This window comes from Serratia sp. 4542 (genome assembly GCF_016805595.1).
GTDB lineage: Bacteria > Pseudomonadota > Gammaproteobacteria > Enterobacterales > Enterobacteriaceae > Serratia > Serratia nevei.
Map to the genome: position 1 here is coordinate 278,303 of NZ_RXKV01000004.1, position 55,568 is coordinate 333,870.

Annotated in this window: 57 protein-coding genes, 3 tRNA genes and 1 other RNA gene (2 of these 61 running past the window's edge); 28 read left to right on the top strand and 33 right to left on the bottom strand. The window is 59.4% G+C overall.

The genetic code is table 11. The annotated features are described in order from the left end of the window. Nucleotides 1-317: the beginning of a pyruvate, water dikinase regulatory protein gene (locus EKL15_RS05310; RefSeq protein ID WP_162215433.1), read on the bottom strand. The gene continues 544 nt to the left of window position 1, outside the view; 317 of the gene's 861 nt are visible here — the first part of the coding sequence; it begins with the start codon at nt 315-317; its stop codon lies beyond the left edge, outside the window. A 459-nt stretch (nt 318-776) separates the two neighbouring features. On the opposite strand from EKL15_RS05310, the gene ppsA reads away from it, so the two are divergent. Beyond that, nucleotides 777-3,155 carry a phosphoenolpyruvate synthase gene (gene ppsA / locus EKL15_RS05315; RefSeq protein ID WP_060419199.1) on the top strand — a complete coding sequence of 793 codons (2,379 nt, stop codon included), beginning with the start codon at nt 777-779 and terminating at the stop codon, nt 3,153-3,155. Between the two features lie 109 nt (nt 3,156-3,264). Here the strand turns inward: ppsA and rprA are convergent. Beyond that, nucleotides 3,265-3,374, bottom strand: an RNA gene (gene rprA, locus EKL15_RS05320) — antisense sRNA RprA. A gap of 256 nt (nt 3,375-3,630) precedes the next feature. Continuing rightward, a complete protein-coding gene (ydiK, locus tag EKL15_RS05325; protein WP_055317060.1) occupies nt 3,631-4,731 on the bottom strand; it encodes an AI-2E family transporter YdiK in 1,101 nt (366 codons plus the stop codon). A 245-nt stretch (nt 4,732-4,976) separates the two neighbouring features. On the opposite strand from ydiK, the gene EKL15_RS05330 reads away from it, so the two are divergent. Beyond that, nucleotides 4,977-8,033 carry an FAD-binding and (Fe-S)-binding domain-containing protein gene (locus EKL15_RS05330; protein WP_147840228.1) on the top strand — a complete coding sequence of 1,019 codons (3,057 nt, stop codon included), beginning with the start codon at nt 4,977-4,979 and terminating at the stop codon, nt 8,031-8,033. Next, the gene (menI, locus tag EKL15_RS05335) at nt 8,030-8,446 is read left to right on the top strand and encodes a 1,4-dihydroxy-2-naphthoyl-CoA hydrolase (RefSeq protein WP_016927938.1); all 417 of its coding nucleotides are present in this window, start codon (nt 8,030-8,032) and stop codon (nt 8,444-8,446) included. The genes EKL15_RS05330 and menI overlap by 4 nt, the downstream gene beginning before the upstream one ends. A 45-nt stretch (nt 8,447-8,491) precedes the next feature. Here menI and EKL15_RS05340 read toward each other — a convergent pair whose 3' ends face one another. Next, nucleotides 8,492-8,896, bottom strand: coding sequence for a hypothetical protein (locus EKL15_RS05340; RefSeq protein WP_203089024.1), 405 nt, complete (start codon nt 8,894-8,896; stop codon nt 8,492-8,494). 527 nt (nt 8,897-9,423) lie between these two features. On the opposite strand from EKL15_RS05340, the gene sufA reads away from it, so the two are divergent. The 7 genes from sufA to EKL15_RS05375 all read left to right on the top strand — a co-directional run bounded on the left by sufA (nt 9,424) and on the right by EKL15_RS05375 (nt 16,344). Continuing rightward, complete coding sequence (sufA, locus tag EKL15_RS05345; RefSeq protein WP_004931368.1) at nt 9,424-9,795, top strand: Fe-S cluster assembly scaffold SufA; 372 nt, start codon at nt 9,424-9,426, stop codon at nt 9,793-9,795. Nucleotides 9,796-9,809: 14 nt separating this feature from the next. Then, a complete protein-coding gene (gene sufB / locus EKL15_RS05350; RefSeq protein ID WP_033638360.1) occupies nt 9,810-11,306 on the top strand; it encodes a Fe-S cluster assembly protein SufB in 1,497 nt (498 codons plus the stop codon). 43 nt (nt 11,307-11,349) lie between these two features. Further along, nucleotides 11,350-12,096 (top strand): Fe-S cluster assembly ATPase SufC, encoded by a 747-nt coding sequence (gene sufC, locus EKL15_RS05355; RefSeq protein WP_004931365.1) that lies wholly within the window; start codon nt 11,350-11,352, stop codon nt 12,094-12,096. Beyond that, nucleotides 12,071-13,357 carry a Fe-S cluster assembly protein SufD gene (gene sufD, locus EKL15_RS05360; RefSeq protein WP_055317084.1) on the top strand — a complete coding sequence of 429 codons (1,287 nt, stop codon included), beginning with the start codon at nt 12,071-12,073 and terminating at the stop codon, nt 13,355-13,357. Before sufC ends, sufD begins: the two co-directional genes overlap by 26 nt. Next, on the top strand, nt 13,354-14,580 hold the full coding sequence (sufS, locus tag EKL15_RS05365) for a cysteine desulfurase SufS (protein ID WP_087763495.1): 1,227 nt from the start codon (nt 13,354-13,356) through the stop codon (nt 14,578-14,580). Before sufD ends, sufS begins: the two co-directional genes overlap by 4 nt. A gap of 36 nt (nt 14,581-14,616) precedes the next feature. After that, the gene (sufE, locus tag EKL15_RS05370) at nt 14,617-15,033 is read left to right on the top strand and encodes a cysteine desulfuration protein SufE (protein WP_060440061.1); all 417 of its coding nucleotides are present in this window, start codon (nt 14,617-14,619) and stop codon (nt 15,031-15,033) included. 297 nt (nt 15,034-15,330) lie between these two features. Next, complete coding sequence (locus EKL15_RS05375) at nt 15,331-16,344, top strand: L,D-transpeptidase family protein (protein ID WP_100396331.1); 1,014 nt, start codon at nt 15,331-15,333, stop codon at nt 16,342-16,344. 140 nt (nt 16,345-16,484) lie between these two features. Here EKL15_RS05375 and EKL15_RS05380 read toward each other — a convergent pair whose 3' ends face one another. From EKL15_RS05380 to EKL15_RS05410, 7 genes are all read right to left on the bottom strand, one after another. Beyond that, nucleotides 16,485-16,721 (bottom strand): major outer membrane lipoprotein, encoded by a 237-nt coding sequence (locus EKL15_RS05380; protein ID WP_004931354.1) that lies wholly within the window; start codon nt 16,719-16,721, stop codon nt 16,485-16,487. A 308-nt stretch (nt 16,722-17,029) separates the two neighbouring features. After that, the gene (gene pykF, locus EKL15_RS05385) at nt 17,030-18,442 is read right to left on the bottom strand and encodes a pyruvate kinase PykF (protein ID WP_060419184.1); all 1,413 of its coding nucleotides are present in this window, start codon (nt 18,440-18,442) and stop codon (nt 17,030-17,032) included. 394 nt (nt 18,443-18,836) lie between these two features. Further along, a complete protein-coding gene (locus EKL15_RS05390; RefSeq protein WP_100396332.1) occupies nt 18,837-19,142 on the bottom strand; it encodes a cupin domain-containing protein in 306 nt (101 codons plus the stop codon). 120 nt (nt 19,143-19,262) lie between these two features. After that, nucleotides 19,263-19,339: transfer RNA gene (locus tag EKL15_RS05395), tRNA-Val, on the bottom strand. Nucleotides 19,340-19,359: 20 nt separating this feature from the next. Next, nucleotides 19,360-19,436 (bottom strand) — tRNA-Val (locus EKL15_RS05400). 20 nt (nt 19,437-19,456) lie between these two features. Then, nucleotides 19,457-19,533, bottom strand: a tRNA-Val gene (locus EKL15_RS05405). A 181-nt stretch (nt 19,534-19,714) separates the two neighbouring features. Then, nucleotides 19,715-21,091, bottom strand: coding sequence for an MATE family efflux transporter (locus EKL15_RS05410; RefSeq protein WP_060419181.1), 1,377 nt, complete (start codon nt 21,089-21,091; stop codon nt 19,715-19,717). Nucleotides 21,092-21,328: 237 nt separating this feature from the next. Here EKL15_RS05410 and EKL15_RS05415 point away from each other — a divergent pair, with 237 nt between their 5' ends. Next, nucleotides 21,329-21,979 carry a riboflavin synthase gene (locus EKL15_RS05415; protein WP_016927930.1) on the top strand — a complete coding sequence of 217 codons (651 nt, stop codon included), beginning with the start codon at nt 21,329-21,331 and terminating at the stop codon, nt 21,977-21,979. A 54-nt stretch (nt 21,980-22,033) separates the two neighbouring features. Further along, complete coding sequence (locus tag EKL15_RS05420) at nt 22,034-22,327, top strand: I78 family peptidase inhibitor (RefSeq protein ID WP_038874785.1); 294 nt, start codon at nt 22,034-22,036, stop codon at nt 22,325-22,327. A 72-nt stretch (nt 22,328-22,399) separates the two neighbouring features. On the opposite strand, the gene cfa is transcribed toward EKL15_RS05420, so the two are convergent. Then, on the bottom strand, nt 22,400-23,551 hold the full coding sequence (cfa, locus tag EKL15_RS05425; protein ID WP_038874787.1) for a cyclopropane fatty acyl phospholipid synthase: 1,152 nt from the start codon (nt 23,549-23,551) through the stop codon (nt 22,400-22,402). A 343-nt stretch (nt 23,552-23,894) separates the two neighbouring features. Beyond that, nucleotides 23,895-25,106 carry a purine nucleoside transporter PunC gene (gene punC, locus EKL15_RS05430; RefSeq protein WP_070914913.1) on the bottom strand — a complete coding sequence of 404 codons (1,212 nt, stop codon included), beginning with the start codon at nt 25,104-25,106 and terminating at the stop codon, nt 23,895-23,897. A 123-nt stretch (nt 25,107-25,229) separates the two neighbouring features. Between punC and punR the strand changes: the two genes are divergently transcribed. Next, a complete protein-coding gene (gene punR, locus EKL15_RS05435) occupies nt 25,230-26,174 on the top strand; it encodes a DNA-binding transcriptional activator PunR (RefSeq protein ID WP_070914914.1) in 945 nt (314 codons plus the stop codon). Here the strand turns inward: punR and purR are convergent. Beyond that, a complete protein-coding gene (gene purR, locus EKL15_RS05440) occupies nt 26,171-27,196 on the bottom strand; it encodes an HTH-type transcriptional repressor PurR (protein WP_033638375.1) in 1,026 nt (341 codons plus the stop codon). The two genes, punR and purR, sit on opposite strands and share 4 nt — an antisense overlap. 324 nt (nt 27,197-27,520) lie before the next feature. On the opposite strand from purR, the gene EKL15_RS05445 reads away from it, so the two are divergent. Beyond that, nucleotides 27,521-27,610 carry a YnhF family membrane protein gene (locus EKL15_RS05445; protein ID WP_019455989.1) on the top strand — a complete coding sequence of 30 codons (90 nt, stop codon included), beginning with the start codon at nt 27,521-27,523 and terminating at the stop codon, nt 27,608-27,610. A gap of 61 nt (nt 27,611-27,671) precedes the next feature. Here EKL15_RS05445 and sodB read toward each other — a convergent pair whose 3' ends face one another. Next, nucleotides 27,672-28,250 (bottom strand): superoxide dismutase [Fe], encoded by a 579-nt coding sequence (gene sodB, locus EKL15_RS05450; RefSeq protein WP_004931333.1) that lies wholly within the window; start codon nt 28,248-28,250, stop codon nt 27,672-27,674. Between the two features lie 199 nt (nt 28,251-28,449). Continuing rightward, nucleotides 28,450-29,268: a C40 family peptidase gene (locus tag EKL15_RS05455; protein WP_048233575.1), complete on the bottom strand. Its 819-nt coding sequence runs from the start codon at nt 29,266-29,268 to the stop codon at nt 28,450-28,452. A 415-nt stretch (nt 29,269-29,683) separates the two neighbouring features. On the opposite strand from EKL15_RS05455, the gene EKL15_RS05460 reads away from it, so the two are divergent. After that, a complete protein-coding gene (locus EKL15_RS05460; protein ID WP_004931329.1) occupies nt 29,684-30,031 on the top strand; it encodes a Grx4 family monothiol glutaredoxin in 348 nt (115 codons plus the stop codon). Nucleotides 30,032-30,099: 68 nt separating this feature from the next. Here EKL15_RS05460 and rnt read toward each other — a convergent pair whose 3' ends face one another. The 6 genes from rnt to EKL15_RS05490 all read right to left on the bottom strand — a co-directional run bounded on the left by rnt (nt 30,100) and on the right by EKL15_RS05490 (nt 35,943). After that, nucleotides 30,100-30,783, bottom strand: a complete 684-nt coding sequence (gene rnt, locus EKL15_RS05465; RefSeq protein ID WP_038874795.1) for a ribonuclease T — start codon at nt 30,781-30,783, stop codon at nt 30,100-30,102. Between the two features lie 78 nt (nt 30,784-30,861). Beyond that, on the bottom strand, nt 30,862-31,269 hold the full coding sequence (gene gloA, locus EKL15_RS05470; RefSeq protein ID WP_004931325.1) for a lactoylglutathione lyase: 408 nt from the start codon (nt 31,267-31,269) through the stop codon (nt 30,862-30,864). Nucleotides 31,270-31,607: 338 nt separating this feature from the next. Continuing rightward, entirely contained in the window at nt 31,608-32,711 is a 1,104-nt protein-coding gene (locus EKL15_RS05475; protein WP_060432117.1) for an alkene reductase, read from the bottom strand. A gap of 90 nt (nt 32,712-32,801) precedes the next feature. Then, a complete protein-coding gene (locus tag EKL15_RS05480) occupies nt 32,802-33,422 on the bottom strand; it encodes a TetR/AcrR family transcriptional regulator (protein ID WP_047727651.1) in 621 nt (206 codons plus the stop codon). Between the two features lie 103 nt (nt 33,423-33,525). Beyond that, nucleotides 33,526-35,163 (bottom strand): phosphoethanolamine transferase EptA, encoded by a 1,638-nt coding sequence (gene eptA / locus EKL15_RS05485; RefSeq protein ID WP_203089026.1) that lies wholly within the window; start codon nt 35,161-35,163, stop codon nt 33,526-33,528. 138 nt (nt 35,164-35,301) lie between these two features. Further along, a complete protein-coding gene (locus EKL15_RS05490) occupies nt 35,302-35,943 on the bottom strand; it encodes an NAD(P)-dependent oxidoreductase (protein ID WP_060440054.1) in 642 nt (213 codons plus the stop codon). Between the two features lie 139 nt (nt 35,944-36,082). On the opposite strand from EKL15_RS05490, the gene EKL15_RS05495 reads away from it, so the two are divergent. The 3 genes from EKL15_RS05495 (at nt 36,083) to EKL15_RS05505 (ending at nt 38,269) form a co-directional block, all read left to right on the top strand. Next, nucleotides 36,083-37,012: a LysR substrate-binding domain-containing protein gene (locus tag EKL15_RS05495; protein ID WP_187135399.1), complete on the top strand. Its 930-nt coding sequence runs from the start codon at nt 36,083-36,085 to the stop codon at nt 37,010-37,012. A gap of 21 nt (nt 37,013-37,033) precedes the next feature. Further along, nucleotides 37,034-37,273: a DUF1289 domain-containing protein gene (locus EKL15_RS05500; RefSeq protein ID WP_019455980.1), complete on the top strand. Its 240-nt coding sequence runs from the start codon at nt 37,034-37,036 to the stop codon at nt 37,271-37,273. Nucleotides 37,274-37,372: 99 nt separating this feature from the next. Beyond that, nucleotides 37,373-38,269 carry an aldo/keto reductase family oxidoreductase gene (locus tag EKL15_RS05505; RefSeq protein WP_203089028.1) on the top strand — a complete coding sequence of 299 codons (897 nt, stop codon included), beginning with the start codon at nt 37,373-37,375 and terminating at the stop codon, nt 38,267-38,269. A 61-nt stretch (nt 38,270-38,330) separates the two neighbouring features. On the opposite strand, the gene EKL15_RS05510 is transcribed toward EKL15_RS05505, so the two are convergent. Next, entirely contained in the window at nt 38,331-40,175 is a 1,845-nt protein-coding gene (locus tag EKL15_RS05510; protein WP_203089030.1) for a polyurethanase, read from the bottom strand. A gap of 241 nt (nt 40,176-40,416) precedes the next feature. On the opposite strand from EKL15_RS05510, the gene sodC reads away from it, so the two are divergent. After that, entirely contained in the window at nt 40,417-40,938 is a 522-nt protein-coding gene (gene sodC / locus EKL15_RS05515) for a superoxide dismutase family protein (RefSeq protein ID WP_100396337.1), read from the top strand. Here the strand turns inward: sodC and EKL15_RS05520 are convergent, their stop codons facing one another. From EKL15_RS05520 to EKL15_RS05530, 3 genes are read right to left on the bottom strand one after another with little or no spacing between them, the layout of a single operon-like run. Then, a complete protein-coding gene (locus EKL15_RS05520) occupies nt 40,939-42,969 on the bottom strand; it encodes an FUSC family protein (RefSeq protein ID WP_060419161.1) in 2,031 nt (676 codons plus the stop codon). A 3-nt stretch (nt 42,970-42,972) separates the two neighbouring features. After that, complete coding sequence (locus EKL15_RS05525) at nt 42,973-43,836, bottom strand: HlyD family secretion protein (protein ID WP_060440051.1); 864 nt, start codon at nt 43,834-43,836, stop codon at nt 42,973-42,975. A 3-nt stretch (nt 43,837-43,839) separates the two neighbouring features. Beyond that, nucleotides 43,840-44,076, bottom strand: a complete 237-nt coding sequence (locus EKL15_RS05530; RefSeq protein WP_004931303.1) for a DUF1656 domain-containing protein — start codon at nt 44,074-44,076, stop codon at nt 43,840-43,842. Nucleotides 44,077-44,256: 180 nt separating this feature from the next. Here EKL15_RS05530 and slyA point away from each other — a divergent pair, with 180 nt between their 5' ends. Further along, nucleotides 44,257-44,688: a transcriptional regulator SlyA gene (slyA, locus tag EKL15_RS05535; RefSeq protein ID WP_038874827.1), complete on the top strand. Its 432-nt coding sequence runs from the start codon at nt 44,257-44,259 to the stop codon at nt 44,686-44,688. A 92-nt stretch (nt 44,689-44,780) separates the two neighbouring features. On the opposite strand, the gene EKL15_RS05540 is transcribed toward slyA, so the two are convergent. Then, nucleotides 44,781-45,245: a glycine zipper 2TM domain-containing protein gene (locus EKL15_RS05540; protein ID WP_025159710.1), complete on the bottom strand. Its 465-nt coding sequence runs from the start codon at nt 45,243-45,245 to the stop codon at nt 44,781-44,783. Between the two features lie 362 nt (nt 45,246-45,607). Here EKL15_RS05540 and anmK point away from each other — a divergent pair, with 362 nt between their 5' ends. The 5 genes from anmK to pdxY all read left to right on the top strand — a co-directional run bounded on the left by anmK (nt 45,608) and on the right by pdxY (nt 50,177). Further along, on the top strand, nt 45,608-46,729 hold the full coding sequence (gene anmK, locus EKL15_RS05545; protein WP_060440050.1) for an anhydro-N-acetylmuramic acid kinase: 1,122 nt from the start codon (nt 45,608-45,610) through the stop codon (nt 46,727-46,729). Between the two features lie 45 nt (nt 46,730-46,774). Next, nucleotides 46,775-47,077 (top strand): MliC family protein, encoded by a 303-nt coding sequence (locus EKL15_RS05550; protein WP_004931294.1) that lies wholly within the window; start codon nt 46,775-46,777, stop codon nt 47,075-47,077. An 88-nt stretch (nt 47,078-47,165) separates the two neighbouring features. Next, a complete protein-coding gene (pdxH, locus tag EKL15_RS05555; protein WP_025302668.1) occupies nt 47,166-47,819 on the top strand; it encodes a pyridoxamine 5'-phosphate oxidase in 654 nt (217 codons plus the stop codon). A 139-nt stretch (nt 47,820-47,958) separates the two neighbouring features. Then, the gene (gene tyrS, locus EKL15_RS05560; protein ID WP_025302669.1) at nt 47,959-49,233 is read left to right on the top strand and encodes a tyrosine--tRNA ligase; all 1,275 of its coding nucleotides are present in this window, start codon (nt 47,959-47,961) and stop codon (nt 49,231-49,233) included. 83 nt (nt 49,234-49,316) lie between these two features. Continuing rightward, nucleotides 49,317-50,177, top strand: coding sequence for a pyridoxal kinase PdxY (gene pdxY, locus EKL15_RS05565; RefSeq protein WP_060419156.1), 861 nt, complete (start codon nt 49,317-49,319; stop codon nt 50,175-50,177). Between the two features lie 40 nt (nt 50,178-50,217). Here pdxY and gstA read toward each other — a convergent pair whose 3' ends face one another. From gstA to EKL15_RS05585, 4 genes are all read right to left on the bottom strand, one after another. Next, complete coding sequence (gene gstA / locus EKL15_RS05570) at nt 50,218-50,823, bottom strand: glutathione transferase GstA (protein WP_038874842.1); 606 nt, start codon at nt 50,821-50,823, stop codon at nt 50,218-50,220. Nucleotides 50,824-50,915: 92 nt separating this feature from the next. Next, complete coding sequence (gene dapA / locus EKL15_RS05575; RefSeq protein WP_087763489.1) at nt 50,916-51,800, bottom strand: 4-hydroxy-tetrahydrodipicolinate synthase; 885 nt, start codon at nt 51,798-51,800, stop codon at nt 50,916-50,918. A gap of 361 nt (nt 51,801-52,161) precedes the next feature. Then, a complete protein-coding gene (locus tag EKL15_RS05580) occupies nt 52,162-52,425 on the bottom strand; it encodes a DUF3811 domain-containing protein (protein ID WP_004938373.1) in 264 nt (87 codons plus the stop codon). A 95-nt stretch (nt 52,426-52,520) separates the two neighbouring features. Beyond that, nucleotides 52,521-53,216, bottom strand: a complete 696-nt coding sequence (locus tag EKL15_RS05585) for an HD domain-containing protein (protein WP_050596009.1) — start codon at nt 53,214-53,216, stop codon at nt 52,521-52,523. Nucleotides 53,217-53,417: 201 nt separating this feature from the next. Here EKL15_RS05585 and EKL15_RS05590 point away from each other — a divergent pair, with 201 nt between their 5' ends. Then, nucleotides 53,418-53,810, top strand: a complete 393-nt coding sequence (locus tag EKL15_RS05590) for a nuclear transport factor 2 family protein (protein WP_004938379.1) — start codon at nt 53,418-53,420, stop codon at nt 53,808-53,810. On the opposite strand, the gene EKL15_RS05595 is transcribed toward EKL15_RS05590, so the two are convergent. Next, the gene (locus tag EKL15_RS05595; protein ID WP_197847746.1) at nt 53,807-54,076 is read right to left on the bottom strand and encodes a hypothetical protein; all 270 of its coding nucleotides are present in this window, start codon (nt 54,074-54,076) and stop codon (nt 53,807-53,809) included. The two genes, EKL15_RS05590 and EKL15_RS05595, sit on opposite strands and share 4 nt — an antisense overlap. 276 nt (nt 54,077-54,352) lie before the next feature. Between EKL15_RS05595 and EKL15_RS05600 the strand changes: the two genes are divergently transcribed. Then, nucleotides 54,353-54,733 carry a nuclear transport factor 2 family protein gene (locus tag EKL15_RS05600; RefSeq protein WP_038874851.1) on the top strand — a complete coding sequence of 127 codons (381 nt, stop codon included), beginning with the start codon at nt 54,353-54,355 and terminating at the stop codon, nt 54,731-54,733. 7 nt (nt 54,734-54,740) lie between these two features. Here the strand turns inward: EKL15_RS05600 and EKL15_RS05605 are convergent, their stop codons facing one another. Beyond that, nucleotides 54,741-55,121, bottom strand: coding sequence for a RidA family protein (locus EKL15_RS05605; RefSeq protein WP_084827854.1), 381 nt, complete (start codon nt 55,119-55,121; stop codon nt 54,741-54,743). Between the two features lie 182 nt (nt 55,122-55,303). Between EKL15_RS05605 and EKL15_RS05610 the strand changes: the two genes are divergently transcribed. Next, a protein-coding gene (locus tag EKL15_RS05610) for an aminoglycoside phosphotransferase family protein (RefSeq protein ID WP_060419154.1) crosses the window boundary here: on the top strand, nt 55,304-55,568 show its 5' portion. The gene runs 590 nt beyond the window's last position; only the first 265 of its 855 coding nucleotides appear in the window; the start codon lies at nt 55,304-55,306; its stop codon lies beyond the right edge, outside the window.

The window sequence follows — 55,568 nt, forward strand, 5'->3', positions numbered from 1 at the left end:
ACCAGCGCCTGCACGATATCCTGGCAAAAGCCCTGGCTCTGGACGATCACATCGCGCACTTCCGGCGAGATGATGGAATAAAAAACCAGCGGCCGCACGCCGGTTTCATTATAGATATCATCGATTTGTTGGCGAACTGCGCGTGCGCGGGCCTCGGTTTCGACAAACGGCAAGGTGTACGTGGTCGCTGTGACCGGGAACTGCGACAGCACCGCGTGCCCCAGCACTTCGGCGGTGATCGCCGTACCATCCGAAATATAAAAAACGCTTCTTTCCACCCGAGGCTCCTTACCTGAGAACGGTGTTCCTGCTGTCATAACTGCCAATATCATGAGCCGCAGACGATTCGCCGGTAAAGGGGCGAGGGAAAAAATTGTGACGGCGGGGCGGTAAACCGCCTTGCGGCGGCGCGTGAAGAAAAGTGCATTTTGACGACGGTAAAAATCGTGGCGCAGCGACGCTTTTCGATCCGAAACGCAAATTTGCCGCTATTTTCACCAAAAACGGTAGCGTTTGCGTGGTCATTAAAACAGAAGTTTAAAAAGAACGTAATTTGTTGAGAACTAAGCTTTTCGTGCGATTGGGAACGGTTCCCAGGCAAATCAGCCGGTTAGGACATTCTCTTAAAAACCACTTTCTTCAGTGGGTTGATCGATTCACCTTTCCATTTTCCCCAGATCAGTGTGCTAGTCTGATTCGGCTCCGTGTTAGCGGCGCCGTAAAGCAAGCGAATTAAATCCGTCTTTACCCTACTGATAGCAATAAGGATTGTCTCGATGTCCAACAATGGCCCAGACTTGCGTAATGTGCTTTGGTACAACCAGCTTGGCATGCACGACGTTGACCGTGTCGGCGGCAAAAACGCCTCCCTCGGTGAAATGATCACCAATCTTTCCGATTTGGGCGTGGCCGTGCCAAACGGTTTTGCCACCACCGCACAGGCGTTTAACGATTTCCTCGAACAAAGCGGTGTTAACCAGCGCATCTATCAGCTACTGGATCAGACCGACGTTGACGACGTTGCACAACTGGCCAAGGCCGGCGCCCAGATCCGCCAATGGGTGATCGACACGCCGTTCCACGCCGAGTTCGAACGTGAAATTCATCAGGCTTACCAACAGCTCGCCGATGGCGAACCGGAAGCCTCTTTTGCGGTGCGCTCCTCCGCCACGGCGGAAGACATGCCGGACGCGTCCTTTGCCGGCCAGCAGGAAACCTTCCTCAACGTGCAGGGCATCGACGCCGTGATGGTGGCGATCAAGCACGTGTTCGCGTCGCTGTTCAACGACCGCGCCATCTCGTATCGCGTGCATCAGGGCTATGACCACCGCGGCGTGGCGCTGTCGGCGGGTGTACAGCGGATGGTGCGCTCCGATCTGGCCTCCTCGGGCGTGATGTTCACCATCGACACCGAGTCCGGCTTTGATCAGGTGGTATTCATCACCTCCGCCTTCGGCCTGGGCGAAATGGTGGTGCAGGGCGCGGTGAACCCGGATGAGTTCTACGTGCACAAACCGACGCTGCAAAACGGCAAGCCGGCGATCGTGCGCCGCAACCTGGGCTCGAAAAAGATCCGCATGGTGTACGCACCGTCGCAGGATCACGGCAAGCAGGTGCGCATCGAAGACGTGCCGGAAGCGCAGCGCAGCCGTTTCTCGCTGACGGATGAAGAAGTGCAGGCGCTGGCGCAGCAGGCGATCCTGATCGAAAAACATTACGGTCGCCCGATGGATATCGAGTGGGCGAAAGACGGCCATACCGGCAAGCTGCTGATCGTGCAGGCGCGTCCGGAGACCGTACGCTCCAATGAGCAGACCATGGAGCGCTACCAGCTGAACGGCTCCAGCCCGGTGCTGGTGGAAGGCCGCGCCATCGGCCACCGCATCGGCGCCGGCCCGGTCAAAGTGATCCACGACATCAGCGAAATGGATCGCATCCAGCCGGGCGATGTGCTGGTCACCGACATGACCGACCCGGATTGGGAACCGATCATGAAGAAAGCCGCCGCGATCGTCACCAACCGCGGCGGGCGCACCTGCCACGCGGCGATCATCGCCCGTGAGCTGGGCATTCCGGCGGTGGTGGGCTGTGGCCACGCCACCGACGTGCTGAAAGACGGCCAGAAAGTCACCGTCTCCTGCGCGGAAGGCGACACCGGCTTCGTTTACAGCGATATGCTGGACTTCAGCGTGCAGAGTTCCGAAGTGACCGAGCTGCCGGATCTGCCGCTGAAGATCATGATGAACGTCGGCAACCCGGATCGCGCCTTCGACTTTGCGCGTTTGCCGAATGAAGGCGTGGGCCTGGCGCGGCTGGAATTTATCATCAACCGCATGATCGGCGTGCACCCGCGTGCGCTGCTGGAGTTTGACCAGCAGACGCCGGCGCTGCAAAACGAAATTCGCGCGCTGATGCAGGGTTACGATCACCCGGTCGAGTTCTACGTCGGCCGTCTGACCGAGGGCATCGCGACGCTGGGCGCCGCCTTCTGGCCGAAGCGCGTGATCGTGCGTCTGTCCGACTTCAAATCCAACGAGTATGCCAATCTGGTGGGCGGCGACAAGTATGAACCGCACGAAGAGAACCCGATGCTGGGCTTCCGTGGCGCCGGCCGTTACGTGGCCGACAGCTTCCGCGATTGCTTTGCGCTGGAATGCGAGGCGGTGAAACGCGTGCGTAACGAAATGGGGCTGACCAACGTCGAAATCATGGTGCCGTTCGTGCGCACCGTGGCGCAGGCGGAAGCGGTGGTGGCCGAGCTGGCGCGCCAGGGGCTGAAGCGCGGCGAAAACGGGCTGAAAGTGATCATGATGTGCGAGATCCCGTCCAATGCGCTGTTGGCGGATCAGTTCCTCGAGCACTTCGACGGCTTCTCCATCGGTTCCAACGACATGACCCAGCTGGCGCTGGGGCTGGATCGCGACTCCGGCGTGGTGTCGGAGCTGTTCGACGAACGCAACGAGGCGGTGAAAGCGCTGCTGTCGATGGCGATTCAGGCGGCCAAGCGCCACGGCAAATACGTCGGCATCTGCGGCCAGGGCCCATCCGACCACGAAGACTTCGCCGAGTGGCTGATGGAGCAGGGCATCGACAGCCTGTCGCTCAATCCGGACACCGTGGTGCAGACCTGGATCAATTTGTCGAAAAAGAAATAATGTCTCGGCATCGCTAAGGCATTAACGCCAGGCCGCAGTTTACGCTGCGGCCTTTTTATTTCTGAATGTAAATAACGGCGCGTAAAATAATCAATTTGGCGAAAAAAGAATAAAAAAAAGCCCACCGTAGGAGATGGGCAAAGACTACACACAGCAATTCACATGTATGGCATTACATAGTTCAGAAAGGTTGCTTTAAAATCAGTGATTTGAAGCAATAGATGGCCATAATACTAGATTTTTGAACGCGACTAGTCATTAAGAATCATCCTAATCGATAGCGGCATCACATTTTATTTGCGGTCGTTATCTCTTTTTGCCGCTTGCAATAAACAGGGATTTACATTGCACCTTTCATTCGCCGAGCCCCAATCAATATAGGGCGGCATTATATTTGGCGTAGATATTACTCGAATGAGGTAGGAATAATGACGGGGCGAAATATTCCGCCCGACGATGCGGGCGGAAGGGGGGATTAGCGTTTTTCCAGATCTTCGATGACTTGCTCCGGCGCGGTGGTCGGCTCCGGCGCTTCATTCATCCAGGCGGTCAGCAGGCGATAAGATACCGCCAACACCACCGGACCGATGAACAGGCCAATCATGCCGAAGGCCAGCAAACCGCCGATAACGCCGGAGAGGATCAGCAGCAGCGGCAGATCGGCGCCCATGCGGATCAGCACCGGGCGCAGCACGTTATCCAGCGTGGCTACCACGCAGCTCCAGACCAGCAGCACGGTGCCCCAGGTGGTATCGCCATGCCAGTACAGCCAGATAATGGCCGGCACCAGCACCAACAGCGGCCCCAATTGCGCCACGCAGCAGATAAAGATCAGCATCGTCAACAGGGTGGCGGCCGGAATGCCGCTCACCGCCAGACCGATACCGCCCAGCACCGACTGTACCAGCGCCGTCACCACCACGCCCAGCGCGACGGCGCGGATCGCCTGGCCGCCCAACAGCACCGCCGCATCGCCGCGCGCAGAACCGAGGCGCACCGCAAAGTGGCGGATACCCAGTGCCACCTGCTCGCCGCGCGCATACAGCAATGCGCTGAACAGCAACATCAGCGCGCAGTGCAGCAGCAGACGGCCGATATGCGCCGCCTGCGCCACGAACCAGGTGGCGGTCTGGCCGAAGTACGGCTGCACCTTCGCCAGCAGCGCGGCGCCGCCGGCGTTAACCAGCGTGTGGTAGCTGGTGTAGAGCCTGTCGCCGATCATCGGCACGGACTGCAGCCAGGCGAGGTCGGGAATGTGCAGCTTGCCCGGTGAACTGGCCCAGGCGATCAGCGGCGCGCTGTTATCCACCACGCTGCTGATCAGCAGGGAGATTGGCAGAATGAACAGCAGGATCAGCAGCAGGGTCATGACCAACACCGCCAGCGAACGGCGGCCCCACAGCAGTTTTTGCAGTTTGAGCAGCAGCGGCCAGGTGGCGATCACCACCATGCCCGCCCAGGCGAAGCCGAGAATAAACGGTTGGATCACCCAAAAACAGGCGACGATCATGATGGCGATAAACAGCACGCCGAAAATAATTCGCGGTAAGTCGTAACGCGATTGCGGGAGTGGCATCAGTGGCTTCTCATCCTGGTCAATTAAATCCCTGGCACCGGGGAATCGGGGTGCCTGTCGGTCGGTTTCTCACCGCCGGGCGGCCGCCTGTGGCGGCGCTCGCAGGGCGGTAATAATGTGAATGCCTTCACTAAACGAGTATGTTAGTTTTTAGTGTCACTAAAAAATAGGGTGGGTCTGAATTAAAGGCCCGATTCAGCGTACATCAGCGCATAAAAAATAGACGGACAGGGTCAAAAAAGCGAATGATCCCACAGATTTCTCAGGCGCCCGGCCTCGTTCAACGGGTGCTCGACTTTTTGGAAGCACTGAAGCAAAACGGATTCAACGGCGACACCGCCACCAGCTACGCTGACCGGCTGACGATGGCCACCGACAACAGCATCTATCAGCTGTTGCCCGATGCGGTGGTGTTCCCCCGTTCCACCGCCGACGTGGCGCTGATCGCCCGCCTGGCCGGGGAAGAGCGATTCAAGACGCTGACCTTCAGCCCACGCGGCGGCGGCACCGGCACCAACGGCCAGTCGCTCAACACCGGCATTGTGGTCGATATGTCGCGCCATATGAATCGCATTCTGGAGATCAACGTCGAACAGGGCTGGGTAAAAGTCGAAGCCGGGGTGATCAAGGATCAGCTGAATCAATATCTGCGGCCGTTCGGCTACTTTTTCTCGCCGGAACTGTCCACCAGTAACCGCGCCACGCTGGGCGGCATGATCAACACCGACGCCTCCGGCCAGGGCTCGCTGGTGTACGGCAAAACCTCCGATCACGTATTGGGCCTGCGGGCGGTGCTGCTGGGCGGTGAGATGATCGATACCCGCGCCATGCCGACGGCGCTGGCGGAAACGATTGCTCTGGAAGAGACCGCCGAAGGGCGCATCTACCGCACGGTGCTCAACCGCTGCCGCGAGCAGCGTGCGCTGATCCTGGAGAAATTCCCCAAGCTCAACCGCTTCCTCACCGGTTACGATCTGCGCCACGTGCTGAGCGACGATCTGCAAACCTTCGATCTGACGCGCATCCTGACCGGCGCCGAAGGCACGCTGGCGTTTATCACCGAGGCGCGGCTGGACATCACGCCGCTGCCGAAAGTGCGCCGTTTGGTTAACGTAAAATACGACTCCTTCGACTCGGCGCTGCGCAATGCGCCCTTTATGGTCGAAGCCAAGGCGCTGTCGGTGGAAACCATCGATTCCAAGGTGCTGAACCTGGCGCGTGAAGACATCGTTTGGCACTCGGTGAACGAACTGATCGCCGACGTGCCGGATAAAGAGATGCTCGGGCTGAACATCGTCGAGTTCGCCGGCGACGATCGGGCGCTGATCGACGGCCAGATGGAAACCCTGTGCCAACGGCTGGACGAACTGATCGCGCAGCGGCAGGGCGGCGTGATCGGTTACCAAATCTGCGGCGATCTGGCGGGCATCGAGCGCATTTACAACATGCGCAAGAAGGCGGTCGGGCTGCTGGGCAACGCCAAAGGGCGCGCCAAGCCGATTCCGTTCGCCGAGGACACCTGCGTGCCGCCGCAACACCTGGCGGACTATATCGTCGAATTCCGTCAACTGCTCGACGACCACCACCTGAGCTACGGCATGTTCGGCCACGTCGACGCCGGGGTGCTGCACGTGCGCCCGGCGCTCGACATGTGCGACCCGCAGCAAGAGGTGCTGATGAAGCAAATCTCCGATCGGGTGGTGGCGTTGACCGCCAAATACGGCGGCCTGCTGTGGGGGGAGCACGGCAAGGGGTTCCGCGCGGAATACAGCCCTGAGTTCTTCGGCGAAACGTTGTATGAAGAGCTGCGCCGCATCAAGGCGGCATTCGACCCGGATAACCGCCTGAACCCGGGCAAGATCTGTTCGCCGCTGGCGGTGGATGCGCCGATGATGCAGGTGGACGCGGTCAAGCGCGGCACCTTCGATCGCCAGATCCCGGTCGAGGTGCGCACCTCATTCCGCGGCGCGCTGGAGTGTAACGGCAACGGCCTGTGCTTCAACTTCGACGTGCGCAGCCCGATGTGCCCGTCGATGAAGATCAGCGGCAACCGCATTCATTCACCGAAAGGGCGGGCGACGCTGGTGCGCGAGTGGCTGCGTCTGTTGGCCGAGCAGGGCGTCGATCCTTTGGCGCTGGAAAAACAGTTGCCGCAGCAGCGAGTCAGCCTGCGCGGTTTGATCGAAAAGACCCGCAACAGCTGGCACGCGGGCAAGGGCGAGTATGACTTCTCGCACGAAGTGAAAGAGGCGATGTCCGGCTGCCTGGCCTGCAAGGCCTGCTCCACCCAGTGCCCGATCAAGATTGACGTGCCGGGATTCCGTTCGCGCTTCCTGCAGCTCTACCACACCCGCTATCTGCGCCCGGTAAGCGACTACATGGTCGCCGGCGTGGAGAGCTATACCCCGTTGATGGCCCGCGCGCCGAAGGTGTTCAACTTCTTCTTCCGCCAGCCGTGGCTGCGGGAGATGAGCCGCAACGCCATCGGCATGGTCGATCTGCCGCTGCTGTCCAGCCCGACGCTGCGTCAGCAGCTGTCCGGCCACCGCGCGACCACGCTGACGCTGGAGCAGCTGGAAGGGCTGAGCGCCGAGCAGCGCGCAGAACACGTGCTTATCGTCCAGGATCCGTTCACCAGCTATTACGACGCCAAAGTGGTGGCGGACTTTGTCAGGCTGGTGGAGAAGCTCGGCTATCAACCGGTGCTGCTGCCGTTCTCGCCGAACGGTAAGGCGCAGCATGTGAAAGGTTTCCTGACGCGCTTTGCCCGCACCGCGCGCAAAACCGCCGATTTCCTCAACCGTGTGGCGCAGCTCGGCATGCCGCTGGTGGGCGTTGATCCGGCGCTGGTGCTGTGCTACCGCGACGAATACCGCGAGATCCTCGGTGCCGAACGCGGCGATTTCCAGGTGCAGCTGGTGCATGAATGGCTGCAGCAGCGGATTGCGGATCGCGCCGAACAGCCGGCGACCGGCGAGCCGTGGTATCTGTTCGGCCACTGCACCGAAACCACCGCGCTGCCGGCCAGCGGCCAACAGTGGGCGGCGATCTTCGCCCGCTTCGGCGCCAAACTGGAGAACGTCAGCGTCGGCTGCTGCGGCATGGCGGGCACTTACGGCCATGAAGCCAAGAACCTGCAAAACTCGCTCGGCATTTATGAGCTATCATGGCATCCGACGCTGCAGCGTTTGCCGCGGCAGCGCTGCCTGGCGACCGGCTATTCCTGCCGCAGCCAGGTGAAACGCATCGAGGGCAATGGCGTGCGCCACCCATTACAGGCACTTCTGGAGATGATTGAGTGAAATTGTGGAAACGTGAAACATCGCTGGAGCAGCTGAACCGCGCCGGCGACGGCTGCATGGTCAGCCATGTGGGCATCGAGTTTACCCAGCTGGGCGAAGATTTCCTCGAGGCCACCATGCCGGTCGATGGCCGCACCCGGCAGCCGTTCGGGCTGTTGCACGGCGGGGCATCGGTGGTGTTGGCGGAGTCGATGGGATCGATGGCCGGCTACCTGTGCAGCGAAGGCGAGCAGAAAGTGGTGGGGCTGGAGATCAACGCCAACCACCTGCGCGCGGTGTTCGATGGCCAGGTGCGCGGGGTGTGTCGCGCACTGCACGTCGGCCGTCGCCATCAGGTGTGGCAAATCGAGATCTTCGACGCGCGCGATCGGCTGTGCTGCACCTCGCGTCTGACCACGGCGGTCATCGACTGATTCCTGCCGGTTTCCGCAGGCGTTCGGCCTGCGGAGCCTTTCGCCTTACAGCTGAAACGGCACGCGTTTGACGAAGTCCTTTTGAAACGCGTTCGCCTTCTCCCAGGTGCCTTCCATTGCATATTTTTGGCAGATCAGCGTCAGCGTGTGGCGGGCGAAGTGGTAGCTTTGCACCCGAAACAGCTGGCAGCGATGTGGGTTGTTGATCTCGACGATCAGCCGGTTGTGCAGCTTGCTGAGCGCGTGCAGGTAGCTGTCGTCGTCGCCGTTCTCCAGACACAGATTGGCCATGGTGAGGCTGACGCTGTTGTACCGCTTCAGATGGTCGATATTGCATTCCGGGCGCCGCAGCGCCGCTTCGGCCATATAAAAGTCCACCGTGGCGTCGCGCACGCTGAATTTGTATTCATCAATCTTGCCCAGCAACCATGCGTTGATCGAAAGAGTCATTGGCTTCGCGCTCAAATTCAAATTGAATGATAATCATTATCATATAAACTGCCGCGTTGCCGATCAATCCCGGCGCGGCGTTTTTTTATTGCTCAGGAGGGTAAAAGACCGCCGCCGACCCAACTTAATCCTGAGCGACTAAACTTTAACCTGAGGGCCGCGCGCTTGCGCCGCGCCACGAAATGCCGATAAACGCACATTTACGACAGACAGAATGCAGAAATAGGTATTTTCTATGAATGTTTAGATCGGCAACGCACCGCAGCGCTGTAACGCTGACGGGCCACCGGGGAGTGCGGTACGGTGATGCAGGATAGATAACGAATTCATAGAGATAGCATGCACACCTTGCCGCCTGACGCCGCAAGCCGCCACGGGTGTCCCGTTGGCTTGCCGCGCGCCGCAGCGAAAAACCGCGCTCGCGGCGGATACCCCCGCAAAACAAACGGTTGAAGTGATAATCGTTATCACTAACATATAAGCAACCCAGATTGGCTGTGGCCAAACACGAGTGTGAGGTAGACCCTATGCAAACGGAAAATGTCGGCACTTTTTCTCTGGATGAAAATGTCTGGCAAGGCATTTCGCTCAGCGACAGCGCCGTACGACAAATAACGAAACTGATGCAGCAGGATCCGCAGGTGAAAGGGCTGCAGCTAGGGGTGAAACAATCCGGCTGCGCCGGCTTTGCCTATGTGCTGGATCTGACCCGCGAACCCGCCGATGACGATCTGCTGTTTGAGCGCGACGGCGCCAAACTCTATGTGCCGCTGAAGGCTATGCCGTTCATCGACGGCACCACGGTAGATTATGTCCGCGAAGGGCTGAATCAGATATTCAAATTCAATAACCCTAAAGCTCAGCATGCCTGCGGGTGCGGCGAGAGCTTTGGCGTTTGAGCGATGCAATCAACATGACACGAAGCAATGTAGAAATGCCTAATGAAGTGCAGGCTTGGGTCAGCGAAGGTCGCTACAAAGAAGGTTTCTTCACCCAGCTGGCAACCGATGAGTTGGCCAAAGGCATCAACGAAGAGGTGGTGCGCGCCATCTCGGCCAAGCGCAACGAACCCGAGTGGATGCTGGAATTCCGCCTCGAGGCCTACCGCGCCTGGCTGCAGATGGAAGAGCCGCACTGGCTGAAGGCCAATTACGATCGCCTGAACTACCAGGACTACAGTTACTATTCGGCGCCGTCCTGCGGCAGCTGCGACGATGCCTGCGGTTCGCAACCCGGCGCCGAGCAGCAACCGGGCGCGGCGACGGAAAAAGATTACCTGACCAGCGAAGTGGAGCTGGCGTTCAATCAGCTCGGCGTGCCGGTGCGCGAGGGCAGCGAGGTGGCGGTGGACGCCATCTTCGACTCGGTCTCGGTCGCTACCACTTACCGTGAAAAACTGGCGGAGAGCGGGGTGATCTTCTGCTCGTTCGGCGAAGCTATCCAGGAATACCCGGATCTGGTGCGTCAGTACCTGGGCCGCGTGGTGCCCTCCAACGATAACTTCTTCGCTGCGCTGAACGCCGCGGTGGCCTCCGACGGCACCTTCGTCTATGTGCCGAAAGGCGTGCGCTGCCCGATGGAGCTGTCGACCTATTTCCGTATCAACGCCGCCAAAACCGGCCAGTTCGAGCGCACCATCCTGATCGCCGACGAAGGCAGCTATGTCAGCTACATCGAAGGCTGCTCGGCCCCGGTGCGCGACAGCTACCAGCTGCACGCGGCGGTGGTGGAAGTGATCCTGCATAAAGACGCCGAAGTGAAATACTCGACGGTGCAGAACTGGTTCTCCGGCGGCGAGAGCAAGGGCGGCATCCTCAACTTCGTCACCAAGCGCGCGCTGTGCGAAGGCGCCGGCTCGAAAATGTCCTGGACCCAGTCGGAAACCGGCTCGGCCATCACCTGGAAATACCCGAGCGTGATTTTGCAGGGCGACAATTCGATCGGCGAATTCTTCTCGGTGGCGCTGACCAGCGGCCATCAGCAGGCGGACACCGGCACCAAGATGATCCACATCGGCAAAAACACCAAGTCGACCATCATCGCCAAAGGCATCTCCGCCGGCCACAGCGAGAACACCTATCGCGGCCTGGTGAAAATCCTGCCGGGGGCGGAAAACGCCCGTAACTTTACCCAGTGCGACTCGATGCTGATCGGGCCGGACAGCGGTGCCCACACGTTCCCTTACGTTGAAGCGCGCAACAACAGCGCTCAGCTGGAGCACGAAGCCACCACCTCGAAGATCGGCGACGACCAGCTGTTCTACTGCCTGCAGCGCGGCATCAGCGAGGATGACGCCATTTCGATGATCGTCAACGGTTTCTGCAAGGACGTTTTCTCCGAGCTGCCGCTGGAGTTCGCCGTCGAGGCGCAGAAACTTCTGGCCATCAGCCTGGAACACAGCGTGGGTTAATCGCCGCATTTTTAGCGCCGTCGGCGCTATCTGAGGACACAGCATGTTAAGCATCAAGAATTTGAAAGTCAGCGTGGAAGGCAACGAGATCCTCAAGGGATTGGATCTGGAGATCAAACCGGGCGAAGTGCACGCCATCATGGGGCCGAACGGCTCGGGCAAGAGCACGCTGTCCGCCACGCTGGCCGGGCGTGAAGAGTACGAAGTGACCGAAGGGGAAGTCACCTTCAAGGGCAAGGATCTGCTGGAGCTGGATCCGGAAGATCGCGCCGGCGAAGGCGTGTTCCTGGCCTTCCAGTACCCGGTGGAGATCCCTGGCGTCAGCAACCACTTCTTCCTGCAGACGTCGGTCAACGCGGTGCGCAAATACCGCGAGCAGGAGCCGCTTGATCGCTTTGACTTCGCCGATTTTATCGAAGAGAAAATCGCGCTGCTGGATATGCCGGCCGATCTGCTGACCCGTTCGGTCAACGTCGGCTTCTCCGGCGGTGAGAAAAAACGCAACGATATTCTGCAGATGGCGGCGCTGGAGCCGGATCTGTGCATTCTCGATGAAACCGACTCGGGCCTGGACATCGACGCGCTGAAGATCGTCGCCAACGGCGTCAACTCGCTGCGGGACGGCAAGCGCGCCTTTATCATCGTGACCCACTATCAGCGCATTCTGGACTACATCAAACCGGATTACGTACACGTGCTGTCCCAGGGGCGCATCGTTAAATCCGGCGATTTCTCGCTGGTGAAACAGTTGGAGGAGCAGGGCTATGGCTGGCTTACCGACCAACAGTAATTCAAACGCGCTGCAGCAGCTGTATCGCCTGTTCGAAGGCCGCGGCGGCGAGCGTTCGCCGCATGCGCTGGCGCACTGGCAGCAGGCGCTGCGCCTCGGCTGGCCGACGCGCAAGCATGAAAACTGGAAATACACGCCGCTGGAGAGCCTGCTGGAGCAGCAGTTCCTCGATCCGCAGCCCGCGCCGGTGAGCGCAGAGCAGCTTGAGGCGCTGGCGCTCGGCATCGATGCCTGTCGGCTGGTGTTTATCGACGGCCGCTATAGCGCCGCGCTCAGCGATGGCGATCTGGGCGACTACCAGTTCGAGTTGACCGCCTACGGCACGCCGCAGGCGCTGCCGGAGCCGATCCAGCCGGAGATTTTCCTGCACCTGACCGAAAGCCTGGCGCAGGAAACCAGCCTGATTCGTTTGCCGGCCGGCAAGGCCCCGGCCCGCCCGCTGTACCTGCTGCACATCAGCAGCGGACGCGGCGCCACCGGGGAAGTGAACACCGTGCATCATCGTCACCATCTGGAGATCGGGCGCGGCGCCGAGGCGGAAGTGATTGAACACTATGTCAGCCTGGGCGAGGCCGCGCACTTCACCGGCGCGCGCCTGACCGCCAACGTGGCGGACAACGCCGGGCTGTTGCACTGCAAGCTGGCGTTTGAGAGCCAGCCGAGCTACCACTTTGCCCATAACGATCTGGTTATCGGCCGCGACGCGCGGGTGAAAAGCGACAGCTTCCTGTTGGGTGCCGGCCTGACGCGGCACAACACCAGCGCACAGCTGAACGGCGAAGGCGCAAACCTGGTGATCAACAGCCTGGTGCTGCCGGTGGGCAAAGAGATCTGCGATACCCGCACCTATCTGGAGCACAACAAAGGCTATTGCGAAAGCCGCCAGCTGCATAAAACCGTGGTCAGCGATCGCGGCAAGGCGGTGTTCAACGGCATGATCAAAGTGGCCAAGCACGCGATCAAAACCGACGGCCAGATGACCAACCATAACCTGCTGTTGGGTAAGGTGGCGGAAGTGGATACCAAGCCGCAGCTGGAGATTTACGCCGACGACGTCAAATGCAGCCACGGCGCCACCGTGGGGCGTATCGATGAAGAGCAGCTGTTCTATCTGCAGTCGCGCGGCATCGACAAACATGCGGCGCAGCAGATGATTATCTTTGCCTTCGCCGCCGAGCTGACCGAAGGCATCGCCAACGACACCATCCGGGAACGGGTGCTGGCGCGCATCGCCCAGCGCCTGCCGGGGGAGGCTGCATGAGTTATCCGATTGAACGCGTGCGCGGAGATTTTCCGCTGCTGGCGCGTGAGGTGAACGGCCAACCGCTGGCCTATCTCGACAGCGCCGCCAGCGCGCAGAAACCGCAGGCGGTGATCGACCGCGAGCTGGAGTTCTACCGCCACGGTTATGCGGCGGTGCATCGCGGCATCCACACCCTGAGTGCCGAGGCGACTCAGCAGATGGAAGCGGTGCGGGAGCAGGCGGCGCGCTTTATCAACGCCGCCTCGGCGGAAGAGATGGTGTTCGTCAAGGGCACCACCGAAGGCATCAATCTGGTGGCCAACAGCTTTGGCCGCCACCTGCTGCAGCCGGGCGATGCGATTCTCATCACCGAGATGGAGCACCACGCCAACATCGTGCCGTGGCAGATGCTGGCGGAGGAGCGCGGGCTGCAGCTGCGGGTGTGGCCGCTACAGCCGGACGGTACGCTGGATCTGGCGCGACTGCCGGAACTGGTCGATGCGTCCTGTAAACTGCTGGCGCTGACCGAGGTCTCCAACGTGCTGGGCACCGTCAACCCGGTGCGCGACATTATCGCCCGCGCCAGAGCCCTGGCACCGAATTTGACGGTGCTGGTGGACGGCGCGCAGGCGGTGATGCACCAGCGCGTCGATGTCCAGGCGCTGGACTGCGATTTTTATGTGTTTTCCGGCCACAAGCTGTACGGTCCTTCCGGCATCGGCATGCTGTATGGCCGCCAGGCGCTGCTGCAGCAGATGCCGCCGTGGGAAGGGGGCGGCTCGATGATCCGCCAGGTCAGCCTGACGGCGGGCACCACCTTCGCCGATCCGCCGTGGCGCTTCGAGGCCGGTTCGCCGAACACCGCCGGCATCATGGGGCTGGGGGCGGCGTTCGATTACGTCGAAGCCCTGGGCCTGAATGCGATCCACGATTATGAACAGTCGCTGATGCACTACGCGCTGAAGGCGCTCAGCCAGGTGCCGACGCTGAAAGTCTATGGCCCGGCCCATCGCGCTGGGGTGATCGCCTTCAATCTGGGGGAACACCATGCCTATGACGTCGGCAGCTTCCTCGATCAGTACGGCATCGCCATTCGCACCGGCCATCACTGCGCCATGCCGCTGATGGCGTTTTATCAGGTGCCGAGCATGTGCCGCGCTTCGCTGGCGTTATATAATACCCGCGAAGAGGTGGACCGGCTGGTGGCCGGGCTGCAACGCATTCATCAGCTATTAGGCTAGGCCGGGGCGCGTCCCCGGCGGTACAAAAGGATCCCCATGGCGAATTTGCCGGACAAAGATAAATTGGTGCGAAATTTCTCCCGCTGTTTGAACTGGGAGGAGAAATACCTGTACGTGATTGAACTCGGTGCCAAATTGCCGCCGCTGGACGAGGCCGAGCGGCAGGCCGGCAACCTGATCTCCGGTTGTCAGAGCCAGGTGTGGATTGTGATGCGCCTCGATGAGCAGGGGCAGGTCGAGTTTCACGGCGACAGCGACGCGGCGATCGTCAAAGGCCTGCTGGCGGTGGTGTTTATTCTGTATCGCCAATTGACGCCGCAGCAGATTGTCGAGCTCGACGTGCGGCCGTTTTTCGCCGAGCTGGCGCTCAGCCAACACCTGACGCCTTCGCGTTCACAGGGGCTGGAGGCGATGATCCGCGCCATTCGCAGTAAAGCCACGCAGCTGGCCTGAGCCTGAACGCCCCCGTTCTTGAGGGCTCATTGATACATTCGTTTTGTCAATGAGCCTTTACAATCCACGCTTTCCCCCCAGATAACATCCCCAATTCAGTGATATTTCAGCAGCTTATCCGTTGACGTTTCGTTGACAATCAACGGCGGTGATTACGTTATAACGTGTTGATTTTTAGAGAACTTATTGCCTTTGATGCCAGCATTGCTAGTATTAATCAGGTATTGTCTGATTTACCCGCCGCCGGGCGCTCGTTAGCCTTGGGGACGAACCGTCATAAAAAATATAGGGATGATAATGAAACGTGCGTTGAGTTTAATGGGCATGGTCTTCGCCACCGTATTGGCCGGCACGCAGGCCGCCAGTGCGACCGAGTACCCGCTGCCGCCGCCGGACAGCCGTCTGATCGGTGAAAACACCACTTATACCGTGCCAAACGACGGCCGTCCGCTGGAGGCGATCGCCGCCGACTACAAGATTGGCCTGCTGGGCATGCTGGAAGCCAACCCCGGCACCGACCCGTTCCTGCCTAAGCCGGGTACGGTGCTGACCATTCCGACCCAAATGCTGCTGCCTGATACCAAGCGTGAAGGGATCATCGTCAACCTGGCCGAGCTGCGCCTTTACTACTATCCGAAAGGCGAGAACAAAGTGATCGTCTATCCGATCGGTATCGGCCAGACCGGGATGCACACGCCGCTGGAAGTGACCTCCGTGAGCCAGAAGATCCCCAACCCGACCTGGACACCTACCGCCAACATCCGCAAACGCTATCAGTCCCAGGGCGTGACGCTGCCTGCGGTGGTGCCGGCCGGCCCTGAGAACCCGATGGGGCTGTTCGCCCTGCGTCTGGCGATGGGGCGCGGTGAATACCTGATCCACGGCACCAATGCCAACTTCGGGATCGGCATGCGCGTCAGCTCCGGCTGTATTCGTCTGCGTCCGACGGACATCGAAGCGCTGTTCAACCAGGTGCCACGCGGTACGCGGGTGCAGGTGATCAACGATCCGGTGAAGATTTCGGTTGAGCCGGACGGCAAACGCTATGTGGAAGTGCACCAGCCGCTGTCGCGGGTAGAAAGCGACGATCCGCAGACCATGCCGATTGCGTTGTCTAAAGCGGAGAAAGCCTTCGCTGCAGATGAGCAAACCGATCGCGCCGTGTTCGATAGCGCGGTTGTACGCCGTTCTGGCATGCCGGTGCTGGTCAACGTGGGGGAGAACCCGTCTGAGGTGAGTTTAACGCCTGTAGCGGCGCCTGCGGCGAATAAGAGCCCATTCAAGGCAGCGCCAATCAGTTCAGTGAACTAAGTTTGCAGGACTGAGCGGTCGAAGAGGGGTTCAGCGTGCTGAGCCTCTTTTTTTTGCCTGCCGAAGGAGAACCCCCGGGCCGATGAGCAGGCAAAAAAAACGGCGCACAATGTGCGCCGTTTTCAATAACCAAAGCTAACTTACTTTTTGTAAGCGTGAGCTTGGTTGTCCAGACGCTGGTTAGCGCGTGCTGCGTCGTCTTTAGCCGCTTGAACGTCAGAACGCATTGCGTTCACGTCGTTGCTCAGCTGATCAACTTTAGCGTTCAGAGTCTGAACGTCAGAAGACAGTTGATCGATTTTAGCGTTGCTAGAGCAGCCAGCCAGCAGAGTGGAACCCAGGATTACCGCGCCCAGTACCAGTTTAGTACGATTCATTATAACACCCTCTAGATTGAGTTAATCTCCATGTAGCGTTACAAGTATTACACAAACTTTTTTCGAAAGAGAATAATTTTTTAGTGTTGAGGTGCTTTATTTTGATCGTTCGCTCAAACTTGCATCTGGTTTTACAAATTAGTTAAAAAAACGAGGGAAAACAGCCGGCTTCCATGGGACTACTCCGATTTGTTATTAGCTAAATAATGAGCGGATCGCGGTTGCGTTTTGAGAAAAATAGTTTACTGCCGATAAAAAAAACGCCGCAAAGCGGCGTTTTGATCAAGGTAATTATGTCACGTTTTATATTACAGCACGTGTACCGAGGCGGTGTTGGTAGTGCCGCTCGGCACCAGCGCGCCGGAAACCATCACCACAACGTCGCCTTTCTGCGCCAGGCCGCTGGCCAGCGCGGCTTCTTTACCGATGCGGTAGAAGTCGTCGGTAGAGGCGATTTCCTTGACCATCTGCGGGATAACGCCCTTGCTCAGCACCAGCTGATGCGCGGTGGTTTCATTGGTGGTCAGCGCCAGGATCACCGCGTTCGGGAAGTATTTACGCACGGATTTTGCTGACTTGCCGCCGCTGGTGGCGACGACGATCAGCGGCGCGTCCAGTTTCTCGGCGGTTTCTACCGCACCGCGGCACACCGCTTCGGTGATGCGCAGCTTGCGACGGTCGTTCAGGGTATCGATGCGGCTAGGCATCACGCGATCGGTACGCTCGCAGATGGTGGCCATGATGTTGACCGCTTCCAGCGGGTATTTGCCCTTGGCGCTCTCGCCGGACAGCATGACGGCATCGGTACCGTCCAGGATGGCGTTGGCAACGTCGCCGGCTTCCGCGCGGGTAGGGCGCGGGTTCTTGATCATGGAGTCGAGCATCTGGGTGGCGGTGATCACCACTTTACGCGCGCGGTTGCATTTCTCGATCATCATCTTCTGGGCGAAGATCACTTCTTCGACCGGGATCTCGACGCCCAAGTCGCCACGGGCAACCATGATGCCGTCGGACGCTTCGAGGATCTCGTCGAAGTTGTTCAGGCCTTCCTGGTTTTCGATCTTGGAGATGATCTGGATCTGCTCGCCGCCGTGGGCTTTCAGGTGTTCGCGGATCTCCAGCACGTCGGAGCGCTTGCGGATGAAGGATGCCGCCACGAAGTCGACGCCTTGTTCGCAGCCGAAGATCAGGTCGCGTTTGTCTTTTTCGGCCAGCGCAGGCAGCTGGATGGAAACGCCCGGCAGGTTGACGCCCTTGTTCTCGCCGAGATCGCCGTTGTTCAGCACCTTACAAATGACTTCGTTTTCGGTCACGTTGGTGACTTCCATGCCGATCAGGCCGTCGTCTACCAGCACGGTGTTGCCGATCTTCAGGTCGGCGGCGAAGCCGGCGTAGGTGACCGCTACGCGATCGCTGTTGCCGATCACGCTCTGGTCGGTGGTGAAAGTGAAGGTTTGGCCGGCGACCAGCGAGGCGTCTTTACCGCCTTCCAGTTTCATGGTGCGAATTTCCGGGCCTTTGGTATCCAGCAGGATGCCGGCATTGATACCGGTTTTCGCCATCACGGCGCGCATGTTCTTGATGCGGTTGCCGTGCTCTTCATAGTCGCCGTGAGAGAAGTTGAGACGCATCACGTTCATGCCCGCATTGAGCAGGTTGGTCAGCATTTCTTCCGATTCGGTTTTTGGACCGATGGTACAAACAATTTTGGTCTTTTTCATGGCGGAGTTTTCTACAAGTTGTGATGGATAAAAAAACGAATTTGACCGGCGCGGTTTACGCCGGTAGGGAATTTGGGCCGTGCCTGGTGGTGAAAAACATAGTTAAGGATAGGTGACGACAGTTGAAGCGGGGCGGAAAAATTCAGCCCGCGCGGGGGCGCGGGGATGCTGCGCAACGGGGTAAGATCAGATCGTGTTGTTATAGCGTTTTCGCAGATCAAGGGCTGAAACCATTCAACTGATAGACGTTGCGCATTATAAAGGCTAAGCGGTGGGAAACAAAATAAAAAACCGCGGCGGCGCGGCGGATATGTCAAAACGGGGGCAAATGTGGCGCAAATGCAACGCGTTGCGGGCCGCTTGTTGCGCAAATAACCATGCTGTAAATACAGGTTTAACGCGTTTGGGGAATTTCCAGCAGCACGCCGGCGCTCAGGCAGAAGCAGCCGCTGGCGACGTTGGCCGGCAATATCAGGCTCTCGCCGGCCCGTACCACCTGGGTGTCGCCGCCGAGGGTAAACTCGAATTCACCGGAGATCACCCGGGTTTGCCGCGCGTGCGGGGGCTTTTGCAGCTGGCCGAAGGCGCCGGCCTCGAAACGCACTTCTGCCGCCGGCGAACCGTCGCTCATCACGCCTTCACGGCGAGCAAGGCCATTGTCGAGCGATAAAAAGGCGGTTTTGGCGGTAAAGGTGGTCATGTGGCGTTCCTGGTGGCTGATGGCGGTAGCACGGCGCGATCGACATAAAAGTCAGGCGGTCGGGCAGAGACGAAACAACGGGAAGTATAACGCGATAGGGGGAGAGATGAATCAGCAATATGGTGCGTCCGAGTGGACTCGAACCACCGACCCCCACCATGTCAAGGTGGTGCTCTAACCAACTGAGCTACGGACGCACTGCACTGCTTCTGAAATTTGGTGCGTCCGAGTGGACTCGAACCACCGACCCCCACCATGTCAAGGTGGTGCTCTAACCAACTGAGCTACGGACGCACTGTACGGCTTCAGGAATTTGGTGCGTCCGAGTGGACTCGAACCACCGACCCCCACCATGTCAAGGTGGTGCTCTAACCAACTGAGCTACGGACGCATCTTTTCCTGTCTGTCATGGCTGACAGCGGGGACGAATATTAACGAGCTACCCGCGTGCTGGCAAGGGGAAAAGCGCAATTTTATTCGGTATTTCACGCGATTGCTGAGGTTGTGCGCAGTCCGGCGTTTTTTTCCGCAAACCGCAGCCCGGCCGGGGATGAAACCGGCCGGGCGCGGGCTCAGCGCGTGGATCGCTGCAGGATGACGGCGGTCGGCTGTTTCTGCAGCCAGCGCATGCGTAGCGCCATCATGATGGCGGCGAAGGTCAGGCCGATGATAAAGCCGATCCAGAAACCGCTTGGCCCCATTGCCGGCACCACCACATCGGTTAACGCCAGCAGATAGCCGCTCGGCAGGCCCAACACCCAATAAGCGATGAAGGTGATAAAGAAGATCGCGCGGGTGTCTTTATAACCACGCAGCACGCCGCTGCCGATCACCTGGACAGAATCCGAGATTTGGTACAGCGCCGCCAGCAGCATCAGTTGCGACGCCATCGCCACCACCGCCGGGCTGTCGTTGTACAGCAGGGCGATCGGTTCGCGGAAGGTGGCGGTAAACAGCGCGGTGCAGACGGCCATGGTGATGCCGACGCCGATGGCGGAGTAGGCGGCGACACGGGCGCCTTCAACCGAACCTTCCCCCAGACGGTAACCGACGCGGATGGTGGCGCCGACGCCCAGCGACAGCGGCAGCACGAACATCAGCGCGCTGAAGTTAAGCGCGATCTGGTGGCCGGCGACCGCAACGATCCCCAGCGGCGAAACCAGCAGCGCCACCACGGCGAACAGCGTGACTTCGAAGAACAGCGCCAGCGCCACCGGCATGCCGATGCCGATCAAGCGCTTCAGCGCCGCCCAGTCTGGGCCGCCGAGATCGCCTGCCTGGCGTTTGATGTCGCGCTGCGAGGGCGCGCGCTTCACGTACCAGCGCATCATCAGGAACATGATCCAGTAGACGCTGCCGGTGGCGACGCCACAGCCGACGCCACCCAGCTCCGGCATGCCGAACTTGCCGTAGATGAAGATGTAGTTGATCGGGATATTCACCAGCAGGCCGAGGAAGCCGATCACCATGCCGGGCTTGGTTTTGGACAGGCCTTCGCACTGATTGCGCATCACCTGGAAGAACAGGTAACCCGGCGCTCCCCACATGATGGCGTGCAGATAACCGACGGCTTTATCCGCCAGCTGCGGGTCGATGTTGTGCATCATGTCGATGACGAACTTGCAGTTATACAGCACCACGATCAGCAGCACGGACACGCCGGAAGCCAGCCAAAAACCCTGGCGCACCTGGTGAGCGATGCGATCGCGCCGCCCGGCGCCGTTAAGCTGGGCGATAACCGGGGTCAGCGCCAGCAGCAGGCCGTGGCCGAACAGGATGGCCGGCAGCCAGATTGAAGTGCCGACCGCAACCGCCGCCATGTCGGTGGCGCTGTAGGCGCCGGCCATGATGGTATCCACCACGCCCATGGCGGTTTGCGATATTTGCGCGATGATGACCGGGATAGCGAGAGCCAATAAACTACGCGCTTCAATTAAGTACTTCTGCACGCATACACCTTTCTATTTATATATGTGGGAGGGAGGGCTGCCGCGAGAGGACAACAATTAAAATAGCGGAATTTTGTCAAAAATATTGTACCTGCTCGGCGTCGTTAAGCAAACGCCGCAGATAAATAGTTATTAAATGCGCAGGCCCGCGTTTTTTGCCTACGCGGATTTGGTTTTCAGCGCCAACTGGGGCAAACTGCCGGGAGCGTTTTAACCTATTAGTAAGAAGAGGCACATATGTTCACCGGTATCGTACAAGGCACCGCGCCGCTGGTCGCCATTGATGAGAAACCCAATTTCCGCACCCACGTGATCGAGATGCCTGCCGAGCTGTTGCCGGGGCTGGAGCTGGGCGCGTCGGTGGCCCATAACGGCTGCTGCCTGACCGTGACCGCGGTGGAAGGCAACCGCGTCAGCTTCGATTTGATCAAGGAAACGCTGCGCCTGACCAACCTCGGCGATCTGGCGCTCGGCGACATCGTCAATATCGAGCGCGCGGCAAAGTTCAATGACGAAATTGGCGGCCATTTGATGTCCGGCCATATTATCTGCACGGCGGAAGTGGCCAAGATTTATACCTCGGAAAATAATCGCCAGGTATGGCTGCGCATGCCGAATGCGGAATTGATGAAATATGTGCTGCACAAAGGTTTCATCGGCATCGACGGCATTAGCCTGACCATCGGCGAAGTGGTGAATAACCGTTTCTGCGTGCACCTGATCCCGGAAACGCTGGATCGCACCACGCTGGGTAAGAAACGCCTGGGCGATAAGGTGAACATCGAAATCGATCCGCAAACGCAGGCGGTGGTGGATACCGTCGAGCGCGTGCTGGCCAACCGGGAAGCGACGCTGGCGGCGGCGATGGCGCCGGCGCACAAAGACTGACAGCGATTCTGGCGTTGCCGCCGGTATCGAATCATAAGCAGAGAGGAGAAACGCGTGAAGTTTTATGGGAAAACGTTGTTGTTAACCGCGTTGCTGGCGCTGAGCGCCTGCAGCAGCTCACCTGAGCAGGGCGCCGGCGCGCAAATGGCCGATGCGGACGATACCTGCGGCGCTTCGCAGTATCAAAACTTCGTCGGTAAGCCGATGACCTCGCTGGAAGGCGTGCGGATCGACGCCAAGGTGCGCGCCATTCCGTACAACTCTGCCGTTACCATGGATTTCAACCTGCGCCGCCTGAACTTCCTTGGCGATAGCAACGATAAAATCATTCGCGTTTATTGCGGTTAACCCGCAGCATCCGAAAGAGCAAAAAAAAGCCCCGGCGATGATGTTACCGGGGCTTTTTTATTGGGGAAACGTTCAGCGCGCGACGCGAATGCCGCCTTCAACGCCTTTCGGGCTGAACACCACCTGCCACAGCTGCAGATCGCGCGCCCGGAACGCGCCGGCGCAGGCGTTCAGGTAGTAGCTGAACATCCGCTCGAAGCGTTCGGAATAGCGCGGGGCAAGCTGCGGCCACGCCTGTTTGAAGCGCTCGAACCAGGCCATCAGCGTGCGGTCGTAGTCGGCGCCGATGTTGTGCCAGTCTTCCATCACGAAATGGCCCTCGCTGGCTTCGGCAATATGGCTCACTGAAGGCAGGCAGCCGTTCGGGAAAATGTACTTGTTGATCCACGGATCGACGTTCATATCGGTCTTGTTGGAGCCGATGGTGTGCAGCAGGAACAGGCCGTGCGGCGCCAGATTGCGTTCTACCACGTTGAAATAGGTGCGGTAGTTTTTCGGCCCGACGTGCTCGAACATGCCGACCGAGACAATGCGATCGAACTGCTGATGCAGATCGCGGTAATCCTGCAGCAGGATCTGCACATCCAGCCCGGCGCAGCGCGCCTGAGCCAGCTTCTGCTGTTCGGCAGAAATGGTTACGCCGACCACTGACACGCCGTAATGCTTCGCCGCATAGGCGGAAAGACCGCCCCAGCCGCAGCCGATGTCCAGCAGGCGCATACCTGGCTGCAGCTGCAGTTTTTCGCAGATCATCCGCAGCTTCGCTTCCTGCGCTTCCTCCAGCGTGGTGGCGTCTTTCCAGTAGCCGCAGGAATATTGCATGTAAGGATCGAGCATCAGGGTAAACAGATCGTTGCCGAGATCGTAATGTTCTTTGCCGACGATCCAGGCGCGCTTTTTCGATTGCAGGTTGGTCAGGCGCGCGGCGGCGATACGCAGGGTATCTTTCAGGTGGTGGGGGAGTTTCTTCTCCAGCCCGGCGCTGACCACGCGCTGGAAGAACATATCCAGCCGTTCGCACTCCCACCAACCGTCCATGTAGCTTTCGCCCAGGCCCAGCGACCCTTGCTGCAGGACGCGTTTAAAGAAATCGGGGTTTTTAACCTGAATATCGAAAGGGCGCGATCCGTTGATTTCAATGCCGGCCAGACCGAGCATTTCGTGCGCGATACGGTACCACTGATTGTCCTGGATGCTCAGATCTTCTATACACGATGAACTCATAGCTTCTCCATCACCTTCTTCTGACTGATGACCCGTTAGGAAACAGCTTAGACAATTTCTGCGGGTGCATACGTTTACCGGCGGAAAATAGGCCCGCGGCGTCTGATATCCGACTATGAACAGAGGAAATTTAAAGAAACGACCCGGCGCGAACGGCGCGGGATAAACGCATCCTTAAAAAAGAGTGTGACGCAAAGCGCGTACACAAGTGCTAATTGAGATATAGAGATTATAAGGTGTTACTTTACAAGGTTGTTTTTGAGTATAGGCGTGCCGAGGCGTTGACTCAACTGTAAATCGCACTCGGCACGCATATTCTTTAAGTGATTATTAAACTTGGTAATTATGACGCTGAGTTAGCATGTTCCCGCTGCGCCTTTTGCTGCGCGTCAACTGCTTTTCCCCGCTGCAGGAAATACCCCAGCGCGGCCAGGATCACCGTCGATACCATTACCGTCACCGTCGCCAACAGCGGCTGGGCAATGAACGCCGACACCAGCATGCTCGCCACAAAACACAGCCCCAGCTGCAGCGTATTTTGCAGCGCGGCGGCCTTGCCACTGCTTTCCGGGAACGGCATCAGCGCATTCGCCACCATGATCGGATAGCCGGCGCCGTTGACCAGCGCCATCACGCAGAACGGGATCAGCAGCGTGGTGAGCGTCGGTGCGGTCAGGGTCGCCACCAGATACAGCGCCACCATGCTGACACCATAAGCTACCAGCAGCCACGGCAGCAGGGTTTTGCCATTGATGCGCTTGAGCGCGGCGCGGCAGCCGTAGCCACCCAGCAGGAAGGCCAGCGTCTGCGGCACATAGCTCAGACCGATGTCGCTCGGGCCATAGCCCATATCACCGAGGATGAACGGCGAGCCGGTCAGCCAGGCGAAGAAGCCTGCCGAACAGGCGGCGTACATGGCGACGTTGCCGCTGAACACAGGGGATTTCAACAGTCGCCAGAAGCTGACGCCGTTTTTTGGCGCCTCGGCGGTGGGCTGCGTTTTGGCGCGCTCTTTGAGCATCAGCGTCGGCAGCAGCAGCAGTACGGTGATGGCCAGCAGCACGGCGAAGATTGCACGCCAGCTGGCGTGGTTCAACAGCCAGGCGCCCAGCAGCGGCGCCAGCGCCGGCGACAGCGCCACCAGCGGCATGATGGTGGCGAATACGCGATTGGCCTGGCCTTCGCGATAGCGGTCGACCACCAGCGCTTGCCAGATGGCGGCGGCGGAACAGACGCCGACGGCCTGAATAAAGCGCAGGATCCAGAGCTGCACGGCGTTCTCTACCCACAGCATGCCCAGGCAACCGAAGGCGAACAGCGTCAGGCCGATCAATAATACCGGTTTGCGGCCCAGACGGTCGGAGAGCGGCCCCCACAGCAGCTGCGCGAAGGCGAAGCCGGCCAGGAAGATGCTCAGGCTGGCGCTCACCGCGCCGGCGGAAATTTGCAGTTCTTCCCGCATGGCACCGAAGGCGGGCAGGTACATGTCGGTCGCCAGATAACCCAGCATGCTCAGGCCGGCGAGGTAGAACATAAAGCCAAAGGAATTTCGCATGGTATTTCTCGTTAATATTTTAATGTCGCAGGTTTTTAGCGCCGGCCAGTGTATCCGGCTGGATCTCTGCTTGTGAAACGGTAATATTTGCAAAGTGCTGTTAAAAAAATTGAAGGCAAAGCGATGTGGTCTGAATATTCTCTTGAAGTGGTCGACGCGGTGGCGCGCACCGGCAGTTTCAGCGCGGCGGCGCAGGAGCTGCACCGGGTGCCGTCGGCGGTGAGCTATACCGTACGGCAGCTGGAGCAATGGCTGGCGGTGCCGCTGTTTGAGCGGCGTCACCGCGATGTGGAGTTGACGCCGGCCGGCGCGCTGTTTATCAAGGATGCGCGAGTTGTTATCAAAAAAATGCTCGACACCCGTCGCCACTGTCAGCAGGTGGCCAACGGGTGGCGCGGCCAGCTGAATATCGCGGTGGACATCATCGTCAAACCGCAGCGCAGCCGCCAACTGGTGCTGGATTTCTACCGTCATTTCCCCGACGTCGAACTGATGCTGCAACCCGAGGTGTTCAACGGCGTGTGGGATGCCTTGGTGGACGGCAGGGCGGACATGGCGATCGGCGCGACCCGTGCGGTGCCGGTCGGCGGCGGCTTCGCCTTCCGCGACATGGGCTATATGAACTGGCTGTGCGTGGTCAGCCCGCAGCACCCGCTGGCGCAACTGACAGGGCCGCTGAATGACGATCAGCTGCGGCCGTACCCTTCGCTTTGCCTGGAGGACACCTCGCGCAATCTGCCCAAGCGCGTCACCTGGACGCTGGATAACCAGCGGCGGCTGGTGGTGCCGGACTGGACTTCGGCGCTCGACTGTTTGTGCGCCGGGCTGTGCGTCGGCATGATGCCGGCACATCGGGCGCTGCCGCGGGTGCAGCGCGGTGAGCTGAAGGCGTTGCAGCTGCAGCAGCCGTTTCCCGCCAGCCCTTGCTGCCTGACCTGGCAGCAGGATAAACCCTCACCGGCGATGAGCTGGCTGCTGGCGTATCTGGGCGATGGGGAGACGCTGAACCAGGAGTGGCTGAGCGAGGCGGAACCGGAAGCCGTGCAGGCTTCCGGCGCGGAGGATTAGCGGCGGTAGTCGATGAACGGGCCGTCGGCGACCGAGCGGCGTTCAATCAGCTTCGGATGCACTTCGATCACCTGCGACTCTTCGCGTTTGCTGATGATGCGATCCAGCAGCATGGTGAAGGCCATTTCGCCCAGGCGTTCTTTAGGCTGGTGAATGGTGGTCAGCGCCGGGGTGAAGTAGCGGGCGTTACGCACGTTGTCGTAGCCGATCACGGAAATATCCTGCGGCACCCGCAGCCCCAGCTCGTCGGCGGCGCAGATGGCGCCCATCGCCATGATGTCGCCGCCGCAGAATACCGCGGTCGGCCGCTGCTTTTGCGACAGGATTTGGTGCATCGCCTTGTAGCCGGACTCCGGCTCGAAGTCACCCTGGACGATCCACTCTTCGCGAATGTCGATATGCGCTTCCTGCAGTGCCTTCATAAAGCCCTGGTGACGGCCGCCGCCGGTATTGCGCGACAGTTGGCCCGGAATGGCGCCGATATCGCGGTGGCCGCGCTCGATCAGGTAACGGCCGGCCAGATAGCCGCCTTCGAACGCGTTATCGATGATGGTGTCGGTGAAGTCGCCGCGCGCGGCGCCCCAGTCCATCACCACCATCGGGATGTTGCGGTAGTCTTCCAGCATGCCCAGCAGCTGATCGGGGTACTCGGAGCACATGACCAGCAGGCCGTCGACGCGCTTTTGTGCCAGCATCGCCAGGTAGGCGCGCTGCTTGTCGAGATTGTTGTGCGAGTTGCACAGGATCAGGGTGTAGCCTTTGCTGTAGCAGCTGTTTTCCACCGCCTCGATCACTTCGGCAAAGTAGGGCGCTTCGCTCGAGGTGGCCAGCAGGCCGATCGACTTGGTGTGATTGACTTTCAGGCTGCGCGCCACGGCGCTCGGCGAGTAGTGCAGCTCTTTGATGGCGGCCCACACGGCCGCTTTGGTCTCTTCGGCGACGAAACGAGTCTTATTGATGACGTGCGAAACGGTGGTGGTGGAAACGCCCGCGCGTTTGGCCACATCTTTAATCGTTGCCATGTAAGGAATGACTCCTGAACTCACATGTTTACAGCATGTAAGTGTGATGTTAATCGTTTGCCTACGTAGATCCTTCTCCAGAGAAGCGAAAACTGAGTTTTTAGTGTGTTGAAGTCTTCAGCGCTTAATCAGGAGGGGCATGGATGCCGGTACGCAGTTGTGAACTGCGAATTTTGTCGCATATTGAACAAAAGTGGAAGAGGTAATCGAGATTATAAACCGGGAAATGATAACAAGATTTTATCGGCGAACTGTGGGAAAATGATTTGACGTACTAATTGTGCGCCTTTTATCCTTAGGAAAGCCCATTTTAAAGGAGTTGTCATGGATACCGAATTGAAGATGTCGCTGTTCACCACCGTCTGCGCATTGGCGGTCATTATCGCTTTCAGCTTCGTTGCCGCGTTGAACTGATTTACCCCCGGTTATAAAAAAGGCGCAGCCTGGCTGCGCCTTATCACCTCAGAACCTGCGCTTACGCCAGGTTTTCCGCTGCGAAGGTCCAGTTGACCAACGCCCAGAAGTTTTCCAGGTATTTTGGACGCGCATTGCGGTAATCGATGTAATACGCGTGTTCCCACACGTCAACGGTCAGCAGTGGTTTGTCTTCACCGGTCAGCGGGGTGGCCGCGTTGGAGGTGTTGACGATCGCCAGCGCGCCGTCCGGTTTTTTCACCAGCCAGGTCCAGCCTGCACCGAAGTTTTTCACTGCGGCATCGGTGAACTGCTCTTTGAACGCAGCGAAAGAGCCGAAGGATTTGACGATTGCCGCCGCCAGTTCGCCCTGCGGTTCACCGCCGCCCTGTGGCGACAGGCAGTGCCAGTAGAAGGTGTGGTTCCACACCTGCGCGGCGTTGTTGAAGACGCCGCCGTTAGAGGTCTTGATGATCTCTTCGAGCGATTTGCCTTCGAACTCGCTGCCTTTCACCAGGTTGTTCAGGTTAACCACGTAGGTGTTGTGGTGTTTGCCGTAGTGGTATTCCAGGGTCTCGGCGGAGATGTGCGGCTCGAGCGCGTTTTTCTCATACGGTAATGCAGGTAATTCAAACGACATTGCTTCCTCCTTTACAGCGCCATTCGCTTCCCGCCGGGGCGAGAGCCGTATGGGCCGTTTTTTATTGTGGTCATTCAATCTTAACAATTTTCATCATAAAAAACAGGAGGAAAAGCGAGAAATGCGCGTGGGGAAGTGCGATGGGCGATAGCTTGAGCAGGCGGTTGCGACCGGGGCCGCAACCGCGCAGAACAGGGCATTAACGAATGGTTTTCGGCGTCACTACGCGGCGTGCGCCGATGTAGTGGTTCTGCCAATAGTCGTTGTCGAGCTGACTGATGCGGATCTCTTCACCGGTGCGCGGCGACTGGATGAACTTGCCGTTGCCGAGGTAGACGCCGACATGGTCCGCCACGCCGCGGTTGTTGATGCGGAAGAACACCAGATCGCCGCTTTCCAGTTCGCTCTTCTTGATCGGCGCCGCATCGCGCAGGTGATACATCTCGTTGGCTGTGCGCGGCATCTTGATTTTCACTACGTCTTTATAGGCGTAATAGATAAGGCCGCTGCAATCGAAGCCGGTGCGCGGCGAGCTGCCGCCCCAGCGGTAAGGTTTGCCCATCTGTCCCATCAGCTTGGCCATCGCGGTCTGCTTGGCGTGCTGGTAGCGTTTTTTGTGCGCGGGGCTGAGTTTCAACGGCTTTTCTTCACGCGCCAGTTTGGCGGTGGCCATACCGGCTTCGCGGTGGCGACCATAGCCTTTTTTATAGCCTTTTTTCGGCGGGGTGACTTTAATCTTGGCGGTTTTCTGCGCTTTGGCCTTGGGTTTGGCGCTGACGATCTTTTTCGCGCTTTTCTCGCTTTTTGCCTTGGCGGTCTTGGTTTTTTTCTCGGGGGCCGTCACTTTGGCTTTTTTGGCGGCTTTGTCCGCTTTCTTTTTTCTGCGGTCATCGGGCCGCGCTTCATTAGCATGGCTTTTACGCTGCTCGGCGGCGACACGCGCCTGTGGCGCAGCGTGCGCCAAATTGAAGAAGAGCTGCGTAAACAGCAGCGCAAAGAGCGTAAGAATTAAACGCATGTCGACGTCACCAACCTTGGCCCCGAAACGGATATCGAAAGAGTTACAGTATTCCCGAATTTCGCCATATAAAACAGCGAAGAACTCATAAATAATAATCCATATTGTGAGAAAACGTTAATGACATTTTTTTTGGTTCAAAATCAGCCTGTTGATGTATGAAAAAGCGCCAGTTGGCGGTGGGGATATAATTAATCCTCGCCGTCATCGCGACGCAATATATTAGTGAAATGGTCGGATTAAAAATGTTATTCTCGACGTATGTTTTGACCGGAATGACGTGGCCGGTGAAACGCGATCGGCGGCGGGCGAATATCCTTGCAAAAGATGGCGTTTTCTTGCGACTGTTCCAGCCGCTACAATAGCCCGCGTGATGCATGTTGTAGCCATGAAATGTGGCTTGAGGAAGCAATAAATGACGACGACACTTGAAAAAATTCAGCACCAGATCGCTGAAAACCCGATTCTGCTGTACATGAAAGGTTCGCCTAAGCTGCCGAGCTGCGGCTTCTCCGCACAGGCTGTGCAAGCGCTGTCCGCCTGCGGCGAGCGTTTCGCCTACGTGGATATTCTGCAAAACCCGGACATCCGCGCCGAGCTGCCAAAATATGCCAACTGGCCGACGTTCCCGCAGCTGTGGGTAGACGGTGAGCTGGTCGGCGGTTGCGATATCATCATCGAGATGTATCAGCGCGGCGAACTGCAGCAGCTGATCAAAGAAACTGCGGAAAAGTATAAAGCGCAGGAAGACCAACAGTCTTAATCGACAGGCTTGCGGTTATCGCGCAATGGGCGGCGCCAGTGCAAACTGGGCCGCCTTTTTTATTGGGCTTATTCGGCGAGGTCGCCGGCGGGCAGCGGCCAGCCGCCGAGACGTTTCCAGCGGTTAACCAGCTCGCAAAACAGCAGGGCGGTTTGTTCGGTGTCGTACAGGGCGGAGTGCGCCTGGCTGCTGTCGAACGGCATGCCGGCGGCGATGCAGGCTTTCGCCAGCACCGTTTGGCCCAGCACCAGGCCGCTCAGCGCGGCGGTGTCGAAGGTGGCGAACGGATGGAACGGGTTGCGCTTCAGGCCGGCGCGCTCGGCCGCGGCCATCAGGAAGCTGTGATCGAAGTTGGCGTTGTGTGCCACGATAATGGCCCGGTTACAACCGCGATCCTTGAGCCCTTTGCGCACCGCTTTGAAAATGGCGTGCAGCGCGTCATATTCGCTGACCGCGCCGCGCAGCGGGTTGTGCGGATCGATGCCGTTGAACGCCAGCGCTTCCGGCTGCAGGTTGGCGCCCTCGAAAGGCTCCACGTGGAAGTGCAGGGTCTCGTCCTGCTGCAGCCAGCCGTCTTCATCCATTTTCAGCGTGACGGCGGCGATCTCCAGCAACGCATCGGTATTGGCGTTGAAGCCGGCGGTTTCAACATCTATTACTACGGGATAAAACCCACGAAAACGACCACTCAGGGCGTTAAGATCACTTTTCTCGGCCATCAGTTTCTTATCTTCATCGAATGCAGCGCGCATTATGGCAAATTTTGCGCCCGGTTGCAGGCGCTATTGCGCGGAGAATCAGCAGGGCGCAGCGCGCCCTGAAGGGGAGGCTTAGTGGCCGAGGCCCTGACCGGCATGTTTATTTTCGATCAGCTCGATTTTGTAGCCGTCCGGATCTTCGACGAAGGCGATGACCGTGGTGCCGCCTTTCACCGGGCCGGCTTCGCGGGTGACCTTGCCGCCTGCGCGGCGGATGCTGTCGCAGGTGGCGGCAACGTCGTCCACGCCCAGCGCCAGGTGGCCGAAGGCGGTGCCCATGTCGTAGCTGTCGGTGCCCCAGTTATAGGTCAGTTCGATAACCGCGCCTTCGCTTTCTTCCGTATAGCCGACGAAAGCCAGCGAGTATTTGTACTCTGGATTTTCGCTGGTGCGCAGCAGGCGCATGCCTAATACCTTGGTGTAGAAGTCGATGGCGCGTTGCAGGTCACCGACGCGGATCATGGTATGGAGTAAGCGCATAATTCCTCTGAATTGGCTGTGCCGTGGCAGACGGCGGGTGGATTGAAGCACCAGCGAGTATAGCCTTGTCCCGCAAAGGAATTCAACGTAACGAATGAGTGACAATGTCACTTGTGGGGCTCGCGACGGTGATGTCTAAATATTGATCGAGCGTACCGATCGATACAGAGTAATTGATCTGCACAATCAATTATCTATTTCGACGGCAAGCGTGTAAAAATTGAACGGCAGTAGAGCACAACACCAGGGAACACCGGCCCGCCCCGTGCGGGCTTTTTTGCGTGCGGCGGATAAAAAAACGGCCAGGCAGTCGCATGGCCGTTTGGGATCAGGACGGGTTACTTCGCCAGAAACGGATAGTCGGTATACCCTTCGGCGCCGCCGCCGTAGAAGCTTTCCGGCTTAGGTTCGTTCAGCGGCGCGTGCTGACGGAAGCGCTCCACCAGATCCGGGTTGGCGATGTAGCTGCGGCCGAAGGCCACCGCGTCGATGAAACCTTTTTCGATCAAGGCTTCGGCTTTTTCGGCGGTGTAGGCGCCGGCGCCGACGATCACCCCTTTAAAGTGGGCGCGCACCGAGTCGCGGAAGGCGTCGGAATACGGCTTGCCGCCGGCCCAGTCCGGCTCGGAAATGTGCAGGTAGGCGATGTTGCGCTTGTTCAGCTCTTCCACCAGATACAGCGCCGCGTCTTCCTGATCTTCACCGTTGTCCAGCCCGTTGAACGGCCCCAGCGGCGAGATGCGGATGCCGATGTGCTCAGAACCCCATTCGGCGACCGCCGCGTCGACCACTTCCAGCGTCAGACGGGTGCGATTCTCGATGCTGCCGCCGTATTGATCGGTACGTTGGTTGGAGGCCGGCGACATGAACTGATGCAGCAGATAGCCGTGGGCGGCATGCAGTTCGATGAAGTCGAAGCCGGCTTCCCGCGCGTTGGCGGTCGCTTGGCGGAAATCGTTGACGATGCCCGGGATCTCGCTGGTTTCCAGCGCACGCGGCGTGGAGGTCGGTACGCGCACCCAGGCGCCGGTTTCATCACGCACGGTGGTGCGGGTTTCGGCGTTGATTGCCGAAGGGGCGACCGGTGCTTGCCCGCCCGGCTGCAGGCTGGCGTGGGAGATGCGGCCTACGTGCCACAGCTGCACGGCGATATGGCCGTTTTTATCATGCACTGCCTGCGTGATGTTTTTCCATGCGGCGATCTGCTCCGGCGTATGCAACCCCGGCGCACCGGCGTAGCCTTTCGCCTGGAAGGAAACCTGCGTCGCTTCGGTCACGATCAGGCCCGCGCCGGCGCGCTGTGCGTAATATTCCGCCATCAGCGGCGTAGGAATATCGCCCGGCTCGATGCTGCGCAGACGCGTCAGCGGAGCCATAAACACGCGGTTGGGCAGGGTGATGGCGCCAACCTTCAGCGGAGAGAGCAATTTTTCAGTCTTCATAGTGCATCCTGTATTTAATAGACCGGTCGTCTAGTGGTGGGCGATAAAAAACCACGAACTGCATTTTTCAATAAAAAGAAATTGTTACCGTTACGGTTGCGGCGGGCGCAGCAGCAACTCGATGCTTTCCAGCGCGCTGGTCAACGGCGCCAGCGAGTGGCGGATCTTGGCGCGCAGCGAAGCGCCGAGCCACAGTGAGTACAGCGTCTCTGCGGTCGCTGCCGGGCTCATGGCCACCGACAGCGAGCCCTCGGCGATACCGCGTTCGATGGCCTCCTGCAGGTGGCCGATCACGCGAGCGGTGCCTGTTTCCAGCGCATGGCGCATCGGTTCTGACAGATCGCTCACCTCGGCGGAAAGCTTCACCGCCAGGCAGGCGTTATGGCATTCGCTGCGGCAGTGGTAGCTGATGGCCTGGGCGTAATAGCCGAGCAGCTGGTGGCGGGCATCGCCGTGCTCATCGGCAAACAGCGCCTGCATTTCTGCATCATAATGCGCGAAATAGCGTTGCAGCATCGCTTCGCCGAAGGCTTCCTTCGAGCGGAAATAGTGGTAGAACGAGCCTTTCGGCACGCCCGCAGTGGCCAGCAATTCGCTCAGCCCCATGCCAGTAAAGCCCAGGCGCAGGCTGAGAGTTTCGCCGGTGGCGAGCAGATGTTCACGTGTGTCCACGTTGCAATGCGTTGATTTGGTCATCATGGTGCCGAGCATAATAGACCGATTGGTCTAGGTCAATGGGAATAAAAAAACCGGCGCACAAAACGCCGGTTGTCTGCGAACTATTGTGCCCCAGCGGCACGAGGAAGTTAAGCGCTTACGCCGCGTTGCGGCAACGCTGCAGGATATCCAGCCGGGATTGATATTCGCGGCTTTGTACGTTCAGCATGCCCAGCAGGGTATGGAACAGGTTGTCCTGCGACACATCGTCCTTTTCCGCCAGCGCGTTCAGGCATTGGCGATCGACGCCGAAGTTGCGCTGATAGTCGGCCGACATCCACATCAGGAAAGGCACGTGCGTTTGCTGGCTCGGCGCGAAGACATAAGGCGTGCCGTGCAGGTACATGCCGTTTTCCCCCAGCGACTCGCCGTGATCGGACAAATAGACCAGCGCGGTATTGAAGCGGTCGTCATACTGCTGCAGCAGCTTGATGGTGGCATCGAGCATCGCGTCGGTATACAAGATCGAGTTGTCGTAGGTGTTCACCAGCTGTTCATGGCTGCAATCCTGGATCTGATTGCTGTTGCAGGTCGGCGAAAATGTCTGGAATTCTGGCGTGCTGCGGCGGTAGTAAGCCGGGCCGTGGCTGCCCATCTGGTGCAGCACGATCACGCCGTCGTCTTTCAGGCTATTGATGTAGTCGTTCAGCTTATACAGCAGCACGTTATCCATGCAAACTTCGCCGTCACAGTCCTGCGGCAGTTTCAATTTGGTCATGTCGATGTGCGGCACCCGGTCGCAGGCGCCTTTGCAGCCGCCGTCGTTATCACGCCACAGCACGTTGACGCCGGCATGTGCCAGCACGTCGAGCATGCCCTCCTGGTGTGCCGCCTGAGTCGCGTCGTACTCTCTGCGCGGCATGTTGGAGAACATGCAGGGGACGGAGATCGCCGTCTCGGTGCCGCAAGAGCTGGCGTTCTTGAAGTAGACCACGTCGTCCTGCTTCAGGCGCGGGTTGGTTTCGCGCTCGTAGCCGCCGAGGGAGAAGTTTTCGGCGCGGGCGGTTTCGCCCACCACCAGGATCACCAGCGTTTTCTTGGCCTGCCCGGCGATCAGCGGCCCTTTGCGCGCGTCTTCACCGATTTTTACCAGCGGCAGATTGCGGGTGAAATAGCGCTGTTTGGTAAATTTGAGCGTGCCGGCGACGAAGTTGGAAGGCGTCAACATCTTCACCACGCTTTTATTGTTGCGGATCAGCGAAGCGTAGTCTTTGTAGAACAGCGCGGCGACGATCAGGATCACCACCAACGACAGCATGACGTTGGCGGCGCGCAGCCCGACCATATACCACCAGGGGCGGGTCTGGCGAATATGGGCGAAGCAGACCGCCACCGCCGGCAGAACGCCGAGCAGCGCCAGCCACAATCCCATGCGCGGCGTCAGCAGCGCCGTCGCTTCCTGGGTATTGGTTTCGAAGGCGTTCTGCATCATGTTGCCGTCGATCACCACGCCATAGCTGTACATGAAATAGTTGGCTGCGGCGCTGCCCAGCAAGAAAAAGACGATCAGCGGCTTGCGCAGGTAGGGCACGGTCAACACGCTGAAGATGATATTCAGCGCACAGAAAATCACCACCGGCATGCTGGCGGCGAAAATGACGCTGTGGACGCTATCGAAGGTGATATACGACCAGGCGCGGTGCAGGAATAACGCGTTTTGAAACAGAGTGAAGAACAGGGCGGTGGCGAGGATAAAACCGAGGCTGTTGCACTGTAAGCGTTGACGTAACCACATTGCCAAATCTGGATCCTGAGAGGAGATAATGCCTTGAAATCTACCGGATGAAACTTAAGAAAACCTTAGAAATTCAGAATACTGGCGGCGGCGAACGCAGGGAAAAGGCCAGGCCGGGCGGCCTGGCAATGAGGCAGTTTAGTAGGCGGCGGTGAACTGCGCGCGAATAAACTGTGGTTTTTCAATCTCATCGACGATGGCGACCGCCAGATCTTCCACCGAAATGCTGGCCGGCGCTTCGCCGTTCATCAGCAGCTGGGTGGTGCCGAGGCGGAACTGACCGGTGCGTTTGCCCGGTTCCAGCAGGGCAGCCGGCGAGAGATAGGTCCAGTCGAGCGCCGATTCATTGCGCAGCTTGTTGCGCAGATCGCGTACCGCCTGCGCGCCGGGGCGGATATTTTCCGGGAACTGTGGCGTATCCACCAGTTCAACGCCCGGTGCCACTTCCAGGCTGCCGGCGCCGCCGACCACCAGCAGGCGCTTGACGCCGGCCTGTTCGACCGCGGTGAGGATCTGTTGGGCGCCTCGAGCGGTCTTTTCATACAGGTTGTCTTCGCCCCAGCCGGGGTTGTAGGCGCTGATCACCGCATCCTGACCGCGCAATTGCCCCGCCAGCCAGGCGGTATCGGCAACGTCGCCCAGCGCGACGGTCAGATTGGCGTGCTCCGGCAACTCTTTTTTCTGACGGGCGATCGCCGTCACCTGAATGCCGCGAGCCAGCGCTTCATCCACCACGCGGCGGCCAACAAAACCGGTTGCTCCAATAATGGCTACTTTCATCTGTATGCTCCTTCGGGGATGTGTTCAGTATCATGAAGCAGGCCGATATGCCTGCTGCGTGGTTTATACTCTAGCCCTTAACAATAGCCGTGATTAGTGCCATATTCATGCTTTCTTGATTAAGTAAAACTTCATAATCGTGGATAAACTCAATCGAATGGCGATATTCGCCACCGTGGTGGCGGAGGGGTCGCTGGCCGGCGCGGCGCGGCGGCTGGGCATGACGCCGTCGGCGGTCAGCCAGCATATGCGCTCGCTGGAGAAGGCGCTCGGGGTGCCGCTGCTGCACCGCTCCACCCGTCGTCTGGCGCTGACCGAGGCGGGGGCGGCGTTTTACCCCGGCTGCGAGGCGATGCTGCAACAGGCGCAGCAGGCGGAACAGCGGCTGGCGGAGCTGCGGGATACGCTGGTGGGTGAGCTGCGCATCGCCACCCCGGTCGGCATCGGCGGCCGATCGCTGGCGGAGGCGCTGGCGCCGCTGCTGCAGGCGCATCCCAAGCTGACGCTGCGGGTGCTGGCGGACGATCGCATCGTTGATATGATAGAGCAGCGGGTCGACATTGCGCTGCGGGCCAACCGGCAGCTGGCGGACGCTAATATGATCGCGCACCCGCTGACGGCATGGCCGATGGTGCTGTGCGCCGCACCGCGTTATCTCAGCCAGCATGGGGTGCCGGAAAAACCGCAGGATTTGGTGCAGCACCGCTGGATCTCCAGCGGCTACAGCGGGGCCCATCTGGACCTGCTGCACCAGTCCGGCCAGCAGGTTAAGCTGCGGCTGGCGGAAGGGCAGATCGTCAGCGAGAGCATGAACGTGATGCGCGCCTTTACCCGCGCCGGGCTGGGCATTTCCATTCAGCCGCTGTATGAAATTGGCGACGAGCTTCAGCGCGGCGAGCTGTTGCTGCTGCTGCCGGAGTGGCGGCCGGCGCCGCTGCGGCTGCACGCGCTGACGCTCGAGCGTAACGTTCCGGAGAAAAGCCGCCAAGCGCTGCGCTATTTGCGCGACTATTTTCGCCGCAATGGCGAAAAGGGACTTGCCAGCGGCGGCGATGGCGTCTTCAATTAGCAAGAGAACGCAGGAGGCCCCGTGGCGCAGCAGCTTGAATTTTTCGACATCCCCAGCCCGTGTCGCGGCATTTGTCAGGCCGACGACCGCGGATTCTGCCGTGGCTGCCTGCGCAGCCGCGAGGAGCGCTTCGGCTGGATGAGCATGAGCGACGCGCAGAAGCGCGAGGTGCTGCGCCTTTGCCGTCAACGCTTCCTGCGCCTGCAACGCGCCAATAAAGCGCCCGACGAGCCGCTGCCGGAACAGCCGTCGCTGTTTTAACCTTTCCTGATCTGCCGCACGTTCGTGTGGCTTACCGCTTCCCTGTGCCTCACCGGCTTGTGTATGCTGGCTGACAACTAATGTCATGAGGTTTTCGCAATGGTAGAACGTATACGTCTCGCGCCGCAGGGGCCTGAATTTTCCCGCATGATTTGCGGTTACTGGCGGTTGATGGAATGGGGCATGTCGCCGCAGCAGCTGCTGACGTTCATCGAACAGCATGTTGAACTGGGCGTCACCACCGCCGACCACGCGGATATCTACGGGGGTTACGCCTGCGAACAGGCGTTCGGCGACGCGCTGCGCCTGAAGCCGGCGCTGCGCCAGTCGCTGGAGCTGGTGACCAAGTGCGGCATCGCCACCACCGCCAAGCCCGGCAACCCGATCGGCCATTACATCACCGACCGTGACCATATCGTACAGAGCGCGGAACAATCGCTGCGCCATCTGCATACCGACTACCTCGATCTGCTGCTGGTCCACCGGCCGGATCCGTTGATGGATGCCGACGACGTGGCTGAAGCCTTCGTCGCGCTGCATAAAAGCGGCAAGGTGCGCCATTTCGGCGTTTCCAACTTTACGCCCGCGCAGTTCCAGCTATTGCAGTCGCGCCTGCCGTTCACGCTGGCGACCAACCAGGTGGAGATCTCGCCGATTCACCAGCCGGTCATTCTCGACGGCACGCTCGACCAGTGCCAGCAACTGCGCATCAAGCCGATGGCCTGGTCCTGCCTGGGGGGCGGGCGCCTGTTCAACGACGCCGAGTTCCAGCCGCTGCGCGACGAGCTACAGCGGGTGGCGCAAGAGATCGGCGCCGATACCATTGAACAGGTGGTGTACGCCTGGGTGATGCGTCTGCCGTCGTCGCCGCTGCCGATTATTGGCTCCGGCAAGATTGAGCGGGTGCGCTCGGCGCTGAAGGCGCAGAAGCTGGTACTGAACCGCCAGCAGTGGTTCCGCATTCGCAAGGCGGCGCTGGGGTATGACGTGCCTTAAGGCGGAGCAAAAAAGAGGAAAGCCGGGCGGCGACAGCGCCCGGCTTTTTTTACGCCGATCCTTAGGCCAACACCACCTGATCGGTGTTGAAGTGATCGAGCGAGACGCCGATCAGCGTGACCTGGCTGTGGCCGAAGGCCAGCACCAGATCGTCGTTTTGCTGCGTGGCGTAGTCGCGGATATTTCCGCTGGCGCCTTCGGTGCCGATAAACACCAGCTTATCGGTGGCGTTGAAGCCATACAGTTGGTCGCGGCCAAAATCGCCGCTGAACAGGAAGGTATTGCCGTTGCCGACGCCTTTCAGGATGTCATCGCCGCTGCCGCCGACGAAGGTCAGGTTGCCGCCGGCATGGCCGATCAGCGTGTCGTTGCCGGCGTTGCCGAACAGCCAGGCGTCGTGGCTGCGAGCCTGCAGGACGTCATCGCCGTCGCCGCCGGTGGTGGCAGCGGCATAGGCTTTGAGGCCTGAATCCGATTTCAATCCGGCCGTGGTCACCTGATGATCCACCTCTTTGTTGAAAATCAACCAGGAGGTTTCTTTGCTGCGCAGGGTGCTGATGTCGTCCGCCAGCGTAATGCCGCCTTTGGCGTCGCGCAGGTAAAGCGTATTGCCATCGTAGGCGACCTCGGTGTTCTTCAGCGCCTGTTGGGTATCGAAGGTATTGTGGCCTTTGCCGCCGGCGATCAGGTTGTAGCCGCCGGCGTCGCGGAAGATATCGTCGCCGTCGCGGCCCTCGAGATAGTCGTTGCCTTTGCCGCCCTTGATCAAATCATTGCCGTCGCTGCCGATGATAAACGTCGGCCCGCTGTGCGTCTCCGCGTTGCGGTTCAGGTCTTCCACCCAGGTATTACCGCGCGTCACGTTCGACAGGTTGGAGACGATGATGGTCGAGTCCTTGTCGGTCAGCGAATAAAACTCGGAGTTCAGCACCCGCATCAGCCCGTCCTGATAGAAGAACGGCAGGTGCGACAGCCAGGTCGGAATGTTGAGAATGGAAAACGGCAGCAGGTTCCAGGCGTCCGACGCGTAATGGTCGTTGAAGTTGACGATATTGTTGGTGGCGGAGGCGTGCGGCGCATCGTGGACGCCCAGTGACGGCAGGGTTAGCGAGGTGCCGTCGAGCGCACGAAACACCGGATCGTTTTCGTAGCCGATGTTGATCACCTTGCCGCCGGCTTCGTACTGGGTCGGCGAGGCGAAGGCAACATAGTTGGATTGCGCGTAGAAGCCGCCCCAGTTGGCGTCGCTCTGCGCGGCCATGCTGTTGACCGCCAGCCCGCCGAGGCTGTGGCCGCTGACCACCACGTCCTCGCCGCTCAGCCCGTGCGCCTGCGCGAACTTCGCTACGTCGCCCAGCAGATTGCCGAAGGCGTTCAGCGCGTAGCCGTCAGCGTAGCCTTTCGGCCCGAAACCGGCCAGCAGATCGTTAATCACATCGCCAATGGTATCGCCGATCAGCGACTCGCGCGGGCCGCTGGTACCGCGAAATGAGATGCCAATGGCGGTGAGATTGCCTTCGCTGTCATATTTGCCCAGCACCTCGGCCTGAGCGGTGGTGTAACCGGCGGTCTCACCGTAGTAGGTGCCGCGTGCATCGGTTTTGCCGGCGTAACCCAGCTGCGCGGCGCTGATGACCGACCAGCCGGCATTGTTCACCGCCTCCTGCGCGGCCTGTTCTGAGTCGGGGTTCCAGGGAAGGCCGGGCAGGCCGCCCTGCGATTGGGTGCTGCCGATGAGCGCGGTGATCAGCGTCAGCGGCAGGCCCAGCCCGAAACCGGTCTGGTGGTAGCCTTCGTCGAAGCCGTTATCGATATTGTGGTAAGCGTAGGTAGAGATGGCCAAGGCGTCGGAAAACAGCGTTTTCGACGCGTTTTCGTCCAAATCCTTATAGCTAAAGATGCCCATATCAGTTCCTTATGAATTATGCCGCCTGGCCGGGGAGTGAACTCTCATGCGTCGGCGGTGGAAACAGGGAAACAACGTTAGCCGAACGACAGCTGGTCAGAGGACCAACATCGGTAGAAATAGTATTAGCCCTAAATATTAGGTGTGCGAATCAAATTGGCGAGATTGTGCGTTGGTTAACAGTGCCTGCGCCGGCTCTCCTATACTGAAAGCTCAGCAGAGACATTAAGGAGACTGATTGATGAAACGTTATTGGTATGCAGCACTTGGCCTGATGGCGTGTGGCGCGGCTCAGGCGGCGACAACCGACGTCGAGATGCACCTGGTGACCGGGCAGGGGATCGGTCAGGATGTCGGCAAGGTGGTCATCAGCGAAACGCCGTATGGCTTGCTGTTCACGCCGAGCCTGAAAGCGTTGCCGGCCGGGGTTCATGGCTTCCACGTGCATGAAAAAGGCAGCTGCGAGCCGGGGATGAAGGACGGCAAAGCGGTGGCGGCGCTGGCGGCCGGCGGGCATTTTGATCCGCAAAAGACCGGGAAGCACCTCGGGCCGTATGCCGACGGGCATCTGGGTGATTTGCCTGCCATCTATGTGACCGCCGACGGCATGGCGAACTATCCGGTGTTGGCGCCGCGGCTGAAAAAAATCAGTGAAATTGAGGGCAAGGCGCTGATGGTGCACGCCGGCGGCGATAACCACTCGGATCACCCATTGCCGCTCGGCGGCGGCGGTGAGCGTTTCGCCTGCGGGGTGATCAAGTGATCACCCGCCGCTAACGGCCGGCGCGGTGGCGGGCTGGCCCATCGCCTGCTGCAACTGCTGCAGCGAGCAGTAGAGTCGCCAAATCAGACCGGCCAAATCGCGTGCCGCCTGTTCCGGGTGGTGCGCCAGCGCGTTGCTCATGCGCAGCAGCTCCTGCAGCGTGGCGTCCAGCGAACTGTGCTGCACGCCTTTCTCCGTCATGATACCGCGCAGGCAGTGGATGCAGACATCGCGCACCGCCGACAGCGGATCGGAACGGGTTTGCCAGTCGCGCAGCTGCCAGACGATATGGCTGCAGTTGAGCAGCACCACGCCCCAGCGCAGCAGCCAGGTGCGCGCTTCCTGATCCTGACTTTGATTGAGCTGGCTGATGCGATGGTAGATCAGCGATTCGAACTGGCTTTCGCTCTGCTGCGGCCTTTTGCTCAACTGATCGATAAAATCGCGCCGCAGCGCGCGGATAATGCGGCGGCTTTTGCGTTTGTCCGAGCTGGGGCGCAGGATCTGAAACGCCAGCCCGGCCAGCAGTACGCCGACGACTTTAGCGATGTTGTCATTGATGAAGGACTGGTAGTCATAGCTCGGCGGGTTGCTGACGGTCAGGAACGACCCCATAAAGACGATCAGCTGTCCCCAAAGCGCGGCATAAGGCGGATTCTGCAGCTTGAGCATCTGCATGGTCACCAGGATCGGAAACAGGAAGGCGCAGAACACCCAGAAGTCGTCAATCTGGATCATCAAACCGAATTTTACTACGAAGCAGACGACCGAGAGCAGCAGCACCGCCTTGAGCAAGGTGCTGACGCTGTTGATCGGTGAAGGCGTCGAGGAGTAGAGCACGCAGCTGATGGCGGTGAGCGTCAGCGCCGCGCTGCCGGCGTCCCACTGCGTGTTGATCCAATAGGCGCAGCCGATCACGATGCACAAAAAGGTGCGCAGGCCGTTGTAGGCGGCTTCGTAGCTGTCGGTATGGCGCGCCAGCGAGGTGACGCGCGGCGGCTGGAGATCGCTGACCGCCGTGGCGCTCTCCAGCCGCTGCAGCCAGCGGTTGCAGCGCAGGTAAAGCCAGCAGAAATGGCGCAGGCGCAGCCAGAAGGCGCGGTGGCGGTAGTCCGTAGGCTCTTGCGGCGCGATCTGCTGAAGCAGGCGCGCCAAACGGTATTTGTCGGTGGCGGGATCGCGCAGCTCGTCCAGCAATTGCGTCAGCACCGGCATCAGATTGGCGGGGCGATCCGGCCAGTTCAGCAGCATGCGGCGCAGGCTGGAGATAACGCTGGTAATGCGCAGCTGCTGGTGCAGCAGATAGTTGAGCAGGTTATTTTGCCGCCGCAGCCGGTAGTGGCTCCAGAAAGCCTGAATACGCAGCAGGTTCATGGTCAGGATCTGGCCGATGACCCCTTCGTGCGAGGTGCGCATCTGGGCGGTGATCTCCGGCTGCCACAGCATGGCGGCGTGCTCCAACAGGCGTAGCTGCATGCGCCGCAGCGAAGTCAGCAGCGCTTCGCCGTCGGAGGTACTGGGCAGGATCATCATCATCAATCCGCCGCACAGAATGCCGGTGATCACTTCGCAAACCCGCGCCTGCGCGATATCGAAAATCTGCTGGGTATCGGTGACGTTGACCGTGCCGAAGGCGATGATGGCGGCGGTATAGCCCGCCAGCGCGAACGCGTAAGAGACGTTGTTTTGGTAATGGTTGGAGATATAGGTGCACAGCCCGATCCACGCGGCGATGAACAGCGTAAACAGCCAGGGATCGTTCAGACAGTGGCCGGCGATCGCCACCGACGCGGCGGCACCCATCAGGCTGCCGAAGATGCGGCCGATGCTTTTGCTGATCACGCCGCCGACGGTGGGGAAACTCACCACTGCGGCGGAGGTGAGCGCCCAAGAGGGCTCGTCGAGCTCGAGCACGAACGCCACCCACAGCGCGAGACACATCGCCAGTGAATTGCGCAGCGCATAGCGCCATTGGCCGCCGGTCGCCTTACCCCAGGGGGTGCGGCTCCACTCCAAAAAAGGCAGGTTCACACTTTAGTTCCGCTGATGAATCGAAATGGTGCAGGTGGTGCCGGCGACCAGCGTCAAATCGGCGGGCACGTTGAGCAATTTTATCCGTACCGGCACGCGCTGAGCCAAACGCACCCAGGGAACATTAGGCTTAACGTCCATTAATAGATCGTTGCTGCTGTCGACGCTCTGATCGTAAATGGCGCGGCCGATGCTCTCTACTTCCCCCTGCAGCGGCGTGTTGCCGTTATATAAAACGATGTCCGCTTTATTGCCTTCTTTTATATGCTTCAGCTTGGTTTCTTCGAAATAACCGAGTACATAAAACGAATGTACATCCACCAACGCCACCAGCGGCGTGCCGGCGTTGGCGTAGTTCCCGACCCGCGCCTGCAGATTGGTGATATAGCCGTCGGTTGGCGCGTAAATTTTGGTTTTGCTCAAATTCCATTTGGCCTGTTCCAGGTTGGCCAGGGCGGCTTTATAGGCGGCCTTCATTGCCTGAGCGGCTAAATTGGACGCGTCCAAATCTTCAGCGGAAATAACGTTACGCGGCAAACCGCGGCGGCGGGCGGCCTCGTGGTCTGCCTTGGCCAGATCGGATTGCGCTTTTGCCACCGCGGCCTCAGCATTGTCCAGCGCGATCTGGTAGGGCACCGGGTCGAGGGTAAAAATCAGACTTCCCGCAGGTACGAACTGATTGTCATTCGCGCTTATTTTCTCTAATCTTCCAGAGACTTCAGGGGTGATATTGACGAGTTCGGCGCGCACTTTTCCATCACGGGTCCATGGGGATTGCATATAATAATTCCAGAGCCACCAACCGGCGCAGACGGCAATGGCGCAGACGATCACCGTAGAAAAGTATTTTAATGTTTTATGCTGCATGGGTTACCAACTCGCTAAAATCCATAAGGAACCGCTGACGGTCAGAACGAAAATGGACAGGTCCATCAACATGGGATGCCAGATTTCACCGGAATACATCCAGTCTCTCAGCAGCTGATGAATCAGCAGCCATAAGACCAGTCCTAGTAAAAAAGCTTTAAATATAGGTGGAAAATAAAGCGATGCCCCCAGGACCAAATCGGGTAAGGGGGATGAGGTGTGTAACCATGATGTATTCACATTAACAATCCCTAAGGGTGAATATGTTGAATATTTGCATAACGATTAAACAATAGCGGCTAAAAATAGTGGCTATTTCCACAATATACATTATATACATTTGTGTTTTTAATGTGAGTTACCCAAAATAGTCTAAACTCTGGGAGGTAATGTTAGCATGCTAATTATAAGGAGGGGGAAGTGGAGTCAACATTAGGTTCAGATTTAGCACGATTAGTTCGTGTTTGGCGCGCGCTCATCGATCATCGGCTCAAGCCGTTGGAGCTGACCCAAACGCACTGGGTCACTTTGCACAATATCAATCGCTTGCCGCCGGAGCAGTCGCAAATCCAGCTGGCCAAGGCGATCGGTATCGAGCAACCATCACTGGTTCGCACGCTGGACCAACTGGAGGAGAAGGGGCTGATCACGCGCCACACCTGTGCCAACGATCGCCGCGCGAAGCGCATCAAGCTGACCGACGCGGCCGATCCGATCATCAGGGAAGTGGACAGTGTGATCACGTCGACACGCAGTGAGATTTTAAGCGGCATTACCGCCGACGAAGTGCATCTGTTGGTAGGGCTGATTGGCAAGTTAGAACAAAATATCACCGAACTGCAGAACAAATAATAATATTCTTATTTTCTACGATTACAGTTTCACAGCATCAGAAATAAAACCGGAGGCGATTGCCTCCGGTTTGCCGTTTGTCGCCGACTGACTTACAGCGGAGAGACGGTGATGGTGTCGCCCATGCGCGCCATGCGCACGCGCTGGCCTGGGCTGAACTTGGTGTCGCCCGCTTTCTGTACCACCACGATATTCTCTTTCTGGTCGGTTTTGATTTCCAGCTCGTAGCCTGAGGTACGGCCGGCCACTTCACCGATGCTGTTGCCCGCCGCGCCGCCGGCGATGGCGCCCGCCGCGGTAGCCAGCGTACGGCCGGTGCCGCCGCCTACGGTGTTACCCAACAGGCCGCCAATCACTGCGCCGCCGATCATCCCCAAGGCGTTGGAGCCTTCGCCGCCCTGGATTTTAACCGGACGCACGGAAACCAGCGTCCCGTAGGTGACGTTCTGCACCTGCTTGGCCTGCGAGGACGAGTAGACATCGCCGGACATGGATTCATTGGCACAGCCGGCCAGCGTAACGGCGGCGACGGCAACGACGAGAAGACGCTTGATCATACAAAACTCCTGATGGTAGTAGTCCATAACCTGGCAATGCTCTCCAGGCAAGATTCAGTGAAAATGATAGACAAAGTATGGCTGAAAGTTGACACACCGCCATGCTCCATCGCTGCACGCAGCTTAACTTTTCTCTGTTCAACCAATAATAAACCGCGGTTTACCTTTATGACAGCCTTGGCGACATTCCGTTGCCTGTTATGGCACGGTTTAACACATTACATGTGCCACAGCGGCGCCGGGAGGCGGTGTCTGGCTCACGGCCTGTAAAAAAAGCATCATAATTCATGGCGTTAATCCGGCAATTCTGGTTTATTTGTCAGGATAAAATTTGCTTACCGCGCGGGTTAGAGGATGTTGCTATGAAGTCAGGCCGCTATATAGGCGTCATGTCCGGCACCAGTCTGGACGGAATCGATGTGGTATTGGCCGCGATCGACGATCGCATGGTGGCGCAGCAGGCCAGCTATAGCCACCCGATGCCGATGGCGCTGAAAAAAGAGATTCTGGGCATGTGCCAGGGGCAGCAGACCACGTTGGCGGCCGTCGGCCGGCTGGACGCTCAACTGGGCACGCTGTTCGGCGAGGCGGTGCTCGGCTTGCTGAAGCAAACCGGCATCGACGCTGAGCAGATCACCGCCATCGGTTGCCACGGCCAGACGGTGTGGCACGAACCGGAAGGCGACGCGCGTTTCTCGATGCAGCTCGGCGATAACAACCGCATCGCCGCGCTGACCAATATCACCACCGTCGGCGATTTCCGCCGGCGCGACATGGCCTACGGCGGGCAGGGCGCGCCGCTGGTGCCAGCGTTTCATCAGGCGCTGCTGGGGCATCCCGTCGAGAGGCGCATGGTGCTGAACGTCGGCGGCATCGCCAACCTTTCTCTGCTGTTGCCCGGTACGCCGGTGCGCGGTTTCGATACCGGGCCGGGCAACATGCTGATGGACGCCTGGGTGTGGCGCCACCGTGCGCAGCCTTACGATCAGGACGGCGGCTGGGCCATGCAGGGGCGGGTTTGTTTACCGCTGTTGCAGCAGATGCTGGCGGATCCTTACTTTGCGCTGCCGGCGCCGAAAAGCACCGGCCGCGAGTATTTCAATATCGCCTGGCTGGAGCGGCAGCTGGCCGGATTGCCGGCGATGGCGCCGGTCGACGTGCAGGCCACGCTCACGGAACTGACCGCCGTCAGCATCAGCGAACAGGTGCTGCTGGCCGGCGGGTGCGAGCGCCTGCTGGTGTGCGGCGGCGGGGCGCGCAACGTGCTGCTGATGGCGCGCCTGTCTGCGCTGCTGCCGGGGACGGAGGTCGGGCTGACCGACGATTTCGGCGTCAGCGGCGACGACATGGAGGCGCTGGCCTTCGCCTGGCTGGCGTTTCGCACGCTGTCCGGCCAGGCCGGCAACCTGCCTTCGGTGACCGGCGCCAGCCGTGAAACGGTGTTGGGTGGGATTTATCCGGTTTTGCCATTGGGGGCCCGTTAGCTCTGTTAGGATAGCCTGTGAAGGATTTTTCTAAGGAGCAACAGCATGAAAAAAGTCATTTTCGTCGCCGGCGCGCTGGCGCTGTCCGGCTGCAGCTACATCCTGCCGCAAAGCAGCCAGACGATGCACTACCAGTGCGGCACTACGCCGCTGACGGTGGCGCTCGACGGCAAGGCGAGCGAAGTCAGCCTGCTGATGGATGGCGAACAGCTGCATCTCAAGCAGGTGCTGGCGCTGACCGGTGCCAAATACAGCGATGGCAAATACACTTTTTGGTCGAAAGACCGTAACGCCTATCTTGAGCGCAACGGCAAGGTAGTCATGAGCGACTGCGTGTTGACGGAGTGACGGTCGGCGGCGGCGTCGGAGCGATTGAGTTCCTGGCGCCGCAGGCGCAGAATGTAACGACGGATTTTTCAGTTGGTCGATAACCCAGATGATTGAAAAGAATGAGTTTGATGTTGCGGACCTGCGCCGTGAATACACCCGAGGCGGCCTGCGCCGCAACGATCTGACCGCCAATCCGCTCGAACTGTTCGAGCGTTGGCTGAAACAGGCCTGCGACGCCCGCCTGGCCGATCCTACCGCCATGTGCGTCGCGACCGTCGACGAACACGGCCAGCCTTATCAACGCATCGTGCTGCTCAAGCATTTCGATGAGCAGGGGCTGGTGTTCTACACCAACCTCGGCAGCCGCAAGGCGCAGCAGCTGGCGCAAAACCCGCATATCAGCCTGCTGTTCCCCTGGCACATGCTCGATCGCCAGGTGATTTTTCTCGGCCAGGTGGAGCGTCTGTCGACCCTCGACGTGCTGAAGTATTTCAACAGTCGCCCGAAAGACAGCCAGATCGGCGCCTGGGTATCGCAGCAATCTTCGCGCATTTCCGCGCGCGGCGTGCTGGAAAGCAAATTCCTCGAGCTGAAGCAGAAGTTCCAGCAGGGCGAGGTGCCGTTGCCGAGTTTCTGGGGCGGATTCCGCGTGAAATTCGACTCCGTCGAGTTCTGGCAGGGCGGCGCCCATCGCCTGCATGACCGTTTCCTGTATCAGCGGGACGGGAATGACTGGAAAATTGACCGACTGGCACCCTGAAGACGGAAAATCCCCTCTAAGCGCTGGTGCTGACGCCGCCGGCGCTTTATTCTATGCGCTACCCTGAATTTTTTATTTCGCCACTGGGCGAAAGGCCGTGTACCGGCAAAGGTGCATTCGTTTATACATGGAGTCATTGATGGCAAGCAGCAACTTGATTAAACAACTGCAAGAGCGGGGCCTCGTTGCCCAGGTTACGGATGAGGAAGCGTTAGCGGAGCGACTGGCGCAAGGGCCAATTGCACTGTATTGCGGTTTCGATCCGACCGCTGACAGCTTGCATTTGGGCCATCTGGTTCCTCTGTTGTGCCTGAAGCGCTTCCAGCTGGCCGGCCACAAGCCGGTCGCACTGGTGGGCGGCGCCACCGGCCTCATCGGCGATCCGAGCTTCAAAGCGGCGGAGCGCAAGCTGAACACCACCGATACGGTGAACGAGTGGGTCGAGAAGATCCGCAAGCAGGTTTCTCCGTTCCTCGATTTCGACTGCGGCAGCAACAGCGCCATCGCGGCCAACAACTACGACTGGTTCGGCGGCATGAACGTGCTGACCTTCCTGCGTGACATCGGCAAGCACTTCTCCGTCAACCAGATGATCAATAAGGAAGCGGTTAAGCAGCGCCTGAATCGCGACGACTCCGGCATCTCCTTCACCGAGTTTTCCTATAACCTGCTGCAGGGCTTCGATTTCTCCGAGCTGTACAACCGCCACCAGGTGGAGCTGCAGATCGGCGGTTCCGATCAGTGGGGCAACATCACCTCGGGTATCGATCTGACGCGTCGCCAGCACCAGAAGCAGGTGTTCGGTCTGACCGTGCCGTTGATCACCAAAGCAGACGGCACCAAGTTCGGCAAAACCGAAGGCGGCGCGGTCTGGCTGGCGCCGGAAAAAACCAGCCCGTACAAGTTCTACCAGTTCTGGATCAACACCGCCGATGCCGACGTTTACCGCTTCCTGAAGTTCTTCACCTTCATGAGCCTGGAAGACATCAACGCGCTGGAAGAAGAAGACAAGAACAGCGGCAAGGCGCCACGCGCCCAGTACGTGCTGGCGGAAGAAGTGACCGGCATGGTGCACGGTGCGGAAGGCCTGGCGGCCGCGAAGCGCATCACCCAGAGCCTGTTCTCCGGCGCGCTGCACGACATGACCGAAGCGGACTTCGCCCAGCTGGCGCAGGACGGCATGCCGACCATCAAACTGGATGGCGACGCCGATCTGCAGCAGGCGTTGGTGAATGCCGAACTGGTGCCGTCACGCGGCCAGGCGCGCACCATGATCGGTTCCAACGCGGTGACCATCAACGGCGAGAAGCAGTCCGATGCCGAATACCGCTTCAGCGATTCAGACCGTCTGTTCGGCCGCTACACGCTGCTGCGCCGCGGCAAGAAACACTACTGCCTGGTGGATTGGCAATAACGAATAATGACGGTAAGGGGCCCTGGCGGCCCCTTTATTTTTGGGCAGCCGCCCGGCTGCCGTATTCCGAACGAGTTCTGTCGATGAAAAACATTCTTTCTATCCAGTCGCACGTGGTGTTTGGTCACGCCGGCAACAGTGCGGCGGAGTTCCCGATGCGCCGCATGGGCGTCAACGTCTGGCCGCTAAACACGGTGCAGTTCTCCAACCATACGCAATACGGTCAGTGGACCGGCTGCGTCATGCCGGCCAGCCATCTGACCGAGATCGCGCAGGGCATTGCCAATATCGATCAGCTGAAATGCTGTGATGCGGTGTTGAGTGGCTATATCGGTTCGCCGGAGCAGGGTGACCATATTCTGGAGATCGTGCGTCAAGTTAAGCAGGCGAACCCGAATGCCTGGTATTTCTGCGATCCGGTGATGGGGCATCCGGAAAAGGGCTGCATCGTGGCGCCGGGCGTGGCCGAGTTTCACTGCCGCCAGGCGCTGCCGTGCAGCGACATGATGGCGCCGAACCTGCTGGAGTTGGAGATGCTGAGCCAGATGGCCGTCGCCGACGTGGCCGATGCGGTGCAGGCCGCCCGCGCGCTGATCGCCAAAGGGCCGCGGCTGGTGCTGGTCAAGCACCTGGCCCGCGCCGGCTATCATGCCGACTGTTTCGAAATGCTGCTGGTGACGGCGGACGAGGCCTGGCACATCAGCCGGCCGCTGGTGGACTTCGGCGCGCGTCAGCCGGTCGGCGTCGGCGATTTGACCAGCGGTCTGCTGCTGGTGGATCTGCTGAAGGGCGAGGCGCTGGATAAAGCGCTGGAGCACGTCACCGCCGCCGTGTATGAGGTGATGCTGACCACGCAGGAGATGGGCGAGTACGAACTGCAGGTGGTGGCGGCGCAGGATCGGATCGTGCAGCCGCGCAGCGAGTTCAAAGCGGTCAAACTGTAAGTGGCATTCGGCCCCGGCGACAGCCGCCGGGGCCCGATGTTTACTTCAATCCTTCGGCGTTCAGTGCCGCATCTACCGCCGGGCGCGCCGCAACGCGATCGAACCAGGCCGCCAGATGGGCGTGCTTGCGCACGTCGAACTGCAGGGCAAACGCCCAACGCAACACGGTGAACAGGTAGGCGTCGGCCACGCTGAAACGGCTTCCCAACAGGAAATGCTGCTTCGCCAGCACCGAATCCAGATAGCTGAACTGCTGCTCCAGCTTGGCGCGCGCGATGGTTTTATATTCCTCGGGCGTTTTCGGGTTGAACAGCGGGCTGAATCCTTTGTGCAGCTCGGTGGCGATGTAGTTCAGCCATTCGATCGCGTGGTAGCGCGACAGAGTGCCCGCCGCCGGGATCAGGTTGCGGTCCGGCACGCGATCCGCCAGGTATTGCACGATCGCCACGCCCTCGGTCAGCAGGCTGCCGTCATCCAGCTGCAGCGCCGGTACCTGTCCCTTGGGGTTGATGGTGAGGTAATCGGCGCCGCTCTCGGTTTTCTTCTGCGCCAGGTCGACCTTCTCCGCCGTAAAATCCAGCCCTGCCTCACGCAGCACGATATGCGGGGACAGCGAACAGGCGCCGGCTTTATAGAACAGTTTCATCGGAAGCTCCTTGTTGATGACGAATGACGGGCATGCTTAACCTCTCATCGTAGTCCCATAGCGCCAAAATTACAGCGGCTTAGCTAACAAATTTAACCGATGATCGCCTCGGCGGGCTGCAGCTGCGCCAGCGTTGCGGCGATCTGCTGCTGCAGCGCCTGCGGTGCCACCTGCATCGGCGAGCGCAGCTCGTTGGCGATAAGCCCCTGCTGGGCCAGCACCGTCTTGACCGGCGCCGGATTGGGGAAGCTGAACATCTGGTGGATCATCGGCAGCAGCTCATAGAAGTTGCTGCGCGCCGCGGCCAGATCGCCGGCGGCGACCTGCTGCGTCAGCTGAACGAAGCGTTCCGGGTGAACATGGGCCGCGGCGGAAATGGCGCCGGTGCCGCCGAGGCACAGCGTGGTGAGGATCAGATTGTCTTCCCCGGTCATCACATCGATCTCGCCGTCGGCGATCAGCGCCATGGTGGCGTCAGGGTTGCCGCCGCAGTCCTTGATGGCGGCGATGCGCGGGTGGCGTGCGAGCTGGCGCAGCGTGGCCAGCTCCATGGTGATGCCGGTGCGCTGCGGAATGTTGTACAGGATCACCGGCACGGTTGAGGCGTCGGCCAGCTGGGTGAAATAGTCGATCAGGCCGCATTGCGAAGGGCGGATGTAGTAAGGCGCCGGGATCAGCACGCCGGCGATATCGCGCAGCTGAATGGCCTGCTGCATTTGCAGCGTGGCGACCATGTTATTGCCGGACAGGCCCATCACCACCTGATGGGCGGGCGCCACGTCCAGCACGGCGTCGAGCACCGCCAGCTGTTCTTCTTTGCTCAGCGCGGCGGCTTCACCGGTAGAGCCGCAGACCACCAGACCCTCGATGCCGGCGTCGAGCAGGTGCCGCGCCAGGCGTTTCACCGCCGGCAGATCGACGGCATCGTGATTGAAAGGGGTAACCATCGCCACCCAAATACCCGAAAATGAGGCCATAAAATATTCCTTCTGTGTGACCGACAGAGAAGCCAGATGAGAAAATTGAAGGCGGGGCGTTGCGTGCCATCCAGTCAGCTCATCTGACGGGACAGCTCGCCCCGGTCAAATGAGCGTCTGTTTCTTCGATTTTACCGCCGCCAAACCGCCAATAGGCAACGCGGGCGTCATCAGAATGTCAGCGTTGCGTGGGTAGGCCATGGCGGTCTCGCGAAAAGGGGAAGTGGGGTGATAATGAATAGTCTTCATCAGGCTGTCAATTTACAACAGATTGATAACATTGTTATTCATGATTCGTCGGCGGGAATGAGTTTGGCTAATAAATAAAAATCCTCGCGGCGGCGGGGAGGGTTTGGCCGGCTCAGCGCGGCGGGCGGGAGCCGATGGTGGCGGACCAGCTGAAGGTGTCGCCGCTCGGCCGGTAGCGGTTGGCCTTGCGTTCTGCACGCTCCGCCTTGGCGAGCTTCGCTCTGGCGGCCATGATGCGCGCCACCACTTCATCCTTGACCTTGTGCTGTTCGGCGTTGGTCAGTGGCCGCCCATGGCTTTTGCGCGCCTTGTCCAGTTCGGTTTTCACTTCCCGCTGTTCGCTTTCCGTCATCTCTTTCAACGTCAACTTTTTCATCTGTGCCGCCCGTTCGGTGAAGTTGACTTACAGTTTAGCGGCGTTATGTGACCGAAAATGTTATGGGCATAACGAAAATACCCGGTAAGCCGGCATTACACCTCTTCCAGCAGATCGTCGACAAAGCGCCGCATGCGTTCGGTGCGCAGTTCGGCCATGTGCCGCCCGGCGGCGGTCTGGAAGCCATCTTGCAGTTTGAACAGCTTGGTTTCGAAGTGGTCCAGGCTGAAACGCTTGTCGTCATATTGACGATGCTCGGCCCGCGGATCGGCGGCGTCATACAGCGCGCTGCGCATGCGGCCGCCGATATAGAAGCAGCGCGCCACGCCGATAAGACCGATGGCGTCGAGGCGATCGGCATCCTGCAGGATCTTCGCCTCCAGCGTTTGCGGGGGGATGCCGGCGGAAAAACTGTGCGCTTCGATGGCGTGAGCCACCGCCGCGATATCCGCCGGTGCCCATTCCAGCCGGGTCAGCGTCAACGTGGCTTGCTCCGCCGCCATGCGCGAGGCCAGATGGCGCTGCGGCGAGTTTTTTTCCACCGCGACGGCGTCGTGCAGCAGCACCGCCGCGCAGAGAATGCGCCGGTCGCCACCTTCCAGCTTGCTGATTCGGCGGCAGTTCTTCCAGACCCGGTGCAGATGCGCGACGTCATGCGAACCGTCGTCCGACTCGAGGGTCAGCGGCAGCAACGTTTGCGCCAGCGCCTGGTAGGGTGAGAAAGGTTGTAACAGCTCTTGCGTCAGCGAAGGTAAAGACACGTTCAGCTCCTGTTGGGGGAAATCGGTCAATCAGCATAGCCGCGCCGGATGCCGGGAGAATGACAGTAAAACGGCTATTGTTTACTAAAGTGCAACCCACTATTGTCATAACTGCGGTTTTTGCAGCGAAACAAGCAACCTAGAATAGCCGCATTCCGCCGTCTCCGCTTGGTGAGAGCCTGTGTCCGCGGGGATGGCCGGAATATCCTCATCAGCCAGTGGAGAAGAGACATGCCAACCCCTCTTGAGATAGTGCGCGCAACCTATGAAGGCAGTTCCGAAGAAAACGGCCGTAATCTGCTGGCGGCGCTGGCCCCCGATGCCGAGTGGACCGAAGCCGCCGGTTTCCCCTATGCCGGTACCTATATCGGCCCGGAAAATATTATCAAGAACGTGCATCAGCGCCTGGGCAGCGAATGGCAAGGCTACCGCGCCGATGTCGATCACTTTTACGACGCCGGCGACAATGTGATCGCGCAAGGTTTTTATCACGGCACCTACCGGGCCACCGGCAAATCCTTCAGCGCCTCTTTTGCGCATATTTATACGCTGCGCGCCGGCAAAATCGTGAAGTTCGTGCAGATTGTCGACAGCGCTAAAGTGCTGGAAGCGATGCAGCCTTAATCGCCGCTGCGCTTGCCGAATTTGCGGTCGAACTCGCGCCGGTAACCCCGGGCCTTGTTGCGATCGCGGATCCACAGATAGCCGCACACCAGCGCAACCGTTCCCGAGAAGGTGACGTTGCGCATATCCCGGTCATACCAAAACACCAGCAGCGCATCCAGCGCCGCAATCAGCGCGATCCATTTATACATATGGGATTGACGCCGCGTGGCGGCGTTGAGTCGCTTTAACTGTCTGGCTTCGTCCAACACCGGCTTTTGCTGCATAGCGTTTCGTTATCATCAGGCTGTTCACGCTAAATTAGCAGAATTTCCCTCACCGTCGCAAAGATTAACGCGCGGTGCCATACGGTTTTCACCGCCCCTGGCGCGGCGCAGAAAATTTGTGCGCAGGTGCTTGAATTGTCCATTGGGCGTGGTAGGTTATTTATTCGCTATTTTTGGGTTTTTATTCAATTCTCGCCGTGTCATCAAGCTGCAGCACTGGGCGGTTAACGTGTTGGGTTCGATACATGCGGCGGTTAACTTCGGCAGGAGGATGTGATGAACGATAAAACGGCACGCCCGCAGGATGTGGTTCAACAACAGCTTGACGCCTATAACGCCCGCGACATCGACGCCTTCATGGCCTGCTGGGCGGACGACGCGCAGTATTACGAGCATCCCGACACGCTGCTGGCCAGCGGTAAGGCGGCGATCCGCGAACGGCATCTGGTGCGTTTCCAGGAGCCGAGTCTGTACGGCGAACGGATAAAACGCATGGCGGTGGGGAACATGGTGGTCGATCAGGAAGTGGTGACGCGCAACTTCCCGCAGGGGCGCGGCAAAATGGATGTCATCGCCATCTACGAAGTGGAGCAGGGGCAGATTGCCAAAGCCTGGTTCAAGATCGGCCCCTGCGTGCCGGATGAGGGCGCGCTCTAGCCGCGTATTATTGCAACGCCATCACCGCCTCTATCTCTACGCACACCAGCGGTGAGAACAACGCGCTGACCGCCACCAATGAACAGGCCGGCAGCGCGCCATCGAAATAGTCAAACAGCACCGGGCGCACGCCCGCCAGATCGGCAATGTCGGTCAGGAACACGCTGATTTTAATCAATGCCTTGAGATTCACGCCTTCGCTGGCGGCGATGGTCGCCAGCTGTTCGAGGATCTCCTGCGTCTGTTCCGGCGCGCTCAAGCCTTGCGCGTCGGTGGCGAAGGCCGTCAATCCCGACACGTACAGGCGATCGCCGTGGCGCACCGCATGCACATAGGGGCCGCCCGGCGTAGGCAACTGCGGATAATTCGTGCGTTTTAATGATGTCATGATCAAACCCCGCGCAAGACCGGTTAATAAAATCGACAAACTTGGTTAGGATACTGAGGAAACGGCGGCCAGACGCCGCACACCGATGATATCTGAGAGTATCATCCCTCTTTATTTTATACGTCGTCTCTCACGCGAATGTGACAGTGCGGCGCTGATCGGCCACAAGGACGCATGAGACGATGAACCCGCTTTTTACTCCCTACCTGCAACGCTGGCAACTGGAACAGGACGGCAAAGCCTTCGAAACCCACAGCAGCCTGCTGATGCCGGTGCGTTACCGGGGCGAGGCGGCTATGTTGAAGATCGCCCGCGAGCAGGAAGAGCGCTTCGGCGGCCAGCTGATGTGCTGGTGGCGCGGGGAAGGCGCCGCGCAGGTGCTGGCGTGGCACGACGACGGTATTCTGCTGGAGCGCGCGCAGGGTGAAGGTTCGTTGGCGCAGCTGG

Bases quoted from the DNA above. Each gene is read 5' to 3' on its own strand.
- EKL15_RS05505 (WP_203089028.1), top strand. From the start codon at position 37,373: ATGGTAGAACGTATACGTCTCGCGCCGCAGGGGCCTGAATTTTCCCGC.
- sodC (WP_100396337.1), top strand. From the start codon at position 40,417: ATGAAACGTTATTGGTATGCAGCACTTGGCCTGATGGCGTGTGGCGCG.
- pdxY (WP_060419156.1), top strand. From the start codon at position 49,317: ATGAAAAACATTCTTTCTATCCAGTCGCACGTGGTGTTTGGTCACGCC.
- EKL15_RS05415 (WP_016927930.1), top strand. From the start codon at position 21,329: ATGTTCACCGGTATCGTACAAGGCACCGCGCCGCTGGTCGCCATTGAT.
- sufD (WP_055317084.1), top strand. From the start codon at position 12,071: ATGGCTGGCTTACCGACCAACAGTAATTCAAACGCGCTGCAGCAGCTG.
- eptA (WP_203089026.1), bottom strand. From the start codon at position 35,163: ATGTGGTTACGTCAACGCTTACAGTGCAACAGCCTCGGTTTTATCCTC.
- EKL15_RS05590 (WP_004938379.1), top strand. From the start codon at position 53,418: ATGCCAACCCCTCTTGAGATAGTGCGCGCAACCTATGAAGGCAGTTCC.
- ydiK (WP_055317060.1), bottom strand. From the start codon at position 4,731: ATGCCACTCCCGCAATCGCGTTACGACTTACCGCGAATTATTTTCGGC.
- punC (WP_070914913.1), bottom strand. From the start codon at position 25,106: ATGCGAAATTCCTTTGGCTTTATGTTCTACCTCGCCGGCCTGAGCATG.
- gloA (WP_004931325.1), bottom strand. From the start codon at position 31,269: ATGCGCTTACTCCATACCATGATCCGCGTCGGTGACCTGCAACGCGCC.
- sufA (WP_004931368.1), top strand. From the start codon at position 9,424: ATGCAAACGGAAAATGTCGGCACTTTTTCTCTGGATGAAAATGTCTGG.
- EKL15_RS05380 (WP_004931354.1), bottom strand. From the start codon at position 16,721: ATGAATCGTACTAAACTGGTACTGGGCGCGGTAATCCTGGGTTCCACT.
- EKL15_RS05540 (WP_025159710.1), bottom strand. From the start codon at position 45,245: ATGATCAAGCGTCTTCTCGTCGTTGCCGTCGCCGCCGTTACGCTGGCC.
- pdxH (WP_025302668.1), top strand. From the start codon at position 47,166: ATGATTGAAAAGAATGAGTTTGATGTTGCGGACCTGCGCCGTGAATAC.
- purR (WP_033638375.1), bottom strand. From the start codon at position 27,196: ATGGCAACGATTAAAGATGTGGCCAAACGCGCGGGCGTTTCCACCACC.
- ppsA (WP_060419199.1), top strand. From the start codon at position 777: ATGTCCAACAATGGCCCAGACTTGCGTAATGTGCTTTGGTACAACCAG.
- EKL15_RS05580 (WP_004938373.1), bottom strand. From the start codon at position 52,425: ATGAAAAAGTTGACGTTGAAAGAGATGACGGAAAGCGAACAGCGGGAA.
- EKL15_RS05330 (WP_147840228.1), top strand. From the start codon at position 4,977: ATGATCCCACAGATTTCTCAGGCGCCCGGCCTCGTTCAACGGGTGCTC.
- sufC (WP_004931365.1), top strand. From the start codon at position 11,350: ATGTTAAGCATCAAGAATTTGAAAGTCAGCGTGGAAGGCAACGAGATC.
- EKL15_RS05600 (WP_038874851.1), top strand. From the start codon at position 54,353: ATGAACGATAAAACGGCACGCCCGCAGGATGTGGTTCAACAACAGCTT.
- EKL15_RS05455 (WP_048233575.1), bottom strand. From the start codon at position 29,268: ATGCGTTTAATTCTTACGCTCTTTGCGCTGCTGTTTACGCAGCTCTTC.
- sufE (WP_060440061.1), top strand. From the start codon at position 14,617: ATGGCGAATTTGCCGGACAAAGATAAATTGGTGCGAAATTTCTCCCGC.
- gstA (WP_038874842.1), bottom strand. From the start codon at position 50,823: ATGAAACTGTTCTATAAAGCCGGCGCCTGTTCGCTGTCCCCGCATATC.
- EKL15_RS05490 (WP_060440054.1), bottom strand. From the start codon at position 35,943: ATGAAAGTAGCCATTATTGGAGCAACCGGTTTTGTTGGCCGCCGCGTG.
- tyrS (WP_025302669.1), top strand. From the start codon at position 47,959: ATGGCAAGCAGCAACTTGATTAAACAACTGCAAGAGCGGGGCCTCGTT.
- anmK (WP_060440050.1), top strand. From the start codon at position 45,608: ATGAAGTCAGGCCGCTATATAGGCGTCATGTCCGGCACCAGTCTGGAC.
- EKL15_RS05375 (WP_100396331.1), top strand. From the start codon at position 15,331: ATGAAACGTGCGTTGAGTTTAATGGGCATGGTCTTCGCCACCGTATTG.
- EKL15_RS05605 (WP_084827854.1), bottom strand. From the start codon at position 55,121: ATGACATCATTAAAACGCACGAATTATCCGCAGTTGCCTACGCCGGGC.
- sufS (WP_087763495.1), top strand. From the start codon at position 13,354: ATGAGTTATCCGATTGAACGCGTGCGCGGAGATTTTCCGCTGCTGGCG.
- EKL15_RS05445 (WP_019455989.1), top strand. From the start codon at position 27,521: ATGGATACCGAATTGAAGATGTCGCTGTTCACCACCGTCTGCGCATTG.
- EKL15_RS05390 (WP_100396332.1), bottom strand. From the start codon at position 19,142: ATGACCACCTTTACCGCCAAAACCGCCTTTTTATCGCTCGACAATGGC.
- EKL15_RS05510 (WP_203089030.1), bottom strand. From the start codon at position 40,175: ATGGGCATCTTTAGCTATAAGGATTTGGACGAAAACGCGTCGAAAACG.
- punR (WP_070914914.1), top strand. From the start codon at position 25,230: ATGTGGTCTGAATATTCTCTTGAAGTGGTCGACGCGGTGGCGCGCACC.
- EKL15_RS05550 (WP_004931294.1), top strand. From the start codon at position 46,775: ATGAAAAAAGTCATTTTCGTCGCCGGCGCGCTGGCGCTGTCCGGCTGC.
- pykF (WP_060419184.1), bottom strand. From the start codon at position 18,442: ATGAAAAAGACCAAAATTGTTTGTACCATCGGTCCAAAAACCGAATCG.
- EKL15_RS05460 (WP_004931329.1), top strand. From the start codon at position 29,684: ATGACGACGACACTTGAAAAAATTCAGCACCAGATCGCTGAAAACCCG.
- sodB (WP_004931333.1), bottom strand. From the start codon at position 28,250: ATGTCGTTTGAATTACCTGCATTACCGTATGAGAAAAACGCGCTCGAG.
- dapA (WP_087763489.1), bottom strand. From the start codon at position 51,800: ATGGCCTCATTTTCGGGTATTTGGGTGGCGATGGTTACCCCTTTCAAT.
- EKL15_RS05480 (WP_047727651.1), bottom strand. From the start codon at position 33,422: ATGCTCGGCACCATGATGACCAAATCAACGCATTGCAACGTGGACACA.
- EKL15_RS05475 (WP_060432117.1), bottom strand. From the start codon at position 32,711: ATGAAGACTGAAAAATTGCTCTCTCCGCTGAAGGTTGGCGCCATCACC.
- EKL15_RS05595 (WP_197847746.1), bottom strand. From the start codon at position 54,076: ATGCAGCAAAAGCCGGTGTTGGACGAAGCCAGACAGTTAAAGCGACTC.
- rnt (WP_038874795.1), bottom strand. From the start codon at position 30,783: ATGCGCGCTGCATTCGATGAAGATAAGAAACTGATGGCCGAGAAAAGT.
- sufB (WP_033638360.1), top strand. From the start codon at position 9,810: ATGACACGAAGCAATGTAGAAATGCCTAATGAAGTGCAGGCTTGGGTC.
- EKL15_RS05525 (WP_060440051.1), bottom strand. From the start codon at position 43,836: ATGCAGCATAAAACATTAAAATACTTTTCTACGGTGATCGTCTGCGCC.
- cfa (WP_038874787.1), bottom strand. From the start codon at position 23,551: ATGAGTTCATCGTGTATAGAAGATCTGAGCATCCAGGACAATCAGTGG.
- EKL15_RS05340 (WP_203089024.1), bottom strand. From the start codon at position 8,896: ATGACTCTTTCGATCAACGCATGGTTGCTGGGCAAGATTGATGAATAC.